At 54.9% G+C, this 56,807-nt stretch carries 55 protein-coding genes and 1 tRNA gene (2 of these 56 only partly in view); 35 read left to right on the top strand and 21 right to left on the bottom strand.

The features are described from left to right. The 3 genes from mscM to rsgA form a co-directional block, all read right to left on the bottom strand. Positions 1 to 2,926: the 5' portion of a miniconductance mechanosensitive channel MscM gene (gene mscM / locus L466_RS00685; protein WP_025206261.1), read on the bottom strand. Its footprint begins 398 nt before the window's first position; only the first 2,926 of its 3,324 coding nucleotides appear in the window; it begins with the start codon at positions 2,924 to 2,926; its stop codon lies off the left edge, out of view. Between the two features lie 19 nt (positions 2,927 to 2,945). Continuing rightward, on the bottom strand, positions 2,946 to 3,914 hold the full coding sequence (gene asd / locus L466_RS00690) for an archaetidylserine decarboxylase (protein ID WP_032681882.1): 969 nt from the start codon (positions 3,912 to 3,914) through the stop codon (positions 2,946 to 2,948). Positions 3,915 to 4,011: 97 nt separating this feature from the next. Continuing rightward, positions 4,012 to 5,064 (bottom strand): small ribosomal subunit biogenesis GTPase RsgA, encoded by a 1,053-nt coding sequence (gene rsgA / locus L466_RS00695; RefSeq protein WP_032681881.1) that lies wholly within the window; start codon positions 5,062 to 5,064, stop codon positions 4,012 to 4,014. A gap of 107 nt (positions 5,065 to 5,171) precedes the next feature. Here rsgA and orn point away from each other — a divergent pair, with 107 nt between their 5' ends. Further along, the gene (orn, locus tag L466_RS00700) at positions 5,172 to 5,717 is read left to right on the top strand and encodes an oligoribonuclease (protein WP_013095280.1); all 546 of its coding nucleotides are present in this window, start codon (positions 5,172 to 5,174) and stop codon (positions 5,715 to 5,717) included. Positions 5,718 to 5,932: 215 nt separating this feature from the next. Further along, positions 5,933 to 6,008 (top strand) — tRNA-Gly (locus tag L466_RS00705). A 269-nt stretch (positions 6,009 to 6,277) separates the two neighbouring features. Here the strand turns inward: L466_RS00705 and queG are convergent. Further along, positions 6,278 to 7,417, bottom strand: coding sequence for a tRNA epoxyqueuosine(34) reductase QueG (queG, locus tag L466_RS00710; protein ID WP_020882949.1), 1,140 nt, complete (start codon positions 7,415 to 7,417; stop codon positions 6,278 to 6,280). On the opposite strand from queG, the gene nnr reads away from it, so the two are divergent. The 14 genes from nnr (at position 7,416) to rlmB (ending at position 23,196) form a co-directional block, all read left to right on the top strand. Continuing rightward, entirely contained in the window at positions 7,416 to 8,939 is a 1,524-nt protein-coding gene (gene nnr, locus L466_RS00715) for a bifunctional ADP-dependent NAD(P)H-hydrate dehydratase/NAD(P)H-hydrate epimerase (RefSeq protein ID WP_032681879.1), read from the top strand. The two genes, queG and nnr, sit on opposite strands and share 2 nt — an antisense overlap. Next, a complete protein-coding gene (gene tsaE / locus L466_RS00720) occupies positions 8,932 to 9,393 on the top strand; it encodes a tRNA (adenosine(37)-N6)-threonylcarbamoyltransferase complex ATPase subunit type 1 TsaE (RefSeq protein WP_020882947.1) in 462 nt (153 codons plus the stop codon). Before nnr ends, tsaE begins: the two co-directional genes overlap by 8 nt. A 16-nt stretch (positions 9,394 to 9,409) precedes the next feature. Beyond that, a complete protein-coding gene (amiB, locus tag L466_RS00725) occupies positions 9,410 to 10,747 on the top strand; it encodes an N-acetylmuramoyl-L-alanine amidase AmiB (protein ID WP_032681878.1) in 1,338 nt (445 codons plus the stop codon). Positions 10,748 to 10,756: 9 nt separating this feature from the next. Continuing rightward, entirely contained in the window at positions 10,757 to 12,601 is a 1,845-nt protein-coding gene (gene mutL, locus L466_RS00730; RefSeq protein WP_032681877.1) for a DNA mismatch repair endonuclease MutL, read from the top strand. Beyond that, the gene (miaA, locus tag L466_RS00735; RefSeq protein WP_032681876.1) at positions 12,594 to 13,544 is read left to right on the top strand and encodes a tRNA (adenosine(37)-N6)-dimethylallyltransferase MiaA; all 951 of its coding nucleotides are present in this window, start codon (positions 12,594 to 12,596) and stop codon (positions 13,542 to 13,544) included. The genes mutL and miaA overlap by 8 nt, the downstream gene beginning before the upstream one ends. A gap of 85 nt (positions 13,545 to 13,629) precedes the next feature. After that, entirely contained in the window at positions 13,630 to 13,941 is a 312-nt protein-coding gene (hfq, locus tag L466_RS00740) for an RNA chaperone Hfq (RefSeq protein WP_014168311.1), read from the top strand. Positions 13,942 to 14,015: 74 nt separating this feature from the next. Continuing rightward, a complete protein-coding gene (gene hflX / locus L466_RS00745) occupies positions 14,016 to 15,296 on the top strand; it encodes a ribosome rescue GTPase HflX (RefSeq protein WP_020882944.1) in 1,281 nt (426 codons plus the stop codon). Positions 15,297 to 15,352: 56 nt separating this feature from the next. Continuing rightward, the gene (hflK, locus tag L466_RS00750; protein WP_014168313.1) at positions 15,353 to 16,615 is read left to right on the top strand and encodes an FtsH protease activity modulator HflK; all 1,263 of its coding nucleotides are present in this window, start codon (positions 15,353 to 15,355) and stop codon (positions 16,613 to 16,615) included. 2 nt (positions 16,616 to 16,617) lie between these two features. After that, positions 16,618 to 17,622, top strand: coding sequence for a protease modulator HflC (gene hflC / locus L466_RS00755; RefSeq protein ID WP_014168314.1), 1,005 nt, complete (start codon positions 16,618 to 16,620; stop codon positions 17,620 to 17,622). 71 nt (positions 17,623 to 17,693) lie between these two features. Then, a complete protein-coding gene (locus L466_RS00760; RefSeq protein WP_014168315.1) occupies positions 17,694 to 17,891 on the top strand; it encodes a DUF2065 domain-containing protein in 198 nt (65 codons plus the stop codon). 104 nt (positions 17,892 to 17,995) lie between these two features. Next, positions 17,996 to 19,294, top strand: a complete 1,299-nt coding sequence (locus L466_RS00765; RefSeq protein WP_032682073.1) for an adenylosuccinate synthase — start codon at positions 17,996 to 17,998, stop codon at positions 19,292 to 19,294. 192 nt (positions 19,295 to 19,486) lie between these two features. Continuing rightward, positions 19,487 to 19,912 carry a nitric oxide-sensing transcriptional repressor NsrR gene (gene nsrR, locus L466_RS00770; protein WP_014168317.1) on the top strand — a complete coding sequence of 142 codons (426 nt, stop codon included), beginning with the start codon at positions 19,487 to 19,489 and terminating at the stop codon, positions 19,910 to 19,912. 38 nt (positions 19,913 to 19,950) lie between these two features. Next, complete coding sequence (rnr, locus tag L466_RS00775; RefSeq protein WP_025206255.1) at positions 19,951 to 22,392, top strand: ribonuclease R; 2,442 nt, start codon at positions 19,951 to 19,953, stop codon at positions 22,390 to 22,392. Positions 22,393 to 22,461: 69 nt separating this feature from the next. Then, entirely contained in the window at positions 22,462 to 23,196 is a 735-nt protein-coding gene (gene rlmB, locus L466_RS00780; RefSeq protein ID WP_014168319.1) for a 23S rRNA (guanosine(2251)-2'-O)-methyltransferase RlmB, read from the top strand. A 68-nt stretch (positions 23,197 to 23,264) separates the two neighbouring features. Here the strand turns inward: rlmB and L466_RS00785 are convergent, their stop codons facing one another. Continuing rightward, positions 23,265 to 24,539, bottom strand: a complete 1,275-nt coding sequence (locus tag L466_RS00785) for an MFS transporter (RefSeq protein ID WP_032681875.1) — start codon at positions 24,537 to 24,539, stop codon at positions 23,265 to 23,267. A gap of 194 nt (positions 24,540 to 24,733) precedes the next feature. Here L466_RS00785 and L466_RS00790 point away from each other — a divergent pair, with 194 nt between their 5' ends. Beyond that, positions 24,734 to 26,356, top strand: coding sequence for an isovaleryl-CoA dehydrogenase (locus L466_RS00790; RefSeq protein WP_032681874.1), 1,623 nt, complete (start codon positions 24,734 to 24,736; stop codon positions 26,354 to 26,356). Here L466_RS00790 and L466_RS00795 read toward each other — a convergent pair. The 3 genes from L466_RS00795 to bsmA all read right to left on the bottom strand — a co-directional run bounded on the left by L466_RS00795 (position 26,353) and on the right by bsmA (position 29,209). Further along, complete coding sequence (locus L466_RS00795; protein ID WP_032681873.1) at positions 26,353 to 28,284, bottom strand: methyl-accepting chemotaxis protein; 1,932 nt, start codon at positions 28,282 to 28,284, stop codon at positions 26,353 to 26,355. The genes L466_RS00790 and L466_RS00795 overlap by 4 nt on opposite strands. A gap of 171 nt (positions 28,285 to 28,455) precedes the next feature. Continuing rightward, positions 28,456 to 28,731 (bottom strand): DUF1471 family protease activator YjfN, encoded by a 276-nt coding sequence (gene yjfN / locus L466_RS00800; protein WP_025206250.1) that lies wholly within the window; start codon positions 28,729 to 28,731, stop codon positions 28,456 to 28,458. A gap of 148 nt (positions 28,732 to 28,879) precedes the next feature. Then, on the bottom strand, positions 28,880 to 29,209 hold the full coding sequence (gene bsmA / locus L466_RS00805) for a biofilm peroxide resistance protein BsmA (RefSeq protein ID WP_025206249.1): 330 nt from the start codon (positions 29,207 to 29,209) through the stop codon (positions 28,880 to 28,882). Between the two features lie 137 nt (positions 29,210 to 29,346). Here bsmA and yjfP point away from each other — a divergent pair, with 137 nt between their 5' ends. Further along, positions 29,347 to 30,069, top strand: coding sequence for an esterase (gene yjfP, locus L466_RS00810; protein WP_025206248.1), 723 nt, complete (start codon positions 29,347 to 29,349; stop codon positions 30,067 to 30,069). Here yjfP and ulaR read toward each other — a convergent pair. Next, on the bottom strand, positions 30,066 to 30,821 hold the full coding sequence (ulaR, locus tag L466_RS00815) for an HTH-type transcriptional regulator UlaR (protein ID WP_014168326.1): 756 nt from the start codon (positions 30,819 to 30,821) through the stop codon (positions 30,066 to 30,068). The genes yjfP and ulaR overlap by 4 nt on opposite strands. Before the next feature lie 111 nt (positions 30,822 to 30,932). Further along, positions 30,933 to 31,997, bottom strand: a complete 1,065-nt coding sequence (ulaG, locus tag L466_RS00820) for an L-ascorbate 6-phosphate lactonase (RefSeq protein WP_020882936.1) — start codon at positions 31,995 to 31,997, stop codon at positions 30,933 to 30,935. Positions 31,998 to 32,355: 358 nt separating this feature from the next. Between ulaG and ulaA the strand changes: the two genes are divergently transcribed. From ulaA to L466_RS00850, 6 genes are read left to right on the top strand one after another with little or no spacing between them, the layout of a single operon-like run. After that, positions 32,356 to 33,756: a PTS ascorbate transporter subunit IIC gene (gene ulaA, locus L466_RS00825; RefSeq protein ID WP_025206247.1), complete on the top strand. Its 1,401-nt coding sequence runs from the start codon at positions 32,356 to 32,358 to the stop codon at positions 33,754 to 33,756. A gap of 12 nt (positions 33,757 to 33,768) precedes the next feature. After that, complete coding sequence (ulaB, locus tag L466_RS00830; RefSeq protein ID WP_014168329.1) at positions 33,769 to 34,074, top strand: PTS ascorbate transporter subunit IIB; 306 nt, start codon at positions 33,769 to 33,771, stop codon at positions 34,072 to 34,074. Positions 34,075 to 34,083: 9 nt separating this feature from the next. Then, complete coding sequence (gene ulaC / locus L466_RS00835) at positions 34,084 to 34,551, top strand: PTS ascorbate transporter subunit IIA (protein WP_032681872.1); 468 nt, start codon at positions 34,084 to 34,086, stop codon at positions 34,549 to 34,551. 13 nt (positions 34,552 to 34,564) lie between these two features. Continuing rightward, entirely contained in the window at positions 34,565 to 35,215 is a 651-nt protein-coding gene (gene ulaD, locus L466_RS00840) for a 3-keto-L-gulonate-6-phosphate decarboxylase UlaD (RefSeq protein WP_008502901.1), read from the top strand. Positions 35,216 to 35,224: 9 nt separating this feature from the next. Beyond that, positions 35,225 to 36,085 carry an L-ribulose-5-phosphate 3-epimerase gene (locus L466_RS00845; RefSeq protein WP_032681871.1) on the top strand — a complete coding sequence of 287 codons (861 nt, stop codon included), beginning with the start codon at positions 35,225 to 35,227 and terminating at the stop codon, positions 36,083 to 36,085. Next, a complete protein-coding gene (locus L466_RS00850; protein ID WP_032681870.1) occupies positions 36,078 to 36,764 on the top strand; it encodes an L-ribulose-5-phosphate 4-epimerase in 687 nt (228 codons plus the stop codon). The genes L466_RS00845 and L466_RS00850 overlap by 8 nt, the downstream gene beginning before the upstream one ends. A 141-nt stretch (positions 36,765 to 36,905) precedes the next feature. Here L466_RS00850 and yjfY read toward each other — a convergent pair whose 3' ends face one another. After that, complete coding sequence (gene yjfY, locus L466_RS00855; RefSeq protein WP_025206244.1) at positions 36,906 to 37,181, bottom strand: DUF1471 family protein YjfY; 276 nt, start codon at positions 37,179 to 37,181, stop codon at positions 36,906 to 36,908. Between the two features lie 341 nt (positions 37,182 to 37,522). Here yjfY and rpsF point away from each other — a divergent pair, with 341 nt between their 5' ends. The 5 genes from rpsF to L466_RS00880 all read left to right on the top strand — a co-directional run bounded on the left by rpsF (position 37,523) and on the right by L466_RS00880 (position 40,042). Beyond that, positions 37,523 to 37,918, top strand: coding sequence for a 30S ribosomal protein S6 (gene rpsF, locus L466_RS00860; RefSeq protein ID WP_014068637.1), 396 nt, complete (start codon positions 37,523 to 37,525; stop codon positions 37,916 to 37,918). A gap of 6 nt (positions 37,919 to 37,924) precedes the next feature. Further along, complete coding sequence (gene priB / locus L466_RS00865; RefSeq protein WP_014068638.1) at positions 37,925 to 38,239, top strand: primosomal replication protein N; 315 nt, start codon at positions 37,925 to 37,927, stop codon at positions 38,237 to 38,239. 4 nt (positions 38,240 to 38,243) lie between these two features. Next, positions 38,244 to 38,471 carry a 30S ribosomal protein S18 gene (gene rpsR, locus L466_RS00870; RefSeq protein ID WP_000135199.1) on the top strand — a complete coding sequence of 76 codons (228 nt, stop codon included), beginning with the start codon at positions 38,244 to 38,246 and terminating at the stop codon, positions 38,469 to 38,471. 41 nt (positions 38,472 to 38,512) lie between these two features. Next, a complete protein-coding gene (rplI, locus tag L466_RS00875) occupies positions 38,513 to 38,962 on the top strand; it encodes a 50S ribosomal protein L9 (RefSeq protein WP_014168334.1) in 450 nt (149 codons plus the stop codon). A gap of 150 nt (positions 38,963 to 39,112) precedes the next feature. Then, the gene (locus L466_RS00880; protein WP_032681868.1) at positions 39,113 to 40,042 is read left to right on the top strand and encodes a DMT family transporter; all 930 of its coding nucleotides are present in this window, start codon (positions 39,113 to 39,115) and stop codon (positions 40,040 to 40,042) included. 45 nt (positions 40,043 to 40,087) lie between these two features. On the opposite strand, the gene L466_RS00885 is transcribed toward L466_RS00880, so the two are convergent. Continuing rightward, on the bottom strand, positions 40,088 to 40,732 hold the full coding sequence (locus L466_RS00885) for an OapA family protein (RefSeq protein ID WP_032679427.1): 645 nt from the start codon (positions 40,730 to 40,732) through the stop codon (positions 40,088 to 40,090). A gap of 233 nt (positions 40,733 to 40,965) precedes the next feature. Here L466_RS00885 and fklB point away from each other — a divergent pair, with 233 nt between their 5' ends. Together fklB and cycA are read left to right on the top strand one after the other, a co-directional pair. Next, positions 40,966 to 41,586 carry an FKBP-type peptidyl-prolyl cis-trans isomerase gene (gene fklB / locus L466_RS00890; protein WP_025205816.1) on the top strand — a complete coding sequence of 207 codons (621 nt, stop codon included), beginning with the start codon at positions 40,966 to 40,968 and terminating at the stop codon, positions 41,584 to 41,586. Between the two features lie 313 nt (positions 41,587 to 41,899). Then, a complete protein-coding gene (gene cycA, locus L466_RS00895; RefSeq protein ID WP_014168338.1) occupies positions 41,900 to 43,309 on the top strand; it encodes a D-serine/D-alanine/glycine transporter in 1,410 nt (469 codons plus the stop codon). A gap of 63 nt (positions 43,310 to 43,372) precedes the next feature. On the opposite strand, the gene ytfE is transcribed toward cycA, so the two are convergent. Then, on the bottom strand, positions 43,373 to 44,035 hold the full coding sequence (gene ytfE, locus L466_RS00900; protein ID WP_014168339.1) for an iron-sulfur cluster repair protein YtfE: 663 nt from the start codon (positions 44,033 to 44,035) through the stop codon (positions 43,373 to 43,375). 245 nt (positions 44,036 to 44,280) lie between these two features. Here ytfE and L466_RS00905 point away from each other — a divergent pair, with 245 nt between their 5' ends. Further along, positions 44,281 to 45,930: a methyl-accepting chemotaxis protein gene (locus tag L466_RS00905; protein ID WP_014168340.1), complete on the top strand. Its 1,650-nt coding sequence runs from the start codon at positions 44,281 to 44,283 to the stop codon at positions 45,928 to 45,930. Here L466_RS00905 and L466_RS00910 read toward each other — a convergent pair. From L466_RS00910 to L466_RS00920, 3 genes are all read right to left on the bottom strand, one after another. Beyond that, a complete protein-coding gene (locus L466_RS00910) occupies positions 45,927 to 46,892 on the bottom strand; it encodes a DMT family transporter (RefSeq protein WP_032681866.1) in 966 nt (321 codons plus the stop codon). The genes L466_RS00905 and L466_RS00910 overlap by 4 nt on opposite strands. 75 nt (positions 46,893 to 46,967) lie before the next feature. Beyond that, the gene (locus tag L466_RS00915; protein WP_032681865.1) at positions 46,968 to 47,792 is read right to left on the bottom strand and encodes an AraC family transcriptional regulator; all 825 of its coding nucleotides are present in this window, start codon (positions 47,790 to 47,792) and stop codon (positions 46,968 to 46,970) included. A gap of 81 nt (positions 47,793 to 47,873) precedes the next feature. Beyond that, positions 47,874 to 48,722: an SDR family oxidoreductase gene (locus tag L466_RS00920; protein WP_032681863.1), complete on the bottom strand. Its 849-nt coding sequence runs from the start codon at positions 48,720 to 48,722 to the stop codon at positions 47,874 to 47,876. An 84-nt stretch (positions 48,723 to 48,806) separates the two neighbouring features. Between L466_RS00920 and L466_RS00925 the strand changes: the two genes are divergently transcribed. Beyond that, positions 48,807 to 49,193 carry a winged helix-turn-helix transcriptional regulator gene (locus L466_RS00925; protein WP_014168344.1) on the top strand — a complete coding sequence of 129 codons (387 nt, stop codon included), beginning with the start codon at positions 48,807 to 48,809 and terminating at the stop codon, positions 49,191 to 49,193. A gap of 44 nt (positions 49,194 to 49,237) precedes the next feature. Here the strand turns inward: L466_RS00925 and L466_RS00930 are convergent, their stop codons facing one another. Next, positions 49,238 to 51,181 carry a bifunctional 2',3'-cyclic-nucleotide 2'-phosphodiesterase/3'-nucleotidase gene (locus tag L466_RS00930; protein WP_032681862.1) on the bottom strand — a complete coding sequence of 648 codons (1,944 nt, stop codon included), beginning with the start codon at positions 51,179 to 51,181 and terminating at the stop codon, positions 49,238 to 49,240. A gap of 190 nt (positions 51,182 to 51,371) precedes the next feature. On the opposite strand from L466_RS00930, the gene cysQ reads away from it, so the two are divergent. Next, the gene (gene cysQ / locus L466_RS00935) at positions 51,372 to 52,112 is read left to right on the top strand and encodes a 3'(2'),5'-bisphosphate nucleotidase CysQ (protein WP_014168346.1); all 741 of its coding nucleotides are present in this window, start codon (positions 51,372 to 51,374) and stop codon (positions 52,110 to 52,112) included. On the opposite strand, the gene L466_RS00940 is transcribed toward cysQ, so the two are convergent. Beyond that, positions 52,106 to 52,663, bottom strand: a complete 558-nt coding sequence (locus L466_RS00940; protein WP_014168347.1) for a YtfJ family protein — start codon at positions 52,661 to 52,663, stop codon at positions 52,106 to 52,108. The two genes, cysQ and L466_RS00940, sit on opposite strands and share 7 nt — an antisense overlap. A gap of 324 nt (positions 52,664 to 52,987) precedes the next feature. Here L466_RS00940 and L466_RS00945 point away from each other — a divergent pair, with 324 nt between their 5' ends. After that, the gene (locus L466_RS00945) at positions 52,988 to 53,194 is read left to right on the top strand and encodes a DUF1107 domain-containing protein (RefSeq protein ID WP_003856054.1); all 207 of its coding nucleotides are present in this window, start codon (positions 52,988 to 52,990) and stop codon (positions 53,192 to 53,194) included. 78 nt (positions 53,195 to 53,272) lie between these two features. On the opposite strand, the gene L466_RS00950 is transcribed toward L466_RS00945, so the two are convergent. The 3 genes from L466_RS00950 to L466_RS00960 form a co-directional block, all read right to left on the bottom strand. After that, the gene (locus L466_RS00950; protein WP_014168349.1) at positions 53,273 to 54,610 is read right to left on the bottom strand and encodes a polyamine export protein PaeA; all 1,338 of its coding nucleotides are present in this window, start codon (positions 54,608 to 54,610) and stop codon (positions 53,273 to 53,275) included. Positions 54,611 to 54,803: 193 nt separating this feature from the next. Then, positions 54,804 to 56,351 carry an MFS transporter gene (locus tag L466_RS00955; protein ID WP_014168350.1) on the bottom strand — a complete coding sequence of 516 codons (1,548 nt, stop codon included), beginning with the start codon at positions 56,349 to 56,351 and terminating at the stop codon, positions 54,804 to 54,806. A gap of 67 nt (positions 56,352 to 56,418) precedes the next feature. Next, a protein-coding gene (locus tag L466_RS00960; protein ID WP_032681861.1) for a Gfo/Idh/MocA family protein crosses the window boundary here: on the bottom strand, positions 56,419 to 56,807 show its final stretch. It continues 646 nt past the right edge of the window; 389 of the gene's 1,035 nt are visible here — the last part of the coding sequence; the start codon falls outside the window, past its right edge; the stop codon is at positions 56,419 to 56,421.

The following is a 56,807-nucleotide window of genomic DNA, read 5'->3' as shown; positions in this document are numbered from 1 at the left end:
TAATAAACGCCTTGTTCGGCACGATGATCTCTTTACGGTCCCAGTCGCTGATCGTGGTGGCGCGCGTGTTGATCCTGGTGATGCTGCCGGTCAAATCGCGGATCGTTACCGTATCGCCAATACGAATCGGTTTTTCGAACAGAATAATCAGGCCAGAGATAAAGTTGGCGAAGATCTCCTGTAAGCCAAACCCTAACCCCACACCAAGTGCCGCCACCAGCCACTGCAGTTTCGACCATTCAATACCAATCATTGAGAAGCCGACCAGCCCGCCAAACAGCATGATCAGATATTTGGTGATGGTGGTAATTGCATATCCCGTCCCCGGGGTTAAATCGAGATGCTGCAGCAGGGCCAGCTCCAGCAGTGCCGGGAAGTTACGCACCAGCTGGGTGGTGATGATCAACACCAGAATGGCAATCAACACCGCGCCTAAGGTAATCGGCTCCAGGCTCTCCACACCTTGTACCGTGGACGTTACGTCCCACAGAGAGATGTTTTCCAGGAAGCCAAACGCGGAGTGAATTTCCGACCACAGGAAGATCACCGACAGCAGGGCAATCAGCATCAGGATGGAGCGTACCAGTCGCAGGGATTGGGTACTGATGGCATCCAGATCCAGCTCGACTTCGTCAGCTTCCGTCGTGCCTTCTGTGCTGTTGACATGGTTTGGCTCTTCCTCGCCACGCGCACGCTGGGCGAGGATCTCTGCCCGCCGGTGCTTGGCACGGTCGAACGCCAGACGGCGGCGCTGGATCAGCATCCAGCGGCGTATCACGTGATACACCACCAGAAGCAGGAACCAGATCGCCACCGAGGTTTCAAGCCTCGCCAGCAGCGCCTTGGCGGTCGCCAGGTAACCCACCGTCGCTGCCAGCATGGCAATCAGCGGTGCGCTCAGCAGCAGGTTCCAGAGCAGCCGGTTGAACATGTTGTCGCCGTTACCGGATTTATCCAGATAGAGCGGGATACCGGCGCGTTTCAGGCTGAGCGTGACAATTGCCAGCGCCCCGCATATCAGCATAAAGCAGAGGCGGCCCAGCGACCCTGAGAATTCCCGATCGTTGAGTTTATCAAACATGATCAGCGCCATAATCAGCGGCACAATCAGTCCGATGCTCATCAGGTAGTAACGCATGGCGCGTGCAACGCGATTACGCGGCCAGCCGAAGTGAGCGATGAACAAACCGTTGGGCCGCGCGAACGTGGCGCAAATCATTACCACCCACAGCAGTGGCACCGTGGCAGTGACGCCATCGCCAATCGCCACCGCGAGCGGGTAGGGCCAGGCTTCCCGCAGGCCATATCCAAGCGTCATCCACAGGACCGGTAGCGGTGAGGCGACGAGAATCGACCAGAAGACGGTGCGTAACGTCAGCCAGAAGTGATCCTGCGTAACTTTCCCCACCCGGGCGCTGGAGCGTTCCAGGAATCGGGTGAAATACCGGCGCGAGTAAATGCTGAAGCCCACCAGAATCAGTGCGGCCAGCAGCGGGAAAATGGTCTCTTTACTGGTGAGCATCATCACGCTGGCCTGGCCCAGCTGGCTGAAGGTATCCAGCGAAATAAGGCGGCGCAGATCCTGAACAATCTCAATCGGCCACGAGAAGGTCATCGGCCGCACGTCGGAGGTCCAGAAGAGATAACGGTGCGTTGCCTCATTCACCTCTTTCAGCGCATCTTCCAGTTGGCTATTAGAGACCTTCAGCTTGGTCAGTTCCAGAATCAGCGTATCCCCGCCCTGGAGCAGGGAGTTCAGCAGTTCACGCTGGGTACGCAACTGGGCTTCCAGAATGCGGTTCTGCTCGCTGGTCAGCGGCTGTCCGTCAGCCTGACGGATCTGGCGGATTTGCGGCTGTTTGTTGAGCAGATCCTCAAAGTGCAGTCGCTGCACGCGCAGCTGAGCCATTTCGGTATCCAGCTGCTGCGGTTTGGGCATTTCCGGCAGGCGTGAGACCTGCGCGCGTAACGCTTCACCCAGCAGGTTTGATGACCCTAGCCATTGGGACTGCTCACGCAACGTGTTAAGCGCCTGGCGGACCTGTAGGGTTTGATTGGTAGCCTGGCGCTGTTGCGAGGCTACCAGATCCATACGCTGCGCCTGTTGGTTCAGCGCCGCAGAGAGCTCGCGGTTGACCTTAAACTGCTCAACGATGCCGCTGGGCAGGTTAGCGCTGTTTTCCGCCAGCAGTTCGGTGCTTTCAAGCGCACGCTCGGCTTCGCGCTGCCGCTGGCTGTTAAGCTGATTACGCAGGGCCTGCAGATATGCATCCAGCTGTTCGCTCTGCTTCTGCGCCAGCTCAGAGCGCATCCGTGACAGCTCCTGGCGGTTATTGGCGGAGAGCTGCGCCAGCTCCAGTTCATCGACAAGGGCTTTGAGGCGAGCAGATTCGGCCTGCAGTCCCAGATTCTGCGCCTGCGCTTGCGGCGTGTTGCCGCTTTGCGTGCCAACGCGACGCTCAACTTCATTAAGCTGGCGGCGGGCATCGGTTTGCTGCTGGGGAAGCTGGCTGAGCGAGTCGGCAATTTCACGCGCCCGCTCCTGCTCCTGCTGAGCCAGACGGCTCTTTTCCAGAAGCTGGCTGCTGACCTGGAGGATCTCCTGATTCAGCGCATCAGAAGACATGTCCGCCGGTATATCGCGCGGTTCATCACGCAGATTACTGAGCTGCGAGCGCAGCGTTTGCGAGAGTTTCGGGAAGTTGTCGATAACCTGCTGATATTGCTGTGCACGCTCAAGGGAGCCTTTTCGCTCCGCAAGCGCGTTCAGGGCGGACTGGAGCGACTCAACGGTCTCTGGCTGAGCGGGTTTTGCCGCTTTTGCCTGCTCCAGTTCCTGGGTTATCTGTTTTGCGTCGGGGGCTGTCGCTGCGTACGCCCCCATGCTGAGGCACCAGGCCATCAGTAGAACGATAATCGGGCGCACGTCAGCGATCCTTCTGTTATTAGCCTTCGTCTTTTTTGTCGTCAACCAGCGGGCTGGCGTCGTGCTCGGCGTCGATCTCTTCTTGGGACAACGGTGCAGGTTCTGACACCGGCGTTACGAAGGTTTCGGTAGAGACGGCCAGCGGCTGACCCAGTTTGGTGACCGACAGGCTTTCAAGCTGTTCGGCCAGCTTAACTTTACCCGGTGCAAACAGGTTGATAACGGTTGAGCCCAGCTTGAAGCGACCCATCTCCTGACCTTTCAGCAGGGCGACAGAGCCTTCTTCTTCGCCGGCAGGCCAGGTCCAGCGCTTGATCACGCCTTCACGTGGTGGGGTGATGGTGCCAGCCCAGACGGTTTCAATGCTGCCGACAATGGTCGCGCCCACCAGAATCTGCGCCATAGGACCGAATTCAGTATCAAACAGGCAAATGACGCGTTCGTTACGGGCGAACAGGTTAGGTACGTTCTGCGCCGTGAGGTGGTTCACGGAGAACAGATCGCCCGGAACGTAGATCATTTCACGCAGGATGCCGTTGCACGGCATGTGCACGCGGTGATAGTCGCGCGGTGAGAGATAGGTGGTCGCGAAGGTCCCGTTACGGAACAGATCCGCCATCAGGTAGTTACCTGCCAGCAACGCTTCCAGGCTGTAGTTATGGCCTTTCGCCTGCAGAATTTTGTCGTCTTCGATGTGACCCAGTTGGCTAATCACGCCATCTGCAGGCATCACCAGCACGTTAGGGTCCGTATTCAGCGGGCGCACGTCGTCGCGCAGTGGGCGGACGAAAAACTCGTTGAAGGTGCGGTAGCTGGCGGTATCCGGCTTCTGCGCCTCTTTCATGTCGACCTTGTAATATTTTACGAAAAGGTCGATGACCAGTTTGGTCAGCCAGCCCGCTCGTTTGCTCGCGCCCCAGCCCGCCAGGCGAGTGAGCCACAGTTTCGGCAGAATGTATTGAAGCGAAAGTTTAAATGAGTTTAACAAGGTAGCCTCCAGGCCATTGTTTTGTCGTTCCTGATCCGGCCGCAAAGCGCCGGAACCTGAAAAAAGGGGACGATTTTAGCGATGCTTAGCTTAGTTGTCAGTTATCAGAATCAGAAAAGTTTTTACGCGTTTTTACCTGATCCATGCTCTCGAGAATGCGGTGGTAGTTTTCAAAGCGGGTCTCCGCTATTTCGCCTTTCTCGACCGCTTCACGGATAGCGCAGCCCGGGTCATTGTCATGTTTACAGTCGCGGTATTTGCAAGCACCTAAATAATCATGGAATTCGACAAATCCGTTGAAGATTTGTTCCGGCTCAAGGTGCCACAAACCGAATTCACGCACGCCCGGGGAGTCAATGACATCGCCGCCGTGCGGGAAGTGATACAGGCGTGACGCGGTCGTGGTGTGCTGGCCCAGGCCAGAAACATCAGACACATCGTTGGTCACGATCTCTTGCTGGAGGCCGAGAAGGTTGTTCAGCAGGCTTGATTTGCCCACACCGGACTGTCCCGCAAAGATGCTGATGCGATCGGTAAGCGCCTCTTCAAGCGGTTTCAGACCATCTTTGGTATAGCTGGAAACCATCAGAACGCGATACCCGATGTTACGGTAGATATCCATCTGCTCGTTGACGAAGTTCATACCGTCTTCATCGAGCAGATCGATTTTGTTAAGTACGATGATCGGTTCAACCTGCAGCGTTTCACAGGCGACAAGGTATCGGTCGATAATATTGAGCGAAAGTTCGGGCAAAATCGCCGAGACGATAACGATCTGGTTAATGTTAGCTGCGATAGGTTTAACCCCGTCGTAGAAATCGGGACGGGTCAGTACCGACGTACGCGCGTGGACCGCCTCAACGATGCCTTTTACCGTGACGCCTTCCGCCGCTTCTTTACCCGGGCGCCAGACCACGCGATCGCCGGTCACCAGAGAACGAATCGTCCGGCGGATGTTGCAGCGGTGAATCTCACCGTTGGCGGATTCCACGTCGGCGTGCATACCGAAACGGCTGATGACGATGCCTTCCATCGGTTCGCCAAACAGGTTGTCGTCGTACTCGACCTTCTCCGAAGTGGTTTTAAGACGGCGCTGGTGATTGGCATTCACACGGCGCTGCTGCCCTTTGGAGAGTTTATTTTTACTCAATCGCGCTGGCTCCTGGTCGCCCGTAAGGGGCAAAACCTCTATGATACACTCTAATTAATACTAGTTAACCTGCTACAGCCGGTTATGCGAGAAGGGTGGAAAATAACATGAGCGCGGATGAAAACAACCTGATTTGGATCGATCTTGAAATGACCGGGCTGGATCCCGAGCGCGATCGCATTATTGAGATTGCAACCCTGGTGACCGATGCCAACCTGAATATTCTGGCGGAAGGGCCGACTATCGCGGTTCATCAGTCCGACGACCAGCTTGCGTTAATGGATGAGTGGAACGTGCGCACCCATACGGGGAGCGGGCTGGTGGAGCGCGTTAAGGCCAGCACCATGGGCGATCGCGAGGCGGAGCTGGCAACGCTTGAGTTTCTGAAACAGTGGGTTCCGGCGGGCAAATCACCTATCTGCGGTAACAGCATCGGTCAGGATCGCCGTTTTCTGTTTAAGTACATGCCGGAGCTGGAATCTTACTTCCATTACCGCTATCTGGATGTGAGCACCCTGAAAGAGCTGGCGCGTCGCTGGAAACCGGAAATCCTGGATGGCTTTAAAAAGCAGGGAACGCATCAGGCCATGGACGATATCCGTGAGTCCGTGGCCGAACTGGCGTATTATCGCGAGAACTTTATTAAGCTGTAATTCAGGCGGTTGCCGGGGGCGTTGCGCGTTACCCGGCCTACAGAACGCATGAATGGTGTAAAAACGTGCAAAGCGATGAATATTCCATCACTTGAACTGAATTTCACAAAAAACGCTTTTAGGGGGGTTGCAGCTAAACGGATTTCTCGTATAATGCGCCTCCCGTAACGACAGAGAAATACACGTTACGACAGCAACAAAAGCAGTGCAAATTTGCGGGAATAGCTCAGTTGGTAGAGCACGACCTTGCCAAGGTCGGGGTCGCGAGTTCGAGTCTCGTTTCCCGCTCCAAATTCTTATCATCTCCAGATTATCCACAGCGGAATGCTTCGTTGGGGACATTTTCTATTGCATCTGAAATACTCTTGTGAACAGAGTTATCCACAGAAGCCCTACTCAGTTACAGACCAGAAGAAAATTAGCAGGGTGAATAATATCTTCGTAACATACTGAATTTAATGAAGTAAATTTCATTTCAAAATGTTATTTAGATCACTTGACCTCATTGCCAGCCCCGATGGCGCTTGAGTTTTTATTTTTATTCACAGGCTGTGAATATATCAAGCATCCCGTACAAGCCCTTTTTCAATCACTCTCACCAGCCGTTGTTTCTTCGGCAGCTGCACCTCGACAACGCAGGCATTGCGCTTCTCGATTTGCTGCGCAATCGCCCATTCTATGTGTTCATCAAGAAGTGGGTGCTCACCTCTGCGACTTTCGAGCGCCTGAATATTGGCTTCATCCCAGGGCGCATTGCCCAGCGCAACGGCGACATTTCGTAGCCAGCGCAGATGCCCAATACGCCGAATGGCGGATCCTTCGGTGACTTTCAGGAACCAGGCCTCACTCCAGGCGAAGAGCTCGATAAGCTGAGGCGCATGAAGCGCTTTACGAGGACTGAAATCGTCTTCATCCGTAAGCTGCGAGTAACGATTCCAGGGGCAGATCAGCTGGCAGTCATCGCAGCCGTAGATACGGTTCCCGATAAGCGGACGGAATTCTTCCGGTATCGCCCCTTCGAGTTCAATGGTGAGATAGGAGATGCAGCGGCGCGCATCCACCGTATAAGGCTCAACGATGGCACCCGTCGGGCAGATGGTCATGCAGGCCACGCAGCGCCCGCAACCTTCCTCTACCGGACCATCTACCGGCAGTGGCAAATCTATGAGCAGTTCACCGAGGAAAAAGAACGATCCGGCATCGCGGCTAAGGATAAGTGAGTGCTTACCTGTCCAGCCAAGCCCGGCTTTTTCTGCTATCGGGCGCTCAAGAACAGGCGCAGAGTCTACAAACGGTCTAAAATTCAGCGACACACAGTGCTGCTGAATAGTTTCCCCGAGTTTTTTTAAACGGTTACGCAGAAGCTTATGGTAATCACGGCCCAGGGCATACCGGCTTACGTAACCGAGAGCGGGATTTTTTAACGTGCGAGCAAACGCCGCGTTGGCGGGCAGGTAGTTCATGCGTACGCTGATGACGCGTAATGTACCGGGTAACAGCTCGTGTGGGCGGGCACGCATCATGCCATGACGCGCCATCCACTCCATTTCGCCATGGTATTGTTTATCCAGCCATGCCTGCAGTTTCGGCTCGCTGGCGGAAAGGTCGGTATCGGTGATACCGACCTTCTGGAAGCCAAGCTCAGCACCCCACTGTTTAATTTTTTGCGCTAATTCATTGAGATCGAGGGGCTGTGACATGACGGACCATACTGTGAAGAAAAACCCCGAAAGTATACCACATTCCATCTGGCATGCGGATGACCTCCGGCACGCCGAAAAAGAGGCCGCAGATAGCCTCGGCATTACCCTGTATGAACTGATGCAACGCGCGGGCGAAGCGGCGTTTAACGTTACCCGCACGGCTTACCCTGAATCGTCGCAATGGCTGATTTTATGCGGACACGGCAATAACGGCGGTGACGGTTATGTCGTCGCCCGCCTGGCGGTTGCCGCCGGGATCCACGTGACGTTGCTGGCGCTGGAGAGCGATAAACCGCTGCCAGAAGAGGCCAGTGCGGCGCGGGAAGCCTGGCTGAACGCGGGCGGTGTTATTCATGCCACCGATATCGTCTGGCCGGAAGAGATTGATGTGATTATTGATGGCCTGCTGGGCACCGGACTACGCAGTGCGCCGCGCGACCCGGTTGCCACCCTGATTGCACGTGCCAATGCCCACAGCGCGCCGGTGGTGGCCCTGGATATACCTTCTGGCCTGATGGCGCAAACCGGCACGACGCCGGGCGCGGTGATTCAGGCCGCGCACACCGTTGCCTTTATCGCCCTGAAACCGGGGCTGCTCACTGGTAAAGCGCGGGATGTCACGGGAACGTTGCACCATAACGCACTGGGGCTGGAGAGCTGGCTTGCCGGGCAGGAAACCCACGTTTCGCGCGTTGATGCTTCGCTGCTGGCACAGTGGCTACCGCCGCGCCGCCCGACGTCCCATAAAGGCGATCACGGCAGGCTGGTGATCATTGGAGGTGACCACGGTACGGCGGGGGCTATCCGCATGACGGGGGAAGCGGCATTGCGTTGCGGTGCCGGTTTAGTGCGGGTGCTGACGCGCATCGAAAATAGTGCGCCAATTATTACGGCCCGTCCGGAGCTGATGGTGCATGAATTGACGCCGCAGTCGCTTGAAGAGAGTCTCGAATGGGCAGATGTCGTGGTCATTGGCCCGGGGCTTGGGCAGCAGGCCTGGGGGAAACAGGCCCTGCAGAAGGTCGAGAATTTTCGTAAACCGATGCTGTGGGATGCCGACGCGCTGAACCTTCTGGCAATCAATCCTGATAAGCGTCACAATCGCATTCTGACGCCGCACCCCGGCGAAGCCGCGCGCCTGCTTAACTGCAGCGTGGCAGAAATTGAAAGCGATCGCTTACTTTCTGCCCGGCGTCTGGTAAAACGTTACGGAGGTGTCGCCGTTCTGAAAGGGGCAGGAACCGTTGTCGCCAGCGACGAGGCGCTGGGCATTGTCGATGCCGGAAATGCGGGCATGGCGAGCGGCGGAATGGGCGATGTGCTTTCCGGCATCATTGGCGCATTGCTTGGACAGAAACTTCCCCTTTATGATGCAGCCTGCGCTGGCTGCGTGGCCCATGGTGTCGCGGCGGATAAGCTGGCGGCACGTTACGGTACACGCGGAATGCTGGCCACCGATCTTTTTTGTACGCTACGGCGTGTTGTTAACCCGGATGTGATTGACGTAGAAAATGACTAATCGAGCGATTTCTTTACCTGATGAACAAGCCACTTTAGATCTTGGCAAACGCGTGGCACAGGCCTGTCAGGGGGCAACCGTCATTTATCTGTATGGTGATTTAGGTGCGGGTAAAACCACCTTCAGCCGGGGTTTTCTGCAGGCGTTAGGCCATAAAGGCAATGTGAAAAGCCCAACCTACACGCTGGTAGAACCGTACACCCTTGAAAATCTCATGGTGTACCACTTTGATTTATACCGCCTTGCGGATCCCGAGGAGCTGGAATTTATGGGGATCCGTGATTATTTTGCCAATGATGCCATCTGCCTGGTGGAGTGGCCGCAACAAGGTGCGGGTGTGTTGCCTGACCCGGATGTCGAAATTCACTTAGATTACCAGGCACAAGGGCGTGAGGCACGCATCAGTGCTGTTTCCTCATCAGGTAGTTCCTTACTGGCGCGTCTGGCCGGTTAAGCGTAGGGATGACGGGATGATTAGTCGCGTTAAAGGTTGGTTATTGGCTACCACGGTGCTGCTGTGCGCGCAGGCCGGGGCGGCAAGCCTGTCGGATATTCAGGTGTCGAACGGCGAAAGCCAGGCCAGGATCACGTTCAGCTTTATGGGCGATCCGGAATATGCTTTTTCACAGCCAGACAGCCACAGCGTGGCGCTGGATATCAAACAAACCGGGGTTATCCAGGGGTTACCGCTCCAGTTCAGCGGCAATAATCTGGTTAAAAGCATTCGTTCCGGCTCGCCAAAAGATAGCCAGTCATTGCGTCTGGTGGTCGACCTAACCGAAAAGGGTAAAACCAGAGCGGTTAAGCAGCAAAACGGTGCGAATTATACGGTGGTCTTTACCATCAACGCTGACGCCCCTCCGCCGCCTCCGCCTCCACCAGTGGTGGCGAAACGCGTGGAAGCGCCGGTTTATACTCCGCGCCCATCTGAACCGGCACGTAATCCGTTTAAAACGGACAGCGACCGCATTACCAGCGTTACCAGCAGCAATACCGTGACGCGGCCGGCGGCCAGCGCACGTCGCGCGGTCAGCGGTGATAAAGTGATTATCGCCATTGATGCGGGGCACGGCGGTCAGGATCCCGGCGCAATTGGCCCGGGCGGTACGCGGGAGAAAAATGTCACCATCGCGGTTGCCCGTAAGCTGCGGACGCTGCTAAATGACGACCCTATGTTTAAAGGCGTGCTGACGCGCGACGGCGATTACTTTATCTCGGTGATGGGCCGCTCGGATGTGGCACGTAAGCAAAATGCCAATTTCCTGGTGTCCATTCATGCGGATGCCGCGCCAAACCGTAACGCCACGGGAGCCTCAGTGTGGGTGCTGTCAAACCGTCGGGCGAACAGTGAAATGGCAAACTGGCTTGAAGAGCACGAGAAACAGTCCGAACTGTTAGGTGGAGCGGGTGATGTGCTGGCAAACAGCCAGGCCGATCCGTATCTCAGCCAGGCGGTGCTGGATTTACAATTCGGTCATTCCCAGCGCGTCGGGTATGATGTCGCCACAAATGTATTGAATCAGCTGCAGGGTATCGGGTCATTGCACAAGCGCCGTCCGGAGCATGCGAGCCTTGGCGTTCTGCGATCGCCGGATATTCCATCGATTCTGGTGGAAACAGGCTTTATCAGTAATAACGCTGAAGAACGCCTGCTGGGCAGCGACAGCTATCAGCAGCAAATTGCCGAAGCGATCTATAACGGTCTGCGTAAATACTTTGATGCGCATCCGCTGCAGTCCGCGCCACAGGGCGGTGCCGCCCAGACGGCCAGCGCAGCGCAGCCAGGTGAGATGACCGCGACCAACTAAGGAGAATTCATGCCGATTCAGGTTCTACCGCCGCAGCTCGCGAACCAAATCGCCGCCGGTGAGGTGGTGGAGCGCCCTGCATCGGTGGTGAAGGAGCTGGTAGAAAACAGCCTTGATGCGGGGGCCACCCGCATTGATATTGATATCGAACGCGGCGGCGCAAAGCTGATTCGCATTCGTGACAACGGCTGTGGAATTAAAAAAGACGAGCTGGCGTTAGCGCTGGCGCGTCATGCCACCAGTAAAATTGCCTCTCTTGATGACCTGGAAGCGATCATCAGCCTCGGTTTTCGCGGGGAAGCGCTGGCCAGTATCAGCTCCGTTTCCCGTCTCACGCTCACCTCCCGTACCGCTGAACAGCAGGAAGCCTGGCAGGCGTACGCCGAAGGGCGTGATATGGACGTGACGATTAAACCAGCGGCGCACCCGGTCGGTACGACGCTGGAAGTGCTGGATCTGTTTTATAACACCCCCGCCCGACGCAAGTTTATGCGTACCGAAAAAACCGAGTTTGGGCATATCGATGAGATCATTCGTCGCATTGCCCTGGCGCGGTTTGACGTGACCATTAACCTTAGCCATAACGGCAAAGTCATGCGCCAGTACCGCGCCGTGGTTGAAGGTGGGCAGAAAGAGCGCCGCTTGGGCGCTATCTGCGGCGTACCGTTCCTCGAGCACGCGCTGGCCATTGAGTGGCAGCATGGCGATTTGGCCATGCGCGGCTGGGTGGCTGACCCCAACGCGAGCAGCGCCGCCTTCGCTGAGATCCAGTATTGCTACGTGAACGGCCGCATGATGCGTGACCGCCTCATCAACCACGCCATTCGTCAGGCCTGTGAAGATAAACTGGGCGCAGATCAGCAACCGGCGTTTGTGCTCTATCTAGAAATCGATCCACACCAGGTGGACGTTAACGTCCATCCTGCCAAGCATGAAGTGCGGTTCCACCAGTCACGTCTGGTGCATGATTTTATCTATCAGGGCGTGCTGAGCGTATTGCAACAGCAGGCTGAACCGACGCTGCCGCTGGAAAAAGAAGAACCCGCCCCGCGCGCGTTTCCGGAAAACCGTGTTGCAGCGGGCCGGAACCATTTTGCTGAACCTGCCGTGGCGCGTGAGCCGGATGCCCCGCGTTTCTCTGCTGCGGGTAGCACACCGCGCCCAACGGGAGCGAACTATCCGAATGCCCAACCTGGCTATCAAAAACAGCAGGGAGCGTTGTACCGGAAATTGCTGGAAACCCCCGCGGTGGAGCGCAAAGCGCCTGTCGCGGTGCCAGCGCCTTCACTGGACGGCCACAGCCAGAGTTTTGGCCGGGTTCTGACGATTATCGCACCGGATATGGCGTTGCTGGAGCGCGAAGGCCACGTGATGCTTCTGGCATTGCCGGTGGCGGAACGCTGGCTTAAACAAGTGCAGCTTACGCCGGGTGAAAACGCGGCCTGTGCGCAACCGCTGCTGATCCCCGTCCGGCTAAAAATATCCCCTGAAGAAACAGGGGTACTGCGTCGCGCAGAGGCCCTGTTGGCGCAGATGGGCATTGAAATGGTGCTCGAACCACAACATGTGACCATTCGCGCAGTGCCTTTACCCTTACGCCAACAAAATTTACAAAACTTGATTCCTGAACTGATAGGCTACCTGGCGCAGCAAACGTCGTTTGATGCCGCCAACACCGCGCAGTGGATCGCCCGCCATCTGGCAAGCGAACATGCGCCGTGGAGTATGGCGCAGGCCATTAGCGTGCTGGCGGAGGTTGAACGCCTTTGTCCGCATCTGGTGAAGACACCGCCAGGTGGGTTATTACAACCTGTTGATTTACAAACGGCGATGAATGCCCTGAAACATGATTGACATAAGCAAGGCGAGCCTGCCAAAGGCGATTTTTTTAATGGGCCCCACGGCCTCCGGCAAAACGGCACTGGCCATTGAGTTGCGTAAAGTTTTGCCTGTAGAGTTGATTAGTGTCGATTCTGCCCTTATCTACCGAGGGATGGACATCGGCACGGCGAAGCCTGACGCAGACGAACTGCGTGCGGCACCGCATCGTTTGCTGGATATTCTCGACCCGGCTCAGGCATACTCCGCAGCGGATTTCCGCCGCGATGCGTTAGCCGAGATGGCCGAGATAACGGCGGCGGGACGTATACCGCTGTTGGTTGGCGGAACCATGCTTTATTTCAAGGCGTTGCTGGAGGGGCTTTCACCTCTGCCATCAGCGGATCCTGAAGTAAGAGCAAAAATTGAGCAGCAGGCGGCAGAGCAGGGATGGGACGTTTTGCATAAGCAACTGGCCGAGATTGACCCGGTTGCCGCAGCACGGATCCATCCAAATGATCCGCAAAGGCTTTCCCGGGCACTGGAAGTTTTTTTCATTTCGGGTAAAACTTTAACGGAACTGACGCAAACGTCAGGAGACGCTCTGCCGTATCAGGTGCATCAGTTCGCCATCGCCCCGGCGAGCCGTGAACTGCTCCATCAACGAATTGAGCAGCGTTTTCATCAGATGTTAGCTTCAGATTTTGAAGCAGAAGTGCGGGCGCTATTTGCCCGTGGAGATTTGCATACGGATATGCCTTCCGTTCGTTGTGTGGGATACCGCCAGATGTGGTCATATCTTGAAGGCGAGATTTCATATGATGAAATGGTTTATCGAGGTGTTTGCGCCACGAGACAGTTAGCGAAGCGCCAGATCACCTGGTTGCGCGGTTGGGACGGTGTTCACTGGTTAGTCAGTGAAAAACCGCAACAGGCGTTAAACGAAGTGATTGAGGTTGTTGGTGATATCGCTCACTGAATGTGTACAATTGAGTCGTATCGTGCGCAATTTTTCAGAATCGCAAGGTTCTAAGTACAAAACAAGCATATAAGGAAAAGATAGAATGGCTAAGGGGCAATCTTTACAAGATCCGTTCCTGAACGCATTGCGTCGGGAACGTGTTCCAGTTTCTATTTATTTGGTGAATGGTATTAAGCTGCAAGGTCAGATTGAATCTTTCGATCAGTTCGTGATCCTGTTGAAAAACACGGTCAGTCAGATGGTCTATAAGCACGCTATTTCTACAGTTGTTCCGTCTCGTCCGGTATCCCATCACAGCAATAACACTGGCGGCGGCACGGGTAGTAACTACCATCATGGCAGCAGCGCGCAGGGTTCTTCTTCTCCTGCGCAGGACAGCGAAGATACCGAATAAGGTTTCGGGCTGTTATCCACACGGGGAGCCAGGGATCCTGCGTTCCCCGCTGATCTTTTTTGAGGAATTTACGCTTGTTTGACCGTTATGATGCCGGTGAGCAGGCGGTGCTGGTACACATCTATTTTACGCAAGACAAAGATATGGAAGACCTCCAGGAGTTTGAATCTCTGGTCTCTTCCGCCGGTGTCGAAGCAATGCAGGTGATTACCGGTAGCCGTAAAGCGCCGCACCCAAAGTATTTTGTTGGTGAAGGTAAAGCAGTTGAAATTGCGGATGCCGTAAAAGCAACCGGCGCGTCAGTCGTGTTGTTTGATCATGCGCTGTCTCCGGCTCAGGAACGTAACCTGGAACGTCTTTGCGAATGCCGTGTTATCGATCGCACGGGTTTGATTTTAGATATTTTCGCTCAACGTGCGCGTACTCACGAAGGTAAGCTGCAGGTTGAGCTGGCGCAGTTGCGCCATCTGGCAACGCGACTTGTGCGTGGCTGGACCCACCTTGAAAGACAAAAGGGCGGGATTGGTTTGCGCGGTCCGGGTGAGACCCAGCTTGAAACCGACCGCCGTCTGTTGCGTGGCCGTATTACCCAGATCCTTTCACGTCTGGAACGCGTTGAAAAACAGCGTGAGCAAGGACGTCGGGCGCGATCGAAAGCTGACATCCCGACGGTGTCGCTGGTGGGGTATACCAACGCCGGTAAATCCACCCTGTTTAACCAGATTACTGAGGCCCAGGTTTATGCCGCAGACCAGCTGTTTGCGACCCTGGACCCCACATTGCGTCGTATTGACGTCGCCGACGTCGGTGAAACGGTGCTGGCGGATACCGTAGGGTTTATCCGTCACCTGCCGCATGACCTGGTGGCTGCGTTTAAAGCCACCCTGCAGGAGACGCGTCAGGCGACCCTGCTGCTGCACGTCATTGATGCTGCAGACGTTCGCTTGCAGGAGAACATCGACGCGGTAAACGTGGTGCTCGACGAGATCGACGCCGACGACATCCCAACGCTGTTGGTGATGAACAAGATCGATATGCTGGAGGATTTTGAGCCGCGTATCGACCGAGATGAAGAGAACAAACCGATTCGGGTCTGGCTTTCCGCTCAGACCGGTATTGGTGTGCCACTGCTTTTCCAGGCTTTGACAGAACGTCTTTCCGGTGAGGTAGCCCAGCACACGCTGCGATTGCCGCCACAGGAAGGCAGGCTGCGCAGCCGGTTTTATCAGCTTCAGGCGATAGAAAAAGAGTGGATGGAGGATGACGGCAGCGTGGGGATGCAGGTGCGTTTGCCGATCGTTGACTGGCGTCGCCTCTGTAAACAAGAACCTGCGCTGGTCGACTATATCGTCTGATCAGAAAGGGGATGCCTGAATAATTCGCCCTTGCATAACAAATATGGAGCATATACATGGCGTGGAATCAGCCCGGTAATAACGGACAAGACCGCGACCCGTGGGGAAGCAGCAATAATCAAGGCGGCAACTCTGGGGGAAATGGCAACAAAGGTGGTCGCGAGCAGGGGCCGCCGGATCTGGATGATATCTTCCGCAAGCTAAGCAAGAAGCTTGGTGGTCTTGGCGGAGGTAAAGGTTCTGGCTCTGGTGGGGGTTCCACTCAGGGGCCGCGCCCGCAGTTAGGGGGCCGCGTGGTGGGCATTGTTGCCGCTGCCGTGGTGATCATCTGGGCTGCCAGTGGGTTCTACACCATTAAAGAAGCGGAACGCGGTGTGGTCACCCGTTTCGGTAAGTTCAGCCATCTGGTTGAACCAGGTCTGAACTGGAAACCGACTTTCATTGACGACGTGACCGCGGTGAACGTGGAGTCTGTCCGTGAACTGGCGGCCTCCGGCGTGATGCTGACCTCCGACGAGAACGTTGTGCGCGTTGAGATGAACGTCCAGTACCGCGTCACCGATCCGCAGCACTACCTGTTTAGCGTGACCAGTGCAGATGACAGTCTGCGCCAGGCCACAGACAGTGCGCTGCGCGGTGTGATCGGTAAATACACCATGGACCGCATTCTGACCGAAGGTCGTACCGTTATTCGTAGCGATACCCAGCGTGAGCTGGAAGAGACCATTCGCCCGTACAACATGGGTATCACCCTGCTGGATGTCAACTTCCAGGCTGCTCGTCCGCCGGAAGAGGTGAAGGCCGCGTTTGATGACGCGATTGCCGCCCGTGAAAACGAACAACAGTACATCCGTGAAGCGGAAGCGTACACCAACGAAGTTCAGCCACGTGCTAACGGTCAGGCGCAGCGTATTCTTGAAGAAGCGCGTGCGTATAAAACCCAGACCGTCCTGGAAGCTCAGGGTGAAGTGGCGCGTTTCGCGAAGATTTTGCCAGAATATAAAGCGGCTCCGGAGATTACCCGTGAACGTCTTTATATTGAGACCATGGAAAAAGTGCTGAGCCATACGCGTAAGGTACTGGTTAACGACAGCAAAGGTGGAAACCTGATGGTACTGCCGTTGGATCAGATGCTGAAAGGCGGTTCGGCGCCGGCGGCAAAGGCGGATACCAGTGGTGCCAACAACCTGCTGCGTCTGCCACCTGCGGCATCCGGTAGCTCAAGCGCCACAACCACGCCTTCTTCGAACGATGGTGACATTATGGACCAACGCCGTGCTAACGCGCAGCGTAACGACTACCAGCGTCAGGGGGAATAAGGATGCGTAAGTCAGTTATTGCGATCATCATCATCGTATTGGTCGTGCTTTATACCTCTATCTTTGTGGTGAAAGAGGGCGAGCGTGGAATTACCCTGCGTTTTGGTAAAGTTCTGCGCGACAGCGAGAACAAGCCGCTGGTGTTTGAGCCGGGCCTGCACTTTAAAATGCCACTGATTGAATCGGTGAAAACGCTCGACGCCCGTATCCAGACCATGGATAACCAGGCCGACCGTTTCGTGACCAAAGAGAAGAAAGACCTGATCGTTGATTCCTACATCAAATGGCGTATCAGTGATTTCAGCCGCTACTACCTGGCAACGGGCGGTGGCGACGTTTCTCAGGCGGAAGTGCTGTTGAAACGTAAGTTCTCTGACCGTCTGCGCTCTGAGATTGGTCGTCTGGATGTGAAAGACATCGTCACCGACTCCCGTGGTCGTCTGACGCTGGAAGTGCGTGATGCGCTGAACTCCGGTTCTGCAGGAACCGAAGACGAAGTCACCACCCCGGCAGCGGATGATGCCATTGCCAAAGCGGCAGAACGCGTTCAGGCTGAAACCAACGGCAAAGTGCCGGTGATCAACCCGAACAGTATGGCTGCTCTGGGTATCGAAGTGGTCGACGTCCGTATCAAGCAGATCAACCTGCCAGCGGAAGTGTCCGAGGCGATTTACAACCGTATGCGCGCCGAGCGTGAAGCGGTAGCCCGTCGTCATCGTTCACAAGGTCAGGAAGAGGCGGAGAAACTGCGTGCGGCAGCGGATTACGAAGTGACCAAGACGCTGGCAGAATCTGAGCGTCAGGGCCGTATTCTGCGCGGTGAAGGGGATGCCGAAGCGGCAAAACTGTTTGCCGATGCCTTCAGCCAGGATCCCGACTTCTACGCCTTTATCCGTAGCCTGCGTGCTTACGAGAACAGCTTCCAGAGCAACCAGGATGTGATGGTGCTCAGCCCGGACAGCGATTTCTTCCGTTACATGAAGACGCCGGCTAACGCAACGCGATAAACTCAGGCCAGTTTGAGTATTCAAACCACCGCTCTCAACGGAGCGGTGGTTTTCTTTTATAAGGATGAAAAATGAATTCAACGATTTGGCTTGCGCTGGCCCTGGTTCTGGTGCTGGAAGGCCTTGGACCGATGCTTTATCCGCGTGCATGGCGTCGGATGATAGCCTCTCTGAGCCAGTTGCCGGATAATATTTTGCGTCGATTTGGGGGCGGACTTGTGGTTGCCGGCATCGTTATCTACTACATGTTGAGGAAAACGATTGGCTGATCAAAAAGTAATCTGGTTTGGCGTATTTTGAGGTCAAAAAGTGCTGTATATCTGAAAAAGCGATGGTAGAATCCATTTTTAAGCAAACGGTGATTTTGAAAAAAATGGGTAACAACGTCGTCGTACTGGGCACCCAATGGGGTGACGAAGGTAAAGGGAAGATTGTTGATCTTCTGACTGAACGGGCTAAATATGTTGTACGCTACCAGGGCGGTCACAACGCAGGCCATACTCTCGTAATCAACGGTGAAAAAACCGTCCTCCATCTTATTCCATCAGGCATTCTTCGCGAAAACGTCACCAGCATCATCGGTAACGGCGTTGTGCTGTCTCCGGCTGCTCTGATGAAAGAGATGAAAGGTCTGGAAGACCGTGGTATCCCCGTTCGCGAGCGTCTGCTGCTCTCCGAAGCCTGCCCGCTGATCCTTGATTATCACGTGGCGCTGGACGTAGCGCGTGAAAAAGCGCGTGGCGCGAAAGCGATCGGCACGACCGGTCGTGGTATCGGCCCGGCTTATGAAGACAAAGTTGCTCGTCGCGGTCTGCGCGTGGGCGATCTGTTTGATAAAGAGACGTTCGCTGAAAAACTGAAAGAAGTGATGGAATATCACAACTTCCAACTGGTGAATTTCTATAAAGCTGACGCTGTTGACTACCAGAAAGTGCTGGATAACGTCATGGCGATTGCTGACATTCTGACCGGTATGGTTGTTGATGTGTCCGATCTGCTGGACCAGGCGCGCAAGCGTGGCGATTTCGTCATGTTCGAAGGTGCGCAGGGTACGCTGCTGGACATCGACCACGGTACCTATCCGTACGTTACCTCCTCTAACACCACAGCAGGTGGCGTTGCGACCGGTTCTGGTCTGGGTCCACGTTATGTGGATTACGTTCTGGGCATCATCAAAGCTTACTCCACTCGCGTGGGTGCGGGTCCATTCCCGACTGAGCTGTTTGATGAAACCGGCGAGTTCCTGTGCAAGCAGGGTAACGAGTTTGGCGCGACCACCGGTCGTCGTCGTCGTACCGGCTGGCTGGACGTGGTAGCCGTGCGTCGCGCAGTACAGATTAACTCCCTGTCTGGCTTCTGCCTGACCAAACTGGACGTGCTGGACGGTCTGAAAGAGGTGAAACTCTGCGTAGGCTACCGTATGCCTGATGGTCGCGAAGTGACCACCACTCCGCTGGCTGCGGATGACTGGAAAGGCATCGAGCCAATCTACGAAACCATGCCAGGCTGGTCTGAAACGACGTTCGGTGTGAAAGAGCGTAGCGGTCTGCCGCAGGCAGCGCTGAATTACATCAAGCGTATTGAAGAACTGACCGAAGTGCCGATCGACATTATCTCTACCGGCCCTGATCGTACTGAAACGATGATCCTGCGCGACCCGTTCGACGCATAATCTTCGTGACTGCTGGCCTGCGGGACAACCCGCAGGCTGGATACGCGTCGCGCCATCCGGCGAACGCTCCTCGATCTCCGCTTTTTCGCCCCGTCTGTCAAATAAATTAGCCGCTTACTATCTGGCTGGTTTATCATCATTAATGAATATCTGTGCGGTTTATCCGCGTTTTCCCTTTTTCCTGAGGTTGATGTGCAGTTAACAAGTTTCACCGATTACGGCTTACGCGCGCTGATTTACATGGCGTCGTTACCCGATGGGAAAATGACCAGTATCTCTGAGGTTACAGAGGTATACGGTGTGTCCCGTAATCATATGGTCAAAATAATCAATCAACTTAGTCGTGCCGGATACGTTGCTGCCGTCCGCGGGAAGAATGGTGGGATCCGTCTCGGTAAACCGGCGCAGAGTATTCGTGTTGGGGATGTGGTACGTGAACTGGAGCCATTGTCTCTGGTGAACTGCAGCAGCGCGTTCTGCCACATTACGCCCGCTTGTCGCCTTAAACAGGCACTTTCTCTGGCCGTGCAAAGTTTTCTCAAGGAACTGGATAACTACACGCTGGCCGATTTGGTTGAAGAGAATCAACCACTTTATAAATTATTGCTGGTGGAATGAAGAAAATTTCCACCGGAGCTGACAACGGAGGAACCGATATGTCACATGATCCTTTCCAGGAACGCGAAGCCGAAAAATACGCGAATCCTATCCCCAGCCGCGAGTTCATCATTGAACACTTAACAAAACGCGAAAAACCCGCCAATCGTGAAGAACTTGCCGTTGAATTAAACATTGAAGGTGAAGAGCAAATTGAAGCCCTTCGCCGCCGCCTGCGTGCGATGGAGCGCGACGGGCAACTGGTCTTTACCCGCCGTCAGTGCTATGCGCTTCCCGAACGTCTTGACCTGCTGAAAGGCACCGTCATCGGCCACCGTGATGGCTATGGCTTCCTGCGCGTAGAAGGCCGTAAAGACGATCTTTATCTTTCCTCTGAGCAGATGAAGATGTGCATTCACGGTGACCAGATCCTGGCGCAACCGCTGGGCGCGGACCGTAAAGGTCGCCGCGAAGCGCGCGTGGTGCGTGTCCTGGTCCCTAAAACCAGCCAGATTGTTGGCCGCTACTTTACCGACGCTGGCGTGGGCTTTGTGGTGCCGGACGACAGCCGCCTGAGCTTCGATATCCTGATCCCGCCTGAAGAGGTGATGGGCGCCCGTATGGGCTTTGTGGTGGTGGTTGAACTCACCCAGCGTCCTACCCGCCGCACCAAGGCGGTCGGGAAAATCGTCGAAGTGTTAGGCGATAACATGGGCACCGGCATGGCCGTTGATATGGCGCTGCGTACTCATGAAATTCCTTACGTCTGGCCGAAAGCGGTTGAAGAGCAGGTTGTCGGCCTGAAAGAAGACGTGCCGGAAGAGTCCAAAGTGGGCCGCGTGGATTTGCGCGATCTGCCGCTGGTGACTATTGATGGTGAAGATGCCCGCGACTTCGATGATGCCGTTTATTGCGAGAAAAAACGCGGCGGCGGCTGGCGTCTGTGGGTTGCCATCGCTGACGTAAGCTATTACGTGCGCCCGCATACTCCGCTGGATAACGAAGCGCGCAGCCGTGGAACGTCGGTCTACTTCCCGTCGCAGGTAATCCCGATGCTGCCGGAAGTCTTGTCTAACGGCCTGTGCTCCCTGAACCCGCAGGTTGACCGCCTTTGCATGGTCTGCGAGATGACCATCTCCACCAAAGGGCGCTTAACGGGTTACAAATTCTACGAAGCGGTAATGAGCTCCCATGCGCGCCTGACCTACACCAAGGTCTGGCATATGCTGCAGGGCGATCAGGATCTGCGTGAGCAGTATGCGCCGCTGGTGAAACACATCGAAGAGCTGCATAACCTCTACAAAACGCTGGATCAGGCGCGTGAAGAGCGCGGCGGGATCTCGTTTGAGAGCGAAGAGGCGAAGTTCATCTTTAACGCTGAACGCCGCATTGAACGTATTGAGCAGACCCAGCGTAACGATGCCCATAAGCTGATTGAAGAGTGTATGATTCTGGCAAACATCTCGGCGGCACGTTTTGTTGAGAAAGCCAAAGAACCTGCGCTGTTCCGTATTCACGATAAACCGTCGACCGAAGCCATCACTGCGTTCCGCTCCGTGCTGGCTGAACTGGGTCTGGAACTGCCTGGCGGTAACAAGCCAGAGCCGCGTGATTACGCTGAATTGCTGGAGTCGATTGGCGATCGCCCGGATGCAGAAATGCTGCAGACCATGCTGCTGCGTTCCATGAAGCAGGCGATTTACGATCCGGAAAACCGCGGTCACTTCGGCCTGGCGCTGCAGTCTTATGCCCACTTTACCTCGCCGATCCGTCGTTATCCGGACCTTTCCCTGCACCGCGCGATCAAGTATCTGCTGGCGCAGGAGCAGGGTCATAAAGGTAATACGACCGAAACCGGTGGCTACCATTATTCAATGGAAGAGATGCTGCAACTCGGTCAGCACTGTTCCATGGCCGAACGTCGTGCAGATGAAGCGACGCGCGACGTGGCAGACTGGCTGAAGTGTGACTTTATGCTGGACCAGGTGGGTAACGTCTTTAAAGGCGTGATTGCCAGCGTCACCGGCTTTGGTTTCTTCGTCCGTCTGGATGAACTGTTTATCGACGGTCTGGTGCATGTCTCCAGCCTGGATAACGACTACTACCGTTTCGACCAGGTCGGGCAGCGCCTGATTGGTGAATCTGGCGGCCAGACCTATCGTCTTGGCGATCGCGTGGAAGTGAAGGTCGAAGCCGTTAATATGGACGACCGTAAAATCGACTTTAGCCTGATCTCCAGCGAGCGTGCCCCGCGTAATGTGGGTAAAACGGCGCGTGAAAAGACGAAAAAAGGGGGCAACGGCAACACCGGTGGCAAACGTCGTCAGGCGGGTAAGAAGGTAAACTTCGAGCCAGACAGCGCGTTCCGCGGTGAGAAGAAACAGAAGCCGAAGGCCGCAAAGAAAGAGGCCCGGAAGGCGAAAAAGCCTTCCACCAAAACGCAGAAAATCGCGGCTGCCACCAGGGCAAAGCGCGCAGCGAAGAAACAGCAGGCGGAGTAATTCTCCCCCTCAACCTGACCCTCTCTCCTGCGGAGAGAGGGAAAAGAAAAGACAGAACGAGAACCATCAATGAGTGAAATGATTTACGGCATCCACGCGGTGCAGGCCCTGCTGGAGCGCGCACCGGAGCGTTTTCAGGAAGTGTTTATTCTGAAAGGGCGTGAAGACAAACGTCTGATGCCGCTGATCCACGCCCTGGAAGCACAAGGTGTCGTGATCCAGCTGGCGAACCGCCAGTTCCTGGATGAGAAAAGTGAAGGTGCCGTTCACCAGGGCATTATTGCCCGCGTTAAGCCAGGCCGTCAGTATCAGGAAAACGATCTGCCGGATCTTATCGCCGGGCTGGAAAATCCATTCTTCCTGATCCTTGACGGCGTGACCGACCCGCACAACCTTGGCGCATGTCTGCGAAGCGCAGATGCGGCAGGTGTTCATGCGGTTATCGTGCCGAGGGATCGCTCTGCACAGCTTAACGCGACGGCGAAGAAAGTGGCCTGTGGCGCAGCAGAAAACGTACCGCTGATCCGTGTCACCAACCTGGCGCGCACCATGCGTATGCTGCAGGAAGAGAATATCTGGATCGTCGGTACCGCGGGTGAAGCGGATCATACTCTGTATCAGAGCAAGATGACCGGCCGTCTGGCACTGGTAATGGGTGCCGAGGGCGAAGGTATGCGCCGTCTGACCCGTGAGCATTGCGATGAGCTGATCAGCATTCCAATGGCGGGCAGCGTGTCGTCTCTGAACGTCTCCGTGGCAACAGGTATCTGCCTGTTTGAAGCGGTACGTCAGCGCGGGGAATAAAACAGCAAGGCCGTCCTCAGGACGGTCTTTCGTATTTTCTGTGGGAGAGTCACCAGACGGTGAAAAGCTCACTCCTCCAGTGACCGCAAATGGTCATCCTTCCTGAGCGTCATCAGCGCGAAGATACTCACTACCGCCGTTGCCATGACGTAATAAGCCGGAATATCTAGGTTGCCCGTCTCTTTAATCAGCCCGGTAATAATCAGCCCCGCGCAGCCCGAGAAAAGGGCGTTCGACAGGGAATAAGCCAGCCCAAGCCCGGTATACCGTACGCGCGTCGGGAACATCTCTGAGAGCATCGCCGGCCCGGGGCCTGCCAGCATCCCCACCAGACCACCCGCAATCAGCACCACCAGCGCTTTGATGGCCAGCGTGCTGGACTCCGCCTGTAAAACCTTCAGCAGCGGCAGGGCAAGGAGCAGCAGCAACGTGGTGGCGACGATCATCACCGTGCGGCGTCCGATTTTGTCGCTCAGGATCCCGGACGGAATAATCGTCAGCGCAAAACCGATGTTCGAAATCACCGCAATCAACAGCGCCTGATTAAACCCGGTATGCAGCGCCGACTGCAGATAGGTGGGCATAATCACCAGATAGGTATAACCCGCCGCTGACCAGACCATCACCCGGCCAATGCCCATCGCAATGGCATTGAGCGTGGCAACGGTATCAGCCTGAGTGGCAACCGGCTTTTCCTGCTGTTGCACAAAGCTTGGCGTCTCTTCCATACTCACCCGCAGCCACAGCGCCACCACGCCCATCGGTAATGCCAGGAAGAACGGGATGCGCCAGCCCCAGTCATGCAGGGCTTCCGGTGTCAGAAGGGCGGAGAGCAGTGCGACAATGCCAGCGCCTGCTAACAGGCCCAGCGCGACGGTAAATGACTGCCATGCACCGTAGAGGCCCCGCTTGCCGCGTGGGGCAAACTCGGTCATCAGCGAGACGGCGCCACCATACTCACCACCGGCGAACAACCCCTGCAAGATGCGCAGCAGCGTGATAATCAGCGGGGCGGCAATACCGATGCTGGCATAGACCGGCACAATACCGATTGCGGCGGTGGCCAGCGTCATCAGCACCAGTACAATAATCAGCGTCGGTTTTCGGCCTATCCGGTCACCTATTCTGCCAAACACCACCGCGCCCAGCGGGCGGAAGAAGAAGGCGATGGCAAAGGAAGCGTAGGTAAGGATCAGGCTGGTTAGCCCCGCGTCCCCCTCAAGCTGGAAGAAGTTCTTCGCAATTACGGTCGCCAGAAAACCATAGACCGCAAACTCATACCACTCGATAAAGTTACCAATGGAGCCTGCAATTAATGCACGCTTGTGCGCGTCCGGTTGCATAACGTTCCTCACTGAAAGGGGGTAAGAATAAATTATTCAACAAAAGCGAATGCGCGAAATAGTTTATTCTTATGTTCTGTGAGCTATTTCACGAATGATATCAGCGGGATCGTCATCGTGTGACCTCACTCCCATGCAGCGTGCACGTGGCCTGTCCATACTTATCTTCATTGCCACTGAAGGAGGGAGACAGCATGCACTGGCAGACCCATACCGTTTTTAATCAACCTGCACCGCTCTCAAACAGCAACCTTTTCCTCTCTGATTGCGCTCTGCGTGACGCGGTTGTTCGCGAAGGCGCCGAGTGGGATATCGAGCTTCTTGCCAGCATCGGCCAGCAGTTAGGAACCGCGGAATCGCTGGAGCTGGGCAGGCTGGCGAACGTTAATCCGCCGGAGTTATTACGCTATGACGCCACCGGGGAGCGACTGGATGATGTTCGCTTTCATCCCGCATGGCACCTCTTAATGCAGGGGCTTTGCGCGAACCGTGTCCATAACCTGGCGTGGGAAGAGGAGGCGCGCAAAGGCGCGTTTGTCGCCAGAGCTGCACGTTTTGTCCTGCACGCTCAGGTAGAAGCAGGCACGCTTTGCCCTGTCACCATGACCTTTGCTGCTACACCGCTGCTGCAACAGGCGCTGCCCGAGCCGTTCCGTGACTGGATCACGCCGTTAATGAGCGATCGTTACGATCCTCATCTTGCCCCAGGGGCGCAAAAGCGTGGCCTGCTGATTGGCATGGGGATGACAGAAAAACAGGGCGGCTCGGACGTACTCAGCAATACCACCAAAGCGGAAAAGTGCAATGACGGCAGCTACCGGCTTATCGGGCATAAATGGTTTTTCTCTGTGCCGCAAAGCGATGCGCATCTGGTGCTGGCCCAGGCGAAAGGGGGGCTGTCCTGCTTTTTTGTTCCACGCTTTTTGCCTGACGGGCAACGCAATGCCGTACGTCTGGAGCGGCTGAAAGAGAAGCTCGGCAACCGCTCTAACGCCAGCAGCGAAGCGGAATTCCTGGATGCGTCCGGCTGGCTGCTGGGGGAGGAAGGAGAAGGGGTACGCCAGATCCTCCGAATGGGCGGCCTGACGCGGTTTGACTGCGCGCTGGGCAGCCATGGGCTGATGCGTCGGGCTTTATCCGTGGCGCTTTACCATGCGCATCAACGCCAGACGTTTGGTAAAAACCTTATCGACCAGCCGCTCATGCGCGATGTGCTGAGCCGCATGGCGCTGATGCTGGAGGGCCAGACGGCACTGTTGTTTCGTCTGGCCCGGGCGTGGGACAGGCGTGCCGATCCTCAGGAGGCCGCCTGGGCGCGCCTTTTCACCCCCGCGGCGAAATACAGCGTCTGCAAAGCGGGTATCCCGTTTGTGGCGGAAGCCATGGAAGTGCTCGGCGGCACAGGCTACTGCGAGGAGAGTGAGCTTCCCCGTTTGTACCGTGAGATGCCCGTGAACAGCATCTGGGAAGGGTCCGGCAATATTATGTGCCTGGACGTTCTGCGTGTACTGACGAAGCAATCCGGCATTCTCGACCTGCTTGTGGATGATTTTGCCCAGGTAAAAGGGCAGGACAGGCACTTCGATCGCAGCTGGCGTCAGCTTCAGCAAAAACTGCGAAAACCGCAGGAGGCGCAGGGGCGGGAGATCACGCAACAGCTTTTCCTGCTGGGGGCCGGAAGTCAGATGCTGCGGCACGCATCGCCACCCGTGGCGCAGGCGTGGTGCCGCATGATGCTTGATACCCGCGGCGGTACGCTGATGAGCGAGCAGGTGCAAAATGACCTGCTGTTGCGTGCCACGGGCAGGGTTGGCTAACTCTTTAGCTGGAACAGGCTCACCAGTTGGGTGAGGTGCGAGCCTTTCTCACGCAGCGTGTGTGCGGTTTGTTCGCTACGTAAGACGCGGTCGGCGTTGATGTGCGACGCTTCGCCAATGTGGGTCATGGCCAGATTAACCTGGCCTATTCCCGCGGATTGCTCGCGGGACGCATGGTTAATCTCCGTGACCAGCTTGTTGATGTTATCGATGTGCACGATGATGGAATCCATCGCCAGACGCGTTTGTTCAGACAGCGCATGGCCTTCGCTGACTTTTCTGAGCGTATCACCGATGAGCTGTTCAATCTCCTTCACCGCGTTGGCGCTGCGTCCTGCCAGCGCGCGCACCTCCTGCGCCACCACCGCAAAACCTTTTCCGTGCTCGCCTGCGCGGGCTGCTTCAACCGCTGCGTTAAGCGCCAGAATGTTGGTCTGAAAAGCGATGGATTCAATCACGCGCGTGATGTCTTCGATTCGCTTTGATGCTTCGCGAATATCATCCATGGTAGCGACAGCGTGGGTGACCGTCTCACCACCCTGGTGTACCGCGCGCGACGTTTCGCCTACCAGCTGCTGCGTTTGTTCCATGTTGGCGGCATTTTGCTGCACGGTCGCGGCCAGTTGCTCCATGCTGGCTGACGTCTCTTCTACACTGCTGGCCTGCTTGTTAATCTGCCCGGATATTTCTTCGCTATCGGATGCCAGCGCGTTGGTGCCCATATGGATCTCCGCTGCGGCCTCGCGCACCTGAAGAACAATTTTCTGCAGTCCCCCTCCGATACCGTTAATGGCATCGATGAGCTGACCGACCTCATCCTGGCGGGTCACGGGCAGGCTGGAGCGCAGATCGCCTGCGGCATACTGTCGGGCCAGGTGGATCACATTGCGCAATGGGTGCGTCAGTATGCGTCGTATAATGACCACAAACAGACCCGCGAAGAGTACTGACAGCACCACCCCTGCCAGCAGGAAGCGGTCGCGCATGGCGGTCACGCTTGAGAGCAGTACCGATTTATCCACTTCGCCGACAATGGCCCAGTTCCAGCCTGGCAGCGGCGTATACGCCATGGTCAGCGTGCGGCCATCGGCACTGACGCGCTCCAGCGTGCCGGATTTATCACTCAACAGCTGTTGCTGGATAGCGCTATCCCACTCCGGTACTTTTCCTTCCGCGCTGGTGTGGAACAGATACTGCCCGCGCGTTTTGCCGTGGCTGCGATCCAGAACATAGAAGTGACCGCTCTCGCCCAGTCGACGGTTGAGGATTTTCTCGCGCATGACTTTCCAGGAGTGAGTGATGTCCACACCGACAAAGATGATTGCAATGACCTGGCCGTCCGCGTTTTTAACCGGCTGGTATTGGGTGATGTAGCGCTTGCCGAACAGCAGCGCCAGACCGCGATAAACCTCGCCCCGGGTGACGGCGGCAAAGGCCGGGCTGGTGGTATCCAGAACGGTGCCCATTGCCCGCCCGCCGTTCTCTTTACGCAGCGATGTGGCGACGCGCACAAAGTCGTTACCGCTACGCACAAACAGGGTCGAGATTGCCCCTGTCCGGCTCAGAAAATCGTCTGAAAGGGAATTGTTTTCATGTAGCCCGGTTTCCCCTCCTTTCAGGAGCGGAACGTTAATCCCGTTAATCGTCTGGGTTTGAGTGTTATCAACGCTCAGTGGCTGGGGCAAAAAGGTGGTAAACAGCCGGGTATAACTCTCGACCTCTTCACTCAGGCTGGTGTTAAACATCTGCACCATATCGACCATGCCGGTGGACTGATTATGCAGGTCTTCTATCGCGAGGGCTTCAAGCTGCTGGCTGGCTTTTTGGCTGAGCAGAAAAGTGAAAAACAGAAACAGGATGGCGACACTGGCACCGGTAAGCAGCGACAGCTTTGCACCCAGACCTGCACGACGGAAAAAGTTGATCATAAATTGCTCATCATTGAAAAGGTATGGCTTTTCAACGGCAGAGCAGAGATAACGTTTACTGTTTTAGTGTAACAAAATGTTATTTAATTGTTTTTAATTGGTTTGCTAAAAGATAAAAAATTTGCAAAAACGAAAAGCCACTAAAAGTAAGTGGCTTTTATCGGAGGGGGATTACGCGTAGAGAATGGCCTGTACCCGCCAGTGATCGATGTACTGATCTTCCTGCATCTGGATAATGCGATACCATGAAGCACCCTGCTCATCGGCCTTTAATGCAACGACACGTTCAACGTCCTGCGGGCTCCCCGAAATATTATTCACGGAGATCTGGCCAATTTCATTCAGGCCAGTCACACAATCAGCACTGGCAAATTCAGCTGACTGCGCGGTTGTGCTCACAAGACCTGCTGAGAGCAACAGTGTGGTCAAAGCAAGAGTTCGTTTCATCGTCAGCTCCATTTCACATGTCTCCGGTATCCGCCGGGCAATCCTTCGCGAATAAACTCACTTCCATTGTTGCGGGCATGGAGTTTATTGTGGACAGGAAAGTGTCTATGGACGCAAAGCAGTGTAAATGTCGTTCAAATGAAGACGATCATTGACGATACAGAATGGCCTGTGAGTACCACTGTCCCGTAATGATGGTTTCGTCGATCATAATGATGACGTAATAATCTGCTTTGGCGGCGACGGCTTGTGCCTTTATTGCTTCTTCCGCGTCATCCGGGGAGCCGCGAACCAGCGCAGAGACGGTACCCATACGCTGTAATCCTTCCGTCTGATTACGACGGATTTCCTGCGGGTGATCGGCCACCGGGGGAGCGGGTTGTGGCGTTCCCTGCAGCGCGCTACAGCCACTGAGCAGTAACATCAGCAATAAAGCAGCAAACCTGCGCATAACCATATCTCGTTTCCTGATAGCCATAGTGTAGTTGTCTGTGAATTTAGTTTTGGGGGAATGTTCCCGAAGTGTTAGCTGGGGCGTAATTTTCGAATGAAAATAGCGTGAAATCGTAACCCAGTTCTCAACATTATGAATCATTCATCATTACAGGGTCGACAATGATTGAAATTGAAATACGCCATCTGGGTGATCGTGAAATATTACACGCAACACCCGCCGGAAAACGTGAGGAACCACTGCCTGTTATAGTGTTTTATCATGGATTTACCTCATCGAAGCTGGTCTACAGCTATTTTGCGGTGGCACTCGCGCAGGCCGGTTTTCGTGTGGTCATGCCGGATGCACCCGATCACGGAGCACGTTTTACCGGCAACGAACAGGCGCGACTTGGGCAGTTCTGGCACATTTTGCACGGTAGCCTGACCGAGTTTGCCGGGCTGCGCGATGCGCTTTACCAGGCAGGGCTGGTGGCTGATAATCGGCTGGCCGTGGCTGGGGCATCGATGGGCGGGATGGCGGCGCTGGGGATCATGACGCACCATCCAGAAGTGAAGTCAGTGGCTTGTCTGATGGGCTCAGGCTACTTCACCTCACTGGCGAAGACGCTTTTTCCACCTCAGGCACTCACAGAGGTTGAGGCGGCGCTTGCAGAGTGGGAGGTTACCCGGGCGTTACCGCGTCTGGCCGATCGTCCTTTGCTGTTGTGGCATGGTGATGCGGACGATGTGGTCCCACCCGGAGAAACGTTCCGGCTTCAGCAGGCGCTGCAGCACGAGGGGCTGGATGGCAACCTGACCTGCCTGTGGGAAGCGGGCGTTCGCCACCGCATTACGCCAACGGCGCTGGACGCTACGGTGGACTTCTTCCGCCAGCACCTTTAAACGCACAGGACGTTGACACCCTGATCTTTCAGTTTCTGGAGGATCTCAGGGTTGGCACCTTTGCCGGTGATCACCATGTCTATCTGTTCAGCACGGCTGAACAGCATTCCTGCGCGTTCGCCCACTTTACTGCTGTCGACCAGCACAACGAGCTTGCCCACCACGTTAAGCATGTTTTGTTCTGCCATGGCGGTTAACATATCGGTTTTGTAGAGGCCATCCGCGGTCAGGCCTTTGCCACTGGTAAACATCCAGTGTCCGGCATAAAGACTGTTTTCGCTGTCCTGCGGGCTGAGTGTGATGGACTGGCTCTTGTTATACTGGCCGCCCATGATCACCACGCTCTCATGCTCCTGATCGATAAGATAGTTGGCGAGCGGCAAATAGTTCGTGATGATTTGTACCGGCTTTCCGCACATCTCCCGACCTAACAGAAACGCCGTGGAGCCGCAGTTGATCACCACGCTCTCGCCGGGGTTCACCAGCTGCGATGCCGCTCTGGCAATACGGACTTTTTCATCATGATTTTGCGCCTGATGAATGTTCATCGGCGTCCAGCGTGGACGCTGCTGGCTAATCGCTTCCGCACCATTGCGGACTTTTTTCAGCTTACCGCTTTCATCCAGCTTATTAATATCCCGCCGCGCTGTTGCCGGAGAAATCCCTAAACGTTCGATCACTTTCTCAACGGTGACAAACCCTGTTTGCGCCAGGAGTTCCAGTAATATTTGATGCCGTTGCGCTTCCGTCATGAGCTATTCCGATAAGAATTGATTTTAAAAGATGATATTTGAAATAGCGTGAAATTACTAAAAGAAATATGAAACCGCCAGACACTCGGGTCTGGCGATGGGCCTTAATAATCAGAGGAATGACTTGAACGGCAGGTCTGGCTCAAGAGTAAAGCAATCATCAAAGCCACGTGGGTAGTGATACTCGAGATTGTCTTTGTCCAGCGGCCAGGTGAACTTGCCTCCTACCTGCCAGATGAACGGCTTAAAGCCATACTTCAGGCGGTCTTTTTTCATTTCCCACAGTACGCGTATCTCCTGCGGGTCGGCCTGGAAGTTCGACCAGATATCGTGGTGGAAAGGGATCACTACTTTGGTGTTCAGCGCTTCCGCCATGCGCAGCATATCGGCGCTGGTCATTTTGTCTGTAATGCCGCGTGGGTTCTCCCCGTATGAGCCGAGCGCCACATCAATCTGATGCTCATTGCCGTGCTTTGCATAGTAGTTTGAGTAGTGAGAGTCACCGCTGTGGTACAGGGAACCGCCGGGCGTTTTAAACAGGTAGTTCACCGCACGTTCGTCCATACCGTCTGGCAGTACGCCTGCGGCTTTCTGATCGGCCGGAAGGGTAATCAGTGCAGTGCGGTCAAAGGCATCCAGCGCGTGGATCTCAACGTCTTTAATTTTGACCACATCGCCCGGTTTCATGACGATGCAGCGCTCTTTCGGTACGCCCCAGCCGATCCATAAATCCACGCAGGTTTGCGGCCCGATGAACGGTACGTCATCGGCACAGTTTTGCATGACCGCTGCCGCCACGTTGACATCAATATGATCGTTATGATCGTGCGTAGAGAGAACGGCATCGATCTGGCGAATGGCGAACGGATCAAGAACAAACGGTGTGGTACGCAGGTTTGGCTGAAGTTTTTCCACGCCCGCCATGCGTTGCATCTGATGGCCTTTTTTCATCAGCGGGTTACCGTGACTCTGTTTGCCGGTGCCGCACCAGAAATCGACACAAATATTCGCGCCACCTTCTGATTTCAGCCAGATCCCCGTACACCCCAGCCACCACATTGCAAAGGTACCAGGAGCAACCTGTTCCTGCTCAATCTCTTCATTCAGCCAGCTACCCCATTCCGGGAAAGTGCTCAGAATCCATGATTCACGGGTAATGGTGTTAACTTTACTCATCGTTTTGACTCCTGGTTTAATCAAAAGTAATCAACTGGTGATTTGTTGTGATTAATGCTGGCACCATTTCACGCGTATTGCAACGATCAAAATGTGTAATTTTATCTGCATGACGTCACGGACGCTCTTCTCGCTTCTTGTTATCTTTTACCGTATTAATCATTAATTGCATGAATTATATGGAAATAATTCTATGTTGCATGCCGAAGTGAAAATCATTACTAACACCAGGGAAATAATTTGCGTGATGCGTCACAAATAATCAGATTTAATCTTGTGATGATTATTTGTGATTAATAGAGTGTTGTCACCAACCGCACAGGGATTGCCCCTCGTGTTCTCATTTCTGGAGAGAGTTATGGAGATCCTCTACAACGTCTTTACCGTGTTCTTTAATCAGGTAATGACTAATGCCCCGCTGTTGTTGGGCATCGTGACGTGCCTTGGCTATATCCTGCTGCGTAAAAGCGTCAGCGTTATTATTAAAGGCACCATTAAAACCATCATCGGTTTCATGCTGTTGCAGGCGGGTTCAGGCATTTTGACCGGCACCTTCAAGCCGGTAGTGGCCAAAATGTCGGAAGTCTATGGCATCAACGGCGCCATCTCTGACACCTACGCCTCGATGATGGCCACCATCGATCGCATGGGCGATGCCTACAGTTGGGTAGGGTATGCGGTTCTGCTCGCGCTGGCGCTGAACATCATTTACGTTCTGTTGCGCCGCATTACCGGTATTCGCACCATCATGCTGACTGGCCATATCATGTTCCAGCAGGCAGGGCTGATTGCGGTTTCCTTCTTTATCTTTGGCTACCCAATGTGGACGACCATTATCTGCACCGCGGTGCTGGTCTCGCTCTACTGGGGTATCACCTCCAATATGATGTACAAGCCCACGCAGGACGTCACCGACGGTTGCGGCTTCTCCATCGGCCACCAGCAGCAGTTTGCCTCCTGGATTGCCTATAAAGTCGCGCCGTATCTGGGCAAAAAAGAAGAGAGCGTCGAAGATCTTAAACTGCCGGGCTGGCTGAATATTTTCCACGACAATATCGTTTCTACGGCGATTGTGATGACCCTCTTCTTCGGTGCCATTCTGCTCTCCTTTGGCATTGACGTCGTACAGGCGATGGCGGGTAAAACCCACTGGACTGTCTATATCCTGCAGACCGGTTTCTCCTTCGCGGTGGCGATTTTCATTATCACCCAGGGCGTGCGTATGTTCGTTGCCGAGCTGTCCGAAGCCTTCAACGGTATCTCTCAGCGTCTGATTCCAGGTGCGGTACTGGCGATTGACTGCGCGGCTATCTACAGCTTCGCGCCAAACGCGGTGGTCTGGGGCTTTATGTGGGGCACCATCGGCCAGCTGATTGCGGTGGGTATCCTGGTGGGCTGCGGCTCTTCCATTCTGATCATTCCTGGCTTTATCCCGATGTTCTTCTCCAACGCCACCATTGGCGTCTTTGCGAACCACTTTGGTGGCTGGCGCGCGGCGCTCAAGATCTGCCTGGTGATGGGGATGGTGGAAATCTTCGGGTGTGTGTGGGCGGTCAAGCTCACCGGTATGAGCGCCTGGATGGGCATGGCCGACTGGTCAATTCTGGCACCACCGATGATGCAGGGCTTCGCCTCCGTTGGTCTGATCTTTATGGCCGTCATCATCCTCATTGCTCTGGCTTATATGTTCTTCGCTGGTCGCTCTCTGCGGGCTGAAGAAGATGCAGAAAAACAAACAGCAGAAGTTTCTGCTCATTAAGGAGTTTCGATTATGACCGTACGTATCCTGGCTGTGTGTGGCAATGGGCAAGGGAGTTCCATGATCATGAAGATGAAAGTGGACCAGTTTTTAACCCAGTCAAACATCGACCACACGGTGAACAGCTGCGCAGTGGGCGAATACAAAAGTGAACTGAACGGCGCGGACATCATCATCGCCTCTACCCACATCGCCGGTGAGATCACCGTGACAGGCAACAAATATGTGGTAGGCGTGCGCAACATGCTGTCGCCAGCCGACTTTGGGCCAAAGCTGCTGGAAGTGATCAACGCGCATTTCCCACAAGATGTGAAGTAAGGACGCAACATGAAACTACGTGATTCGCTGGCAGAGAATAGCTCCATCCTTTTACAGGCCGACGCCAGCACCTGGCAGGAAGCGGTGAAACTTAGCGTAGATCTGCTGGTAAAAGCAGATGTTGTCGAGCCGCGTTATTACCAGGCCATTCTGGATAGTGTTGCAGAGCACGGCCCTTACTTCGTGATTGCACCAGGGCTGGCGATGCCGCATGGCCGCCCGGAAGAGGGCGTTAAAAAAACCGGCTTTGCGCTGGTTACGCTGAAAACACCACTGGCTTTCAACCACGAAGATAACGACCCGGTCGACATCCTCATCACCATGGCTGCTGTTGATGCCAACACCCACCAGGAGGTGGGCATTATGCAGATCGTGAATCTGTTTGATGATGAGGCCAACTTCGACCGTTTACGCGCCTGCCGCACCGAGCAGGACGTGCTGGATTTAATTGATAACGCCACTGCGGCGGCAGTTTAAGAGGGAATTGAAAATGTCATTACCAATGTTGCAGGTCGCGCTGGATAACCAGACGCTGTCTCACGCTTACGAAACCACCCGCCTGATTGCGGAAGAAGTGGACATCATTGAAGTCGGTACCATTCTATGCGTGGGCGAAGGCGTTCGCGCCGTCCGCGACCTGAAGGCGCTGTATCCGCATAAAATCGTGCTGGCGGATGCCAAGATTGCCGATGCGGGCAAAATTCTTTCCCGTATGTGTTTTGAAGCCAATGCCGACTGGGTCACCGTTATTTGCTGTGCGGATATCAACACGGCTAAAGGTGCGCTGGATGTGGCAAAAGAGTTCAACGGTGATGTGCAGATTGAGCTGACCGGGTTCTGGACCTGGGAGCAGGCGCAGGAGTGGCGTGACGCGGGCATTCAACAGGTGGTTTATCACCGCAGCCGTGATGCGCAGGCCGCTGGGGTAGCGTGGGGGGAAGCGGATATCAGCGCGATTAAGCGTCTGGCCGATATGGGCTTCAAAGTGACCGTGACCGGAGGCCTGGCGCTGGAAGATCTGCCGCTGTTCAAAGGTATCCCAATTCATGTCTTTATCGCAGGCCGTAGCATCCGTGATGCCGCCTCTCCGGTAGAAGCCGCGCGTCAGTTCAAACGCTCAATCGCTCAGCTTTGGGGCTAAGGAGCGGGTATGTTGTCTAAACAAGTCCCGCTCGGCATCTATGAAAAGGCACTCCCTGCGGGGGAGTGCTGGCTGGAGCGGCTGCAACTGGCGAAACAACTCGGCTTCGATTTTGTTGAAATGTCAGTGGATGAGACGGGCGAACGCCTGTCTCGCCTGGACTGGAGCCGCGAACAGCGTCTGGCACTGGTTAGCGCCATTGCTGAAACGGGGGTACGTGTGCCTTCCCTGTGCCTCAGCGCCCATCGTCGTTTTCCGCTTGGCAGTGAAGATGATGCTGTGCGTGCTCAGGGGCTGGAGATCATGCGTAAAGCCATTCGCTTTGCCCAGGATGTCGGCATCCGTGTGATCCAGCTGGCGGGGTATGACGTTTACTATCAGGACGCCAATAATGAAACGCGCCGTCGTTTTCGTGACGGCCTGAAAGAGAGCGTCGACATGGCCAGCCGTGCTCAGGTGACGCTGGCGATGGAGATCATGGATTATCCGTTAATGAACTCCATCAGCAAGGCGCTGGGTTACGCGCACTACCTGAATAATCCGTGGTTCCAGCTCTACCCTGATATCGGCAATCTGTCAGCCTGGGATAACGACGTGCAGATGGAACTGCAGGCGGGTATTGGTCATATCGTGGCGGTTCATGTCAAAGATACCCGGCCTGGTGTATTCAAAAATGTTCCGTTCGGCACCGGGGTGGTGGATTTCGAACGGTGCTTCCAGACGCTCAAACAGACAGGGTATTGCGGGCCTTACCTGATTGAGATGTGGAGTGAAACGTCGGACGACCCGGCAGCCGAAGTGGCGAAGGCGCGGGACTGGGTCCGTGAACGTATGGCGCGGGCTGGGTTGATGGAGGCTGAGCATGCATAAGCTTAAGCAGCAGGTCTTTGAGGCCAATATGGATCTATCTCGCTACGGTCTGGTGACGTTTACCTGGGGTAACGTCAGCGCCATCGACCGTGAGCAGGGGCGGGTCGTGATTAAGCCCAGCGGTGTGCCCTATGAGTCCATGACCGCCGACGACATGGTGGTTGTGGATCTCCATGGCAACGTGGTTGACGGAAAGTGGCGTCCTTCTTCTGATACCGCCACCCATCTGGCACTGTATCAGCGTTATCCCTCCCTGGGCGGCGTTGTGCATACACACTCGACTCATGCCACGGCCTGGGCGCAGGCAGGGCTGCCCATTCCGGCTCTTGGCACCACGCATGCAGACTACTTCTTTGGCGATATTCCCTGCACGCGGGCATTAATGCAGGCCGAAGTGGAAGGGGAGTATGAACTCAACACCGGTCGCGTCATTATCGACACGCTGGCTGAGCGTGAGCCGCTGCATACGCCGGGTATTGTGGTGTATCAGCACGGTCCATTCTCGTGGGGAAAAGACGCTCACGATGCCGTGCATAACGCGGTGGTGATGGAGGAAGTGGCGCGAATGGCGTGGATCGCCCGCGGCATCAATCCGCAGCTTCAGGGCATTGATGATTACCTTATGAATAAACATTTCATGCGTAAACATGGGCCCAACGCCTATTACGGGCAGAAGTGAATAAGTGCTCTGGAATACCGAAAAACAGTTGTAACCGGTGGTATTTCAGAGCCATTAGCAAAAAAAAGCCCCCGGGCAGGGGGCAAGTTAAACTATGGCTATGTTCTCTTTGTTGGCTTTCCTGGTGCTAGCGTTAAAGCGTTATCGGTAGATATCTGCACTGGCGTGCATATTGCCGTTGCTGCCGGGCTCACGCATCAGTATGACGTGATAATATTGTGCACCCTGAGCATCGGTCTCTTGATTGAGTGCCTGATCTGCTTCACTTTCAGTGGCGAAATTATGATTGATGTAGATTACGCCTAAGCTCTGCACATCATCCATGTTTTGGGCCTGCCGGCCGTCTATCTTGATGGCTGCCATCGCGTTTGCACTGAGCAAAAGTGCAGCCATTACGGCAAATGCGATTTTTTTCATGATATGCGCTCCACGACTGCGTGCTGTGAAAGGGGGTGTTGCTCTCCTTTTATAAATAAGGTCTCTGATTAAAGTGTAATCACTTATCCGGCGGGGATGCGTGACCATTTCTGATGCTGTTGTTCAAAAAAACAACGCTTCCTGATGTGATTAATTTTAAATCACCCACTTAGACCAGCTTTACGCTTTGTGCGAATTATTTGTGCAATCAGCTTGAGTTTCCAGGGGCGCGCAAGTATTATGACGCGTCAATTTTTCAGCCGACCTTTAACACGTTCCTTGCCTCCCCGGGCCTCGGCTGACCCAGACAGGAGGCTGAATAATCCGTAAGGAGCAATTCGATGCGTCATTACGAAATCGTTTTTATGGTCCATCCTGACCAGAGCGAACAGGTTCCGGGCATGATCGAGCGCTACTCTGCTGCCATCACTGGTGCAGAAGGTACGATCCACCGTCTGGAAGACTGGGGCCGCCGTCAGCTGGCTTACCCGATCAACAAACTGCACAAAGCACACTACGTTCTGATGAACGTTGAAGCGCCGCAGGAAGTGATCGATGAGCTGGAAACTACCTTCCGCTTCAACGATGCCGTTATCCGCAGCATGGTTATGCGTACCAAAAACGCAGTGACCGAAGCATCTCCGATGGTTAAAGCGAAAGACGAGCGCCGTGAGCGTCGCGATGATTTCGCAAACGAAACCGCAGATGATTCTGATGCTGGGGATTCTGAAGAGTAATTTCTGATGACCAACCGTCTGGTGTTGTCCGGTACCGTGTGCAGGACCCCCCTTCGTAAGGTCAGTCCATCAGGAATTCCGCATTGCCAGTTCGTGCTTGAGCATCGTTCTGTGCAAGAGGAAGCCGGCTTTCACCGGCAGGCGTGGTGCCAAATGCCCGTTATTATTAGCGGACACGAAAACCAGGCCATTACTCACAGTATAACGGTCGGTAGCGCAGTAATCGTTCAGGGGTTCATTTCTTGCCACAAGGCAAAGAACGGCCTGAGCAAAATGGTTCTGCATGCCGAGCAGATTGATTTGATAGATTCTGGAGACTAGCCATATGGCACGTTATTTCCGTCGTCGCAAGTTCTGCCGTTTCACCGCGGAAGGCGTTCAAGAGATCGACTATAAAGATATCGCAACGCTGAAAAACTACATCACCGAAAGCGGTAAGATTGTCCCAAGCCGTATCACCGGTACTCGTGCAAAATACCAGCGTCAGCTGGCTCGCGCTATCAAACGCGCTCGCTACCTGTCCCTGCTGCCGTACACTGATCGTCATCAGTAATCGGGCACGGTCCATTAATACGACTTTAAGAGGATAAGGTAATGCAAGTTATTCTGCTTGATAAAGTAGCAAACCTGGGCAGCCTGGGTGATCAGGTAAACGTTAAAGCGGGCTACGCTCGTAACTTCCTGGTTCCACAGGGTAAAGCTGTTCCAGCTACCAAGAAAAACGTAGAGTTTTTCGAAGCACGTCGCGCTGAACTGGAAGCCAAACTGGCTGACGTTCTGGCGGCTGCTAATGCTCGCGCTGAGTCAATCAACGCACTGGGCACTGTTACCATCGTTTCCAAAGCTGGCGACGAAGGTAAACTGTTCGGTTCCATCGGTACCCGCGATATCGCTGATGCAGTAACTGCAGCTGGCGTTAAAGTGGCTAAGAGCGAAGTTCGTCTGCCGAACGGTGTTCTGCGTACCACTGGTGAGCACGAAGTGGACTTCCAGGTTCACAGCGAAGTGTTCGCTAAACTGGTTGTTAACGTTGTAGCTGAGTAATTTTACTCTGCTCACGTCGAAGCGCCGGCCTTGTGCCGGCGTTTTGCTTTTTTAAGGGACCAGACTCGCGCTTTAGTGCTTGTAGGGTCGCTATTCCTGGCGCATTCTCTGATAATAAAATGAAACGCAATTTTATTTATGAGATTCGACATGGAAACCGCTCTGCCCACGCCCGTATTTGCCCGTCGAAAGGTGGCCTATGCCTGCGCCACGCTCTGCTGTCTGCTTTGGGGTAGCTCTTACCCGGCCATAAAAAGCGGCTATGAACTCTTCCAGATTGCCACCGATGATATTCCCTCAAAGGTCGTGTTCGCCGGTTACCGTTTTCTGTTTGCGGGTGTGCTGCTGCTTCTCTTTGCATTAGCACAGCGCAAGCCCATCGGCAGGTTCACGCCCGGGCAGTTTGGGCAATTGGCCGTCCTGGGGCTGACGCAGACGAGCATTCAGTACACCTTCTTTTATATCGGACTGGCCTACACGACAGGCGTGAACGGCTCGATCATGAACGCCACCGGCACTTTCTTCAGCGTGCTGCTGGCGCACTTCATCTACCACAACGACAAGCTCAGCTATAACAAAACGCTTGGCTGTATTCTGGGCTTTGCCGGAGTGATGCTGGTTAACTTCCACGGCGGGTTAAGCGAATTCAGCTTCGTCTGGAAGGGAGACGGGTTTGTGGTGCTGGCAGCCTTTATCCTTTCTGCCGCCACGCTTTACGGAAAACGCATCTCCCAGACCGTCGACCCGACGGTAATGACCGGCTGGCAACTGGCTATCGGCGGCGCGGCGCTGGTGGCGGGTGGCTATCTCACGGGAGGGATGCTGGAAGTGCATAGCATGACGGCCGTCGCGGTGCTGGGGTATCTGACGTTACTCTCTTCGGTAGCGTTCGCCCTCTGGAGCGCGCTGTTGAAAGTGAACCGCGTAAGTATGATTGCCCCGTTCAACTTTGTGATCCCCGTTGCCGGGACGGTGCTGTCCGCCATTTTCCTCGGTGAAAACATTCTGGACATCAAATATGCGATTGCGCTGGTGCTGGTCTGCTCGGGGATTTGGTGGGTCAATAAGCGGAGTCACTAAGAAGGGCATTGCCGGGGGGCTGGCTCGCCTTACCCGGCCTGAACATTAACGTGCTCTGATAAAACTGCCGTCAGGCTGGCGGGTAAACAGCACCTGCTGGCCATTTCCCGTATCAATCGTGAGCCCGGTGACGACACCGCTGGCATTCTGACGTATCTGCACCAGCTGGCCATTCTGCAAATTACTGAGCGGCTTACCTGCGCCTTCCACCTGCGCCATGGCATACACATCGGTTGGCGGCAGATTGTGGTCGCGGAACAGCTGCGCAAGGGTTTTACCCGGCTCTACGCGATAGGAACGCCACTGCTGCTCAATGCCGGTTGGCTGCTGAGCCTGTGGCTCTGCCGGGGCCGCTGCCTGTTCCTGTGGCTGTTCATCCTGAATGGGTTCCGGTTCAACAGGCGCAACCTGTCCCGGATCGTTCGTCGGGGTGACCAGTTGCGTCTGCACAGGCTGTGTGTCCGGCTGCGGTCGCGTTTGCGACTGAATATCCAGCTGGGCATTGCGGGTCACCGTCGCGGTGTCGGCGTCATCGCCACCGGAAGGAAGCAGGAAACCCACGATCACCATCAGCGCGCCAATGATGATCCCTCTGCGATGCAGAGGCGGCAGCGGGTCCATGATGCGAAAATTGTCCGGCGCCTGCCAGATTTTCGCCAGGGTAGGTTTCAGTTCAAATCGCCCGGGCATGGCTCTCCTCCTGCTCCGCGTCTTTTTTATCCTGTGCTCCGAAGTATAGTTTGCTAACTGCCTGAACGGCGTAGCAAACCCGACATCCGTGACATTCGTTCGGGATTAATCCTGGTTCTCTCTATTGTTTCTGTTTCGTGGCGGTTTGTCACCTTAACTTCAGACAAAGTTTTACCCATAAGGGCATGGCTGATATGCTGCCCGCTACTTTAAATGTGATGGAAGGAAAACCCATGACCACCCCGACTTTTGACACTATCGAAGCGCAGGCAAGTTACGGTATCGGCTTGCAGGTAGGACAGCAGCTGAGCGAATCCGGCCTGGAAGGTCTGTTACCCGAAGCGCTGGTGGCGGGTATCGCTGATGCGCTGGAAGGCAACAACCCGGCGGTTCCGGTTGATGTTGTGCACCGTGCGCTGCGTGAAATCCACGAACGTGCTGACGCCGTGCGTCGCGCGCGTTTCGAAGAGATGGCTGCAGAAGGCGTGAAATATCTGGAAGAGAACCGTGAGCGTGAAGGCGTGAACAGCACCGAGTCTGGCCTGCAGTTCCGCGTGATCAACCAGGGCGACGGTGCAATCCCGGCGCGTACTGACCACGTTCGCGTGCACTACACCGGTAAACTGATCGACGGTACGGTGTTCGACAGCTCTGTAGCACGTGGCGAACCGGCTGAATTCCCGGTTAACGGCGTTATCGCGGGCTGGATCGAAGCGCTGACCCTGATGCCAGTGGGTTCCAAATGGGAACTGACTATCCCGCACAACCTGGCGTACGGCGAGCGTGGCGCTGGTGCGTCCATCCCGCCATTCAGCACCCTGGTGTTTGAAGTCGAGCTGCTGGAAATTCTGTAATCAGCTTTTCTTATTTCCTCTCTCCTTCAGGAGAGAGGAATATAGTGATAAAACCTATAGTTACGACGGAATCAACATTTTATCTTGCAAACGAAACTGTTGCGTGTATTTTTGTGAGCTGTTTCGCGTTGTATGAGTGATATGACACTCACTTTAAACATATTATTAACATAATATCCAAATCATAGTATTCATCCCGCCGATTCTTACCTAATATCGATGAGTCCTTTCATGGGGACCGTTATTTTTTTGACGTATTTAAAGGCCAGAAGAGCCTTAACAACACAGACAGGCATAAACAGGAAAATATCACATGGTAGATCAGGTTAAAGTCGTCGCCGACGAAGAGGCGTCGTCTGAACAGTCGCTACGGCGCAATCTCACAAACCGTCATATTCAGCTCATTGCCATCGGGGGTGCCATCGGTACCGGGCTGTTTATGGGGTCAGGTAAAACCATCAGTCTTGCCGGGCCGTCGATCATTTTCGTTTATATGATCATCGGTTTTATGCTCTTCTTCGTGATGCGTGCAATGGGTGAATTGCTGCTCTCGAACCTCGAATATAAGTCCTTTAGCGATTTCGCTTCCGACCTGCTTGGCCCCTGGGCGGGCTACTTCACCGGCTGGACCTACTGGTTCTGTTGGGTGGTGACCGGCATGGCGGATGTGGTCGCCATCACGGCCTACGCGCAGTTCTGGTTCCCGGGGTTATCGGACTGGGTGGCCTCGCTGGCGGTGATTGTTCTGCTGCTGAGCCTTAACCTCGCCACCGTTAAAATGTTCGGTGAGATGGAGTTCTGGTTTGCGATGATCAAAATCGTGGCGATTATCGCCCTGATTGTTGTCGGCCTGGTGATGGTACTGACGCACTTCCAGTCTCCAACCGGCGTTCAGGCTTCGTTCGCGCATCTGTGGAATGACGGCGGCTGGTTCCCGAAAGGCATCAGTGGCTTCTTTGCCGGTTTCCAGATTGCGGTGTTTGCCTTTGTGGGGATTGAGCTGGTCGGTACCACGGCGGCGGAAACTAAAGATCCGGAGAAATCCCTGCCGCGCGCGATTAACTCCATCCCGATTCGTATCATTATGTTCTACGTGTTCGCGCTGATTATCATCATGTCCGTGACGCCGTGGAGCTCCGTTGTACCGACCAAGAGCCCGTTCGTTGAGCTGTTTGTGCTGGTTGGACTGCCTGCGGCGGCAAGCCTGATTAACTTCGTGGTGCTGACCTCCGCGGCCTCTTCGGCCAACAGTGGGGTGTTCTCTACCAGCCGTATGCTGTTTGGTCTGGCACAGGAAGGGGTTGCGCCACGCGCGTTTGCCAAACTGTCTAAGCGTGCGGTGCCGGCGAAAGGGCTGACCTTCTCCTGTATCTGCCTGCTGGGCGGTGTGGTGATGCTCTATGTGAACCCGAGTGTGATCGGTGCGTTTACCATGATCACCACGGTCTCTGCGATCCTGTTCATGTTCGTCTGGACCATCATCCTGTGTTCTTACCTGGTGTACCGCAAACAGCGTCCACACCTGCATGAAAAATCGATCTACAAAATGCCGCTGGGCAAGTTGATGTGCTGGGTGTGCATGGCGTTCTTCGTCTTCGTGCTGGTTCTGCTGACGCTGGAAGACGATACCCGTCAGGCGTTAATCGTCACGCCGCTGTGGTTCATCGCGCTGGGGCTGGGATGGCTATTTATCGGTAAGAAACGTATGGCAGGCATGCGTTAAAAAAAAGGCCACAGATGCTGTGGCCGAATGATAACCTCAGGAAGGCGCTCTCGGGCGCCTTTTTTATTCACCTGCGAGGGCACGCGGGAACAGGACGTTGTTCTCAAGACTGATGTGCTCCATCAGGTCGTCGATCATCTCGTTAATGCCGTTGTACATCGCTTTCCACGTGGTGCACGCCTCTGGTGGCGGTGTAACGTTATGGGTAGTGTGTTTAATCACTTCCAGCAGTTCGCCTGCATCATCATGTTCGCTTTCCATGACGCTGATGGGCCCCATCGCCTGGCTGCCCATACCCTGTTTGATCATCGGGAAGAGGATTTGCTCCTCTTTCATCATGTGGCTGGAAAGCTCTTCGTGAAGCAGGGTCAGGTATTTCGCCAGACCGCGCGGTACGGAAGGTTTGTCGGCGTGAACGCGCTCCACTTTTGTCGCCTGCAGGATCAGTTCAGGCAGCTGTTCACGGTGACGGTCGTGAAAACGCACGATGATATGGTCGATGATGTCGGCAAGGGCTGCAGTGCGCCAGTCTTTCTCAATAGGCTGCTCAGCCAGTTGCGCCAGCTCCGCTTCAATGAGCCCCACATCCAGCTCTTTACGCGAGGCGGCACGTGCCAGGGTTTGCTTACCGCCACAGCAGTAATCCATATCGTATTTACGAAACAGCGCGGACGCGCGCGGGATGGAGAGCGCCAGCTCGCCAAGGGGTTGGTCGCGGAAGGCCATAGCAGTTACCTCATCATCAATAATATAAAGTGCATTTTAAATGCATCTTTAAGGCGGCGCTATAACCCTTTAGAGGGAAGGGGAAAAGTGAGAACCAGATCACAAAAAAATAATGACTTTTAACTTGCTGAATGAATGCAGGAAATTACTTTAGAAAGTTTTTTAACGTGGGGAAACAGTAAACAACTCGCCGTGCGTGCCGATATATCCACGTCAGACAAACCTGCATATAAAAAAGGCAACGCATGTTTAAACGTATAAAAGTCATTACCCTTCTTATTTCGGTGCTGCTTGTGCTCGGCATCATGCAAGTCATTTCCGCCGGCATTTTTATCAACGCGCTGAATAACGACAAAGATAACTTCACCGTCTCGCAGCTCTCAAGCCAGAATGTCGCCGAGTTTACCGATGCATGGATCAGCCTCAACCAGGCCCGCGTGACCCTGAACCGCGGCATGCTGCGTCTGCAAAGCAGCATGGCATCTCAGATTAACGGCGGCCAGTTGAATGAACTGGTGAACACGGCGAAGAACCTGCTGGCGGATGCGCAGTCCCATTACGATAAATACTACGCTTTGCCTAATACTCCAGGTCTGGACGAGAATCTGGCTAACCGTCTGGAAGAGCAGTACCGCATTTACTCCGCCACGCTGACGCAAATGAACGTCCTGCTGGGCCAGGGCAATCTGGAAGATATGTTCAAGCAGAATGCGGAGCAGAAACAGACCGCGATGCAGAACGTGTACCGTGAATGGCGTGAAGCCCAGGCCGTCCTCACGGACAGAGGGATTAAAGACAACGAAAACGATTATAAACGTATCCTGTGGATCCTCTCTGCAGTCATGCTGCTGGTGATTGCCGTGATCGTCTCCAGCTGGATTGCGATGCGCCGCGTTCTGCTGCTGCCGCTGCAGGATGTGATCGGCCATATCCGCGCCATTGCCGCAGGGGATTTGACCCAGCCGATTCAGGCAGAGGGTAAGAATGAAATGGCAATCCTGGCGCGCAACGTTCAGGAGATGCAAACCTCGCTGGCAAACACGGTGGGCGTGGTGCGTGAAGGCGCAGACACCATTTACACCGGTGCAGGGGAAATCTCTGCGGGCAGCAACGACCTCTCTTCCCGCACCGAGCAGCAGGCTGCCTCTCTGGAAGAGACGGCTGCCAGCATGGAACAACTGACCGCCACGGTAAAACAAAACGCCGATAACGCACGTCAGGCTTCCCGTCTGGCGCTCGATGCCTCCTCAACCGCGAAGAAGGGCGGTAACGTGGTGGAAGGTGTGGTGCGCACCATGGACGACATTGCGACCAGTTCCAGCAAAATTGCGCAAATTACCAACGTAATCGACGGCATTGCCTTCCAGACCAACATCCTGGCGCTGAACGCAGCGGTGGAAGCCGCGCGTGCAGGCGAGCAGGGCCGTGGCTTTGCGGTGGTCGCAGGTGAGGTGCGTACCCTTGCCCAGCGTAGCGCTCAGGCGGCAAAAGAGATTAAAGCGTTGATCGACGATTCCGGCGAGCGCGTGAATGCCGGCTCACAGCTGGTAAACGAAGCCGGGGCGACGATGGCGGAGATCGTGAATGCGGTCACCCGCGTGACCGACATCATGGGCGAGATTGCCTCTGCCTCTGACGAGCAGAGCCGCGGTATCGATCAGGTAGGTCAGGCGGTGGCCGAGATGGATCGCGTGACCCAGCAGAACGCCTCGCTGGTGGAGGAGTCTGCGGCAGCGGCGGCCGCGCTGGAAGATCAGGCGGCACGCCTGAACGAAGCGGTAGCGGTGTTTAAAATTACCCGCAACCCGGTGGTCAACGCCGCGCCGGTGAAAAGCTACACTCCAGCGGCTAAACCTGTCGCGGCGACGTCTGAAGCGAACTGGGAAACGTTTTAACTCTCTGAAGCCGGAACGACCATCGGTTTTTCCGGCTTTGCTCTCACCGCCATCACGACCCCAACGACCAGCAATATAATCCCGCAGGCAGTTAACAGCGGCGGTACGCTCTGGCGCATCAGGAAGGTGTAAAGCAGCCCGGCCAGCGTTTCGAATACAATCAACGGCCCTAAAATTACCGTCGGCAGCTTCTGGCTGGCGATATTCCAGCACAGCGCGCCCACCCATGAGCAGAGCACCGCAATCGCCAGCATCAGCCCGACGAAGACCCACGGTCTCGGCCCGAACGGTTGAGCGAAATCCGGTTGCTGGTGGCCTAACCAGAGACAGGCCCCCACATAGCCCATAAGCGAAACCGGGAGCGTGACCAACGCCTGAGCCGTCGCCCACATCATCGGGTGTTTATCCGGGTTTTCCCGCAGCCAGCGCGCATTGCGCAGGGCATACCACGCCCAGCACACCACGGAAACGAATGCCAGCAGGATGCCAGAACCGTAACGCAACAGCGAGAAGTCCTCCAGCCCATGCTGCAGCTCGGCAATGTTGACGCAGACCAGCCCCACGGCGGTACACCCCAACGCTGGTACCATTTTTGACCACGCCAGTTTCCCGTCGCGGTGGCTGTAAAGCAGGTTAGCGAAGACCGGGATCACCACGGGCAGCGTGCCGATAATCATGGTAGATACCGGTGCACCGGTTCGCTGAATGGCGCTCGCCAGGCAAACATAATAGATAAGGTTGCCCATCATGGTCAGCGCCAGCGCGGTGAACCAGTCCTGTCGGCCGAGTTGACGCAAACGTGCACGACCGAGCCACGCCAGCGGGAGAGCAATCAGCCCCAGTGCCAGATAACGTCCGGTCGACTGCAGTATTGCCGGGTACTCCGGCACGATCAGCGGGCCGACAAAGATCAGTCCCCACATCAGACCCGCAAGCAGGGCATACAACACACCACTAATCATTTTTCCATCCACATCGGTTTATTCTGCGTTCAGTGTAGGAGGGGGAAGGGCGCACGTATTGTATGAGGTTGCGCATCAGCGCTTAACGACCTGTTTCTGGTAGCGCACGGGGGTAATGCCATAGCGGTGGGTAAAGGCGCGAGTCAAATGGGACTGATCGGTCAGCCCGGTCGCGGCGGCGACTTCGGCGGCGGGCATGCCGCGCGTGAGAAACGCTTTGGCGCGCCACAGGCGGATAGCCATCAGCATCTGATGCGGAGTGACATGGAAATGTGCCTTGAACTGGCGCTGAAAATGGTAGGGGCTCAGTGAGACCACGTTGGCCAGCTCGTCCAGCGTCAGGGCGTGCATGTAGTTGTCGTGCATATACTCACGAACCCGTTCGAACCGGTGTGCACCTTCTCGGGTAACCGGCGCGTGGCGGGCTAACGGCTGGAAGGTCTCGATCAGATCCAGCAGCAGGCCTTTTTGCGCCAGCGGGTCGTCCGTATGCCACAGGCCATAGATAAGCCTGCCGATTTGCTGTGAGCGCAGCGGGTCATGGCGGGTTACGTCACTAAACCACCAGTGGCGAAGGCCGGTTACCTCTTCCAGCAGATCGGGTTCAATGTAAACCATCCGGTAGCGCCAGCCGCCATCCGTCGCCGACTCCCCGGTGTGGATCTCGTCCGGGTTCATGGTCACGACGGATTTTTCCGCCGCGAGATGCTGGGTACCGCGATAGCGAAAGCGTTCGGCACCGGTTTCAATGGTGCCGATGCCGAAGGCTTCATGCGTATGAGGCTCAAAGGCGTAGTCAGAAATATGCGCGTGATAAAGCTCCAGGCCCGGCAAATGCGCCAGATGGCGAAAGCGCGCGCTGTCTCTCTCATCAATGAACTGTTCCGGTACGCCCTGCACGGTGAACCTCCTCATGAGTCATCTCTCCATTATCAGAGATGACCCGAGGGGATGCTACAAAAAATAACCATTTTGCAACATTTACAGGATGGCTTTAATGCTCTCTGAAAGCGGTGTGGTTGGACGCCCGATCAGTTTGCTCAGCGTATGGCTGTCGTCAAACAGGCCGCCTTTAGACGCGCCCACATCGGAGTCCGCCAGCATATCCGCCAGCCCGGCAGGCAGGCCAACGCCCTTCAGCGCCGCGGCAAAATCCGCCTCGCTCATGTTCTGATACGCCACGTTTTTGCCGCTCTGTTTGCTGAGTTCGGCCGCCAGTTCGCTCAGCGTCCAGGCGTGGTCGCCGGCCAGCTCGTATACGTTGCCTGCATGGCCGTCCCCGGAGATGACTCTTGCCGCGGCAGCCGCGTAATCCGCACGGGTGGCAGAGGCGATTTTGCCTTCACCGGCCGCGCCAATAAATACGCCGTGCTCCAGCGCGGGCGGTGCGCTCGCCAGATAGTTTTCGGTGTACCAGCCGTTACGCAGCAGGGCGTAAGGGATGCCGGACTCCGCCAGCGCCTTCTCCGTCGCGACGTGTTCAACGTGCAGGCCCAGCGGCGATTTATCCGCATGCAGAAGGCTGGTATAGGCGATGAATTTCACGCCAGCGGCTTTGGCAGCATTAATGACGTTCTGATGTTGGGTGGCGCGCTGACCCACTTCGCTGGAGGAGATCAGCAGCAGCTTTTCTACGCCCTTAAGCGCGGAGGTCATTGTGCTTTCGTCAGCGTAATCCCCCTGACGAACGGTAATTCCCTGCTGGCTCAGGGCTTCAGCTTTTGCCGGATTGCGGACAATCGCCACAATCTGGTTTGCCGGTACGGTGTTTAACAGCTGTTTGATAACGAGCTGGCCAAGCTGGCCGGTTGCGCCGGTAATTGCGATCATGATGAATCCTCTTCGTGTTTGTCTGGTGTTGTGGCACACTAGCACCATAGCTAACTTTTAGTAAGTACGTACATAAAGGTAAGTATGAAAACAACGATACCGACACTTAGCGAACAAATGCGCGATGGCAACCTCTTCGCGGAACAGTGCCCTTCCAGAGAGGTTCTCAAACATGTCACCAGCCGCTGGGGCGTGCTGATTCTGGTGGCCCTGCGACAGGGAACCCACCGTTTCAGCGACCTGCGCCGAAAAATGGGGGGTGTCAGCGAAAAGATGCTGGCCCAGTCGCTACAGGCGCTGGAACAGGACGGGTTTGTTAATCGCGTCTCGTATCCGGTTGTACCACCGCACGTTGAGTATAGCCTGACGCCGTTAGGGACAGAGGTGAGTGAGAAAGTGGCCGCGCTGGCGGACTGGATAGAAGTGCATACGCCGCAGGTGATGGCGAACCGGGAAGAACGCGCGGCGTAAAGGCAGGCCGGGTAAGGCGAAGCCGCTACCCGGCACACACCGCGTTACTTGCTTAAATCCACCTGATAAATGGCGAAGCCAATATCATCTGTTGCAACTTTCTTCATCGGATAGTGGGCTTTATCGTTAATAAACGCCGCCGCTTTATCGGACGGTGAAGTTTCAAAACGGATGTCCAGCGGCGTGTCGCTGTGAATGGGAGCCAGGCGCCAGTTGTTGTCCACTGCCGGATGAATGCCCCCCGCTTTTTTGGACTCCGCGCTGATCCACGCCGCCAGCACCGAGCGGTTCTCGTCCGGTGAGGCAAAGGCAATATGGCCATCTCCCGTGCCGGCAAACTTGCCGCCGTAGGCGCGGTAGTTATTGGTTACCACCAGGAAGGTGGCATTCGGGTCGATGGCTTTGCCCTTAAAGGTCAGGTTTTTGATGCGCTCGGCCTGCGGGTTAATGACCTGGCATTCGCCGTCATATTTTGCAGGCTGGGTAACATCAATCTGATACTCCACGCCGTCAATCACGTCAAAGTTATAGGTCCGGAAGCCATCCCAGTTAATCAGCGACTGCGGTTTACTGCTCTTCGGATCGATCTGGTTGAACTGTCCGGAAGAGCACTCCAGCCATTCCTTCACCTCTTTACCTGTCGCTTTCACTACCACCAGGGTGTTCGGATAGAGATAGAGATCGGCGGCGTTACGGAAGGTCAGTTGGCCCTTTTCGACTTCAACGTAGCTTGCCGGGTCATTCTTACGCCCGCCCACTTTGAACGGTGCCGCGGCCGACAGCACCGGCAGTTTTGCCAGGTCCGGGTCGCCCTGAATAACATGTTCGACATAGGCTTTTTGCGCCATGTTAACCACCTGGACAGTCGGGTCATCCTGCACCAGCGCCAGGTAGCTGTACATGTTATCCGCCGATTTACCGATCGGCTTGCTGACGAAGTCGCGGGTGGCGTCGTGATCGTGCTTCAGCACGTCGACCAGTTTTTTATCTTCGGCGGCGAGTGATTTTTTAGCCGCAGCGTCGTAAATCGGGCGCGCCTCTGCTTTTGACTGAGTGACCTTCCAGTCGCCGCCGTCGTTATTGAGGACCAGATCCACCACACCAAGGTGGTCGCCCCACATGCCCGGCATCACCGACGGCACGCCATTGAGCGTCCCTTTCTCGATGTCTGCACCCTTAATGTTGGCAAAGTCCTTACCCGGGAAGACCGCGTGGGCGTGGCCGAACAGGATCGCATCGACGCCCGGGACTTCACTCAGATAATAAACGGAGTTTTCCGCCATGGCCTGATACGGATCGGCGGAGAGTCCCGAGTGCGCAACCACCACAACCAGATCTGCGCCTTTTTCGCGCATTTCCGGCACGTATTTGCGCGCAGTTTCGGTAATATCGTTAACGGTCACTTTACCGTCGAGGTTGGCTTTATCCCAGGTCATGATTTGCGGCGGCACAAAGCCGATATAGCCAATTTTAAGCGTCTGTTTTTTACCGTCCTGATCGACAACCTCGGTCTCTTTAATCAGATAGGGGGTAAAGAGCGGCTTCTGCGTCTTAACGTCGATGATATTGGCGTTAACGTACGGGAATTTCGCGCCAGCCAGCGCATCGTGCAGGTACTTCAGGCCGTAGTTAAATTCGTGGTTGCCCAGGTTGCCGACGGTATAGTCCAGGGTGTTCATCGCTTTATATACCGGGTGGATCTCGCCTTTCTTCAGCCCCTTCGCCGCCATATGGTCCCCGAGCGGGCTACCCTGAATGAGATCGCCGTTGTCGACCAGCACGCTGTTTTTAACTTCATTGCGGGCGGCAGCGATCAAACTTGCCGTGCGTACCAGTCCGAATTTTTCCGTCGGGGTATCTTTGTAGTAATCGAAGTCCATCATGTTGCTGTGCAGGTCGGTAGTTTCCAGAATTCGCAGGTCTACCGTCGCCGCCTGTACGCTCACTGCAATCAGCGTCGCCAGGAGCGTTGCGCTAAACTTAATCATCAGAGGAGTCCTTTTTTCGATCCAGGCCACAAAAGAATATGTATCTATAGCGTGTTGCTTACATAAATGTGAATCCTGACAGAAAAAAGCGCCATGAAACCAGAATTGCTTCACAGATAGCGGAATTGTTCCCATTACGATATAACTAAAACAAAGAGTTAACCCCACTGCGTTAACAAAGAGGTGGAGAATGTTAGATAAGATTTGTCAGCTCGCACGGGATGCGGGAGATGCCATCATGCAGGTGTATGACGGTGCAAAACCGATGGAGGTCGTCAGCAAGGCAGATGACTCTCCGGTCACCGCGGCAGATATCGCGGCTCACAAGGTGATCCTGCAAGGGCTGCAGGCCTTAACGCCGGATATCCCGGTCCTGTCAGAAGAAGCGCCGCAGAGCTGGGACGAGCGTCAGCACTGGCAGCGTTACTGGCTGGTGGACCCCCTCGACGGCACCAAAGAGTTTATCAAGCGTAACGGTGAGTTCACCGTCAACATCGCGCTGATTGAAAAAGGCAAAGCGGTGCTTGGGGTGGTATACGCGCCGGTGATGAAGGTCATGTACAGCGCTGCAGACGGTAAGGCGTGGAAGGAAGAGTGCGGCGTGCGTAAGCAGATTCAGGTGCGCGATGCGCGTCCACCGCTGGTGGTGATCAGCCGGTCGCACAGCGACAGCGAACTGCAGGAATATCTGCAACAGCTGGGTGAACACCAGACGACCTCGATTGGTTCATCACTGAAATTCTGTCTGGTGGCGGAAGGTCATGCCCAGCTCTACCCTCGCTTTGGGCCAACGAACGTCTGGGATACCGCGGCAGGGCATGCGGTCGCCACGGCCGCCGGGGCACATGTTCATGACTGGCAGGGTAAGCCGCTGGACTACACCCCGCGCGAATCCTTCCTTAACCCCGGCTTCCGCGTCTCTATTTATTGAGCCAGCAGTTTGTGCAGCAGGGCGACAACCTGCTGCACCTCTTCCTGGGTTAATGCCCCGTCTTTCACCCACTGCACGCGGCCGTCTTTATCCAGCACGATGATTGCGGAGCTCTCTTCCTCCAGCTGCCACGCCTTACGCGTCACGCCGTTGCTGTCGACAATAAACTGCGACCACGGATAGAGTTTTTTATTGCTCTCAAGGCTTGAACGCACAAACATGCCGGAGCCAGGAATGGCATCGTCAGTATTAACAATCGTGGTGGTCTGGTAGCGGTCGTGTGGGAATTTTGCGGCCTTGATCGCTTCCACCAGGTTGGCATTTTTCTCTTTTGCGGATGTACGACCGGCAATATGTTGTACAACTCTCACTTTGCCTGCGAGCTGCGCGCTATTCCACGCTTTGTAGCTAAACTTATCATTGTCGAGAATCAATTCTCCCCGGTCAGCAATGCCGACTGGTGGTACTCGTTGTCCTTTTTCAATCGCGTGAGCGCTAGCCCACAGAGGCAGAAGCAGACAGGCTGCTGCAAGGATAGTACGTAGGGTCATGGTGTTTCCTTATTGTTTGCAGGTGATCCGACCACTTGGTCATACGCTTTTAATCATAAGTGCGATCAATGTGGTTTTCCCGCAATCCCGATGCCAGTTTGCGGGTGAACGCACATATCCATGAAAAAACGACGGCTTATACTGCCCTGAGTGAAGCTTTGCAAAGATTATTCTGAATAATTGTAATCAAACGGTAAATAAACTTATGCATACTGGGTAACACCGTAGTTCTGGTCTATAGTCTTTGGGCAACAAAATTTGCGCTCAGGACAGTCGGGCCGATTGTGGCACCGCAAGAGCGTATGATTCGCAGGAGATACAAGAATGAAAATTTTCCAACGCTACAACCCGCTTCAGGTGGCGAAGTACGTGAAGATCCTGTTCCGTGGACGGTTGTATATCAAGGATGTTGGCGCTTTTGAGTTTGATAAGGGCAAGATCCTTATCCCAAAAGTGAAGGACAAGCAGCACCTGTCTGTGATGTCTGAAGTCAACCGTCAGGTTATGCGTCTGCAAACTGAGATGGCTTAACCAACGTGCTATGCAGTAGTTAAAAACGCAGTTGATAAAAAAACGGCTCCCGATGGGAGCCGTTGATGTTTATGGGCCTTACGCCGACACTTTCTCTTCTGCGTCAGGCATCCGCGGCACCAGCACGGTCGGTTTATTATCGATACGCGTCACCAGCAGCTGGTCGATGCGGTAGTTATCAATATCCACCACTTCAAACTTGTAGCCAGAGAACTTCACCGAGTCGGTACGTTTCGGGATTTTTCGCAGCATAAACATCATAAAGCCGCCAATGGTCTCGTAATTACCTGACTGCGGGAACTCGTCGATATCCAGCACGCGCATGACATCGTCAATCGGCGTACCGCCGTCGATAAGCCATGAGTTTTCGTCACGCTGAACAATCTGCTCTTCCAGACCCTGGCCAACCAGGTCGCCCATCAGCGTGGTCATCACATCGTTGAGGGTGATGATGCCCACCACCAGCGCGTATTCGTTCATGATAACGGCAAAATCTTCACCGGCCGTTTTGAAACTTTCCAGCGCTTCAGAGAGGGTGAGGGTATCCGGAACAATCAGGGTATTGCGGATCTGAACGCCGCTGTTGAGCGCCAGGCTCTGGTTGGCCAGCACGCGGTTCAGCAGGTCTTTCGAGTCCACATAACCGATGATGTGGTCGATATCTTCATTACAGACCAGGAACTTGGAGTGCGGGTGCTCGGCCACCTTTTGCTTCAGGCTCTGCTCGTCTTCGTGCAGGTCGAACCAAATCACGTTTTCACGTCCGGTCATGGATGACGGTACGGTGCGGGATTCCAGCTCAAACACGTTCTCAATTAACTCGTGCTCCTGCTTGCGCAGCACGCCCGCCAGGGCACCCGCTTCGAAGACCGCATAGATATCATCAGAGGTGATATCGTCTTTTCGCACCATCGGAATTTTAAACAGGCGGAAAATGCTGTTGGCCAGGCCGTTGAAGAACCACACCAGCGGACGGAACAGGAACAGGCAGAAGCGCATCGGGTTGATGATGCGCAAAGCCACAGCTTCTGGCGCAATCATACCGATGCGTTTCGGGGTTAGATCAGCGAAGAGGATGAACAGGCCAGTCACCAGCGAGAAGGAGAGAATAAAACTCAGTTGCTCGGAGAGTTCAGGTGAAAAGTAGCGTGCGAAGAGGCCATGAAACACCGGTGAAAATGCTGCATCCCCCACGATACCGCCCAGGATGGCGACCGCGTTCAGGCCAATCTGCACCACGGTGAAAAACATTCCCGGGTTTTCCTGCATTTTGAGTATGCGTGATGCGTTAACGTTGCCTTCGTCAGCAAGCAGTTTCAGTTTGATTTTACGGGAGGCGGCCAGCGAGATCTCGGATATCGAGAAAAATGCACTGACGGCAATGAGACAAAGTATCACTAAAATACTGTTTAACATAGTTTATCCGGCTTCAGCCAGATCCTCGGAAGGGAAGTTAATTACATTTGTGTGAAGACACATAGAACGTCAGCTCGTAGCGTTGAGCTGATTATTTCAGCGGGTAGTATAGCGTAAAGGCGTGTAAATCTGCCAGAGGTCACATTTTGGCATAAAACCGGCCGGACAGCGAAGCGCTGTCCGGTACGTACGGCTATTTTACTGCGGATAAACTGGCGTTTCCTGCCGCCCGGCGCGTGGCATCCCCTCCCCACACCTGGTCATACTCATAGCCGGTGAGCTGTTTGATCACCACGCGGGTGTTGGCGTCGCAGTCGCGATAATCTCCGCCCAGCTTGCGGCGCGCAATCTCCTTCAGCAGCAGCTTGTGCGTCTCGCGGGTCAGTTTAAATTTGTAGGTCGTGAAGAAGCTCACGGCCAGAAGGGCCGCCGTCGCGAAAATCAGCAGGCCGATAATGGCCCCCAGCGCGCTTTCAGGCTGTGCGCCGCTGCCCTTCACAAACCCTGACTCCTGCAGCACCAGACCGATGATCATAATGGCAATCGCCACGGTGCTTTTGCGGGTCAATACCATCACGCCGGCAAAAATCCCTTCGCGGCGCTGCTGCGTTACAATCTCATCGATATCAGGGATGAAACTGTAGATATTCCACGGGATGTAATAAAGACCAGAGCGGGCGGCACCGAGCAGGATAAAGACTCCCGAGAACAGCAGCGTTGGCACCTGCGTTTTGGTGAGGTAGACCGTAAACAGGAATACCAGCACGGCGAAGATACAGCCATAAGAGAGGCGCAGCGCGGCGGACGGCGTGATATTCAGCCGGTTCAAAAGCAGCATAAATCCGTACGTGCCTGGTACCGAGGCAAAGGCGGCAATGCTCAGCCAGCCCGACACGGCCGCCGCATCCTGGCTCAGACAATAAACGACATAATAGGTAAAGACCGAGCCGAAGACGTCCATCGCAGTAAACGAGAAGATATAAATAATGATATGCAGGCGGAATGCGCGGATGCGAAAGGACGAAAAGAGGTCCAGTACCAGATATTTCAGATGATTGGCTACCCCGCTGCTGCGCTGGTTATCTATCTTAAAATCGGACTCCTGATGCACATCTTTCGCTTCCCACGTGGTGTACCACGTAATAAACACCGCAAGGCAAAAAACGCAGGAAAATATCAGTCCGGTGAGCGTATAGGTAAACGGATTGTCTTTCCCGGTGAACTGCATAATGACGCCGGGGACGGAAACGGCAAGGAACCCCCCAAGCTGGGAGCAGATCATGCGCACCCCTGAAAGTCGGCTGCGCTCTTCATAGCGGTTCGTCATTTCTGCGGCCAGCGTCTCCCATGGCACTAGCACCATCGCCGACAGCAGTTCAATCGAGAGATAGGTTCCCAGGTAATACCAGTATCCCATATCTGTCAGCCACAGCAGGGCATACAAAAACATTAACGGGGAACTCAGTAATAAAAAGAAACGGCGACGGCCAAATTTACGTCCGAGCCAGGTACCCGCAAAATTATCAGTGATATAACCCATGATCGGGCTTAACAGCGCATCAATGACGCGGGCGATAGCAAATATAGAGCCCGCTTCAATAACAGACAGCCCGCAATAGGTCGTGTAAAAAAATAACAGCCAGGTGCCGATAATGGCGAAAGCGCCTCCGCCAAACAGATCGGTTATGCCGTAGCCAAGCGCCACGCCATAACCAACTCTACGTTCAGTTGGTTTGACCATAATAATATCCAGTGTAGGGTAATGATTAACCCGTTTTACGGGGCGTATTTTTATTAACGTCTGGAATTCAAATTACGTTCTGGTTGTTGATATTTATCCATTGTCTTGTTTGAGATGACCGATAAATAGCCTCCACAAGGGTGAGTGATTTTCCGGCGGTACGGATATCGATATAGTCTCTGTTTTCCGGATGATGAACGGCAGTATAAAACCGGTGGATCGCCTGCTGATGACCCAGCCCCCAGTAGCTTTTTACCGTGCCGTCGGGGGAATCATCGCTTGCCAGTTTTAACCGCTCACCCGGCGTGACGCGCCAGAGAGTGTTGTCATTCAGCAGCAGCGAGCCGCGTTCACAGTGGATCTCCAGCAGGAGAGGGGCGTCCGTGGTGTGGCAATTGCTGGCATAAAACAGGCCGCGGGCGCCGTTGGCGAAGTGTAGCGTGGCCATTGCGCTGT

The organism is Enterobacter sp. BIDMC 30, from assembly GCF_000534355.1.
Lineage (GTDB): Bacteria > Pseudomonadota > Gammaproteobacteria > Enterobacterales > Enterobacteriaceae > Enterobacter > Enterobacter ludwigii.
The sequence above is the reverse complement of the archived record's forward strand: the minus strand, read 5'-3'. Positions and strand labels throughout refer to the sequence as shown.

Bases quoted from the DNA above. Each gene is read 5' to 3' on its own strand.
- rplI (WP_014168334.1), top strand. From the start codon at position 38,513: ATGCAAGTTATTCTGCTTGATAAAGTAGCAAACCTGGGCAGCCTGGGT.
- L466_RS00785 (WP_032681875.1), bottom strand. From the start codon at position 24,539: ATGCAACCGGACGCGCACAAGCGTGCATTAATTGCAGGCTCCATTGGT.
- L466_RS00795 (WP_032681873.1), bottom strand. From the start codon at position 28,284: ATGATCAACTTTTTCCGTCGTGCAGGTCTGGGTGCAAAGCTGTCGCTG.
- L466_RS00930 (WP_032681862.1), bottom strand. From the start codon at position 51,181: ATGATTAAGTTTAGCGCAACGCTCCTGGCGACGCTGATTGCAGTGAGC.
- yjfP (WP_025206248.1), top strand. From the start codon at position 29,347: ATGATTGAAATTGAAATACGCCATCTGGGTGATCGTGAAATATTACAC.
- L466_RS00955 (WP_014168350.1), bottom strand. From the start codon at position 56,351: ATGGTCAAACCAACTGAACGTAGAGTTGGTTATGGCGTGGCGCTTGGC.
- rpsF (WP_014068637.1), top strand. From the start codon at position 37,523: ATGCGTCATTACGAAATCGTTTTTATGGTCCATCCTGACCAGAGCGAA.
- yjfY (WP_025206244.1), bottom strand. From the start codon at position 37,181: ATGAAAAAAATCGCATTTGCCGTAATGGCTGCACTTTTGCTCAGTGCA.
- L466_RS00790 (WP_032681874.1), top strand. From the start codon at position 24,734: ATGCACTGGCAGACCCATACCGTTTTTAATCAACCTGCACCGCTCTCA.
- cysQ (WP_014168346.1), top strand. From the start codon at position 51,372: ATGTTAGATAAGATTTGTCAGCTCGCACGGGATGCGGGAGATGCCATC.
- mutL (WP_032681877.1), top strand. From the start codon at position 10,757: ATGCCGATTCAGGTTCTACCGCCGCAGCTCGCGAACCAAATCGCCGCC.
- ulaC (WP_032681872.1), top strand. From the start codon at position 34,084: ATGAAACTACGTGATTCGCTGGCAGAGAATAGCTCCATCCTTTTACAG.
- rnr (WP_025206255.1), top strand. From the start codon at position 19,951: ATGTCACATGATCCTTTCCAGGAACGCGAAGCCGAAAAATACGCGAAT.
- L466_RS00880 (WP_032681868.1), top strand. From the start codon at position 39,113: ATGGAAACCGCTCTGCCCACGCCCGTATTTGCCCGTCGAAAGGTGGCC.
- ulaA (WP_025206247.1), top strand. From the start codon at position 32,356: ATGGAGATCCTCTACAACGTCTTTACCGTGTTCTTTAATCAGGTAATG.
- tsaE (WP_020882947.1), top strand. From the start codon at position 8,932: ATGACTAATCGAGCGATTTCTTTACCTGATGAACAAGCCACTTTAGAT.
- L466_RS00940 (WP_014168347.1), bottom strand. From the start codon at position 52,663: ATGACCCTACGTACTATCCTTGCAGCAGCCTGTCTGCTTCTGCCTCTG.
- L466_RS00910 (WP_032681866.1), bottom strand. From the start codon at position 46,892: ATGATTAGTGGTGTGTTGTATGCCCTGCTTGCGGGTCTGATGTGGGGA.
- miaA (WP_032681876.1), top strand. From the start codon at position 12,594: ATGATTGACATAAGCAAGGCGAGCCTGCCAAAGGCGATTTTTTTAATG.
- hflC (WP_014168314.1), top strand. From the start codon at position 16,618: ATGCGTAAGTCAGTTATTGCGATCATCATCATCGTATTGGTCGTGCTT.
- rpsR (WP_000135199.1), top strand. From the start codon at position 38,244: ATGGCACGTTATTTCCGTCGTCGCAAGTTCTGCCGTTTCACCGCGGAA.
- amiB (WP_032681878.1), top strand. From the start codon at position 9,410: ATGATTAGTCGCGTTAAAGGTTGGTTATTGGCTACCACGGTGCTGCTG.
- ulaB (WP_014168329.1), top strand. From the start codon at position 33,769: ATGACCGTACGTATCCTGGCTGTGTGTGGCAATGGGCAAGGGAGTTCC.
- cycA (WP_014168338.1), top strand. From the start codon at position 41,900: ATGGTAGATCAGGTTAAAGTCGTCGCCGACGAAGAGGCGTCGTCTGAA.
- L466_RS00760 (WP_014168315.1), top strand. From the start codon at position 17,694: ATGAATTCAACGATTTGGCTTGCGCTGGCCCTGGTTCTGGTGCTGGAA.
- L466_RS00920 (WP_032681863.1), bottom strand. From the start codon at position 48,722: ATGATCGCAATTACCGGCGCAACCGGCCAGCTTGGCCAGCTCGTTATC.
- fklB (WP_025205816.1), top strand. From the start codon at position 40,966: ATGACCACCCCGACTTTTGACACTATCGAAGCGCAGGCAAGTTACGGT.
- queG (WP_020882949.1), bottom strand. From the start codon at position 7,417: ATGTCACAGCCCCTCGATCTCAATGAATTAGCGCAAAAAATTAAACAG.
- orn (WP_013095280.1), top strand. From the start codon at position 5,172: ATGAGCGCGGATGAAAACAACCTGATTTGGATCGATCTTGAAATGACC.
- L466_RS00885 (WP_032679427.1), bottom strand. From the start codon at position 40,732: ATGCCCGGGCGATTTGAACTGAAACCTACCCTGGCGAAAATCTGGCAG.
- L466_RS00905 (WP_014168340.1), top strand. From the start codon at position 44,281: ATGTTTAAACGTATAAAAGTCATTACCCTTCTTATTTCGGTGCTGCTT.
- L466_RS00850 (WP_032681870.1), top strand. From the start codon at position 36,078: ATGCATAAGCTTAAGCAGCAGGTCTTTGAGGCCAATATGGATCTATCT.
- hfq (WP_014168311.1), top strand. From the start codon at position 13,630: ATGGCTAAGGGGCAATCTTTACAAGATCCGTTCCTGAACGCATTGCGT.
- priB (WP_014068638.1), top strand. From the start codon at position 37,925: ATGACCAACCGTCTGGTGTTGTCCGGTACCGTGTGCAGGACCCCCCTT.
- L466_RS00845 (WP_032681871.1), top strand. From the start codon at position 35,225: ATGTTGTCTAAACAAGTCCCGCTCGGCATCTATGAAAAGGCACTCCCT.
- L466_RS00765 (WP_032682073.1), top strand. From the start codon at position 17,996: ATGGGTAACAACGTCGTCGTACTGGGCACCCAATGGGGTGACGAAGGT.
- ulaG (WP_020882936.1), bottom strand. From the start codon at position 31,997: ATGAGTAAAGTTAACACCATTACCCGTGAATCATGGATTCTGAGCACT.
- rlmB (WP_014168319.1), top strand. From the start codon at position 22,462: ATGAGTGAAATGATTTACGGCATCCACGCGGTGCAGGCCCTGCTGGAG.
- ulaR (WP_014168326.1), bottom strand. From the start codon at position 30,821: ATGACGGAAGCGCAACGGCATCAAATATTACTGGAACTCCTGGCGCAA.
- hflK (WP_014168313.1), top strand. From the start codon at position 15,353: ATGGCGTGGAATCAGCCCGGTAATAACGGACAAGACCGCGACCCGTGG.
- L466_RS00950 (WP_014168349.1), bottom strand. From the start codon at position 54,610: ATGTTAAACAGTATTTTAGTGATACTTTGTCTCATTGCCGTCAGTGCA.
- L466_RS00945 (WP_003856054.1), top strand. From the start codon at position 52,988: ATGAAAATTTTCCAACGCTACAACCCGCTTCAGGTGGCGAAGTACGTG.
- yjfN (WP_025206250.1), bottom strand. From the start codon at position 28,731: ATGAAACGAACTCTTGCTTTGACCACACTGTTGCTCTCAGCAGGTCTT.
- ulaD (WP_008502901.1), top strand. From the start codon at position 34,565: ATGTCATTACCAATGTTGCAGGTCGCGCTGGATAACCAGACGCTGTCT.
- nnr (WP_032681879.1), top strand. From the start codon at position 7,416: ATGACGGACCATACTGTGAAGAAAAACCCCGAAAGTATACCACATTCC.
- L466_RS00925 (WP_014168344.1), top strand. From the start codon at position 48,807: ATGAAAACAACGATACCGACACTTAGCGAACAAATGCGCGATGGCAAC.
- bsmA (WP_025206249.1), bottom strand. From the start codon at position 29,209: ATGGCTATCAGGAAACGAGATATGGTTATGCGCAGGTTTGCTGCTTTA.
- ytfE (WP_014168339.1), bottom strand. From the start codon at position 44,035: ATGGCCTTCCGCGACCAACCCCTTGGCGAGCTGGCGCTCTCCATCCCG.